Raw genomic sequence first — 56,277 nt, 5'->3', positions numbered from 1 at the left:
AAACGGACGGCACCCGGCAATGTCAGGCCAGCGGCAGCATTCTGCCCGGCGAGTCCGAAATCAACGTGCTGGTCCTGAATGTCGCGGGCGCTGCCAACCTGCCCTACGACCCACAGGACGTCTTCATACCCAAGCTGGATGTGGACGGCTCAACCTACGTGCCGGATAGCAAACCCGGTCAGCGATATGATATGCGCGTAACAACTGCCGATACCGAGGGCAACCGCAATATTCAGTGCGTTCCAGTAAGGGTGGAGCGCAATCTGGCCCGCCCTACCTATGCTGTTTCCAAGGACACCACGCCCAGCAAACCCAATACCACCCCGGGGGAACTCACGTTCACCAGTGGCACCTGGTACCTGGACAACGTGCCCGCGAACTCCCGCGTCGCGGCAGTGTTCTACGCCAACGGGAAGCAGGTGGGCACGAGCTTCATCTCCAAGACAAACGGCGGCCAGCTCAGTGTATCGCAGACGTTCTCCGATCCCGGGACTTACTCAGTGAAGTGGCTGATCGAAGACATGAACCCCACCCTCACGGCCTCCACCGGCGTGGTCACTTCTCAGGACGGCGGCTACATCAATGTCTCTCGCAATCCCAAGTAAAAGCTCATAGCAGAAAGTCCCACCTATAAAAAGGTGGGACTTTCTTTTTCGCTCGCCTCAGAACTTGATCGAATACTCCGCGAACCCGTCCTCGCGCGTTCGCAGCAGCGTGGCTCCGGCGGGCAGGGTCTTCTGCGCGTTCGGGCTGCTGACGTACAGCAGGGTCACGCCGGGGATGGGCGTGAGCTTCCAGTTGCCGTCGGCGGTGGGGTTGACCGTCTTCTGGTCCTGGAAGTACTTGATGAGCGCCTGGCGCGTCTCGTCGGGGGCCTGGAGGACGATGTTCTTGCCGTTCAGGCCGGGGAAGGAGCCGCCGCCCGAGGCGCGGTAATTATTCGTGGCGATCACGAACTGCTGGTTGGGGTCGATGGGCTTGCCCTGGTACATCAGGTTCTTGATGCGGTGGGCACCCTCGTTCACCAGCTCGCCCTTGCTGCCGTAGCGGGAGGGCTGGGTCACGTCGATCTCGTAGGTCACGCCGTCGATCACGTCGAAGTTGTAGGTGGGGAAGGACTCGTCCACGAGGGCCTGGGGCTCGGTCTTGCTGGGGTCGATCTGCTTGAACTGCCCGGCGGCACGCTCCAGCCACTCCTGCACGCCCGCGCCGTTCACGACGACGGCCTGAACCGTGTTGGGGTACACGTACAGGTCGGCGACGTTCTTGATGGCGAGCGTCCCGGCGGGAATGTCGGTGTAGTAGCTCGGGCCACTCCGGCCCCCGGCCTTGAAGGGCGCGGCGGCGCTCAGCACGGGCAGGTCCTTGTACTGGGTGTCGGCCAGCGCGGCCTTGACGTAGGCGATCTGCGCGTTGCTGACGAGCTGCACGCTGGGGTCGTCCTGCACGAGCGCCCAGTAGGAGGTGATGGGGGCCGCGAGGTCGGCGACCTTGCCGCGCACGTAGGCCAGCGTGCCCTCGTTGGCCTGCTTGACAGCGCGGGCGATGCGGGGGTCGGGCGTGACGAGGCTCTTCTTGGCCGTCTTGTCCCAGATGGGGCGCAGGCTGGTGGTGCTGTCCGCAATCGTCCACTTCTGGCTCTTGCGGTCGTAGTTGAGCTTCAGGTCCACGATGCCCAGGTCATTGCCCCAGAACCCGGCCATCACGACGGGCTTGCCGTTGATCGTACCCTTGGTGATGTCGGCGCCGGGGATGTCCTTGTACACCGGCCCGGGGAACTCCTGATGGCTGTGGCCGCTGAGGACCACGTCGATGCCGTCCACCTTCGTCAGCTCGGTGGCGACGTTCTCCTGGCCGGGCTGGTAGTCGGCGTTGATGCCGCTGTGCGCGACGGCGACGATGATGTCCGCACCCTTGGCCTTCATTTCGGGGACAAACTTGCGTGCCGCCTCGACGATGTCGGTGGTGACGATCTTGCCGTCGAGGTTGGACTTGTCCCACTGCACGATCTGCGGGGGCAGGAAGCCGATCACGCCGACGTTGAGGACGTAGGGGCGGCCCTCGGCGTCGTAGACGGTCTTGCGCTCGATCAGGTAGGGGGTGAAGGCGTTCTCGCCGGGCTTGCCGGTGCCGTCGTCCTTGTAGGTGTTCGCGCTCACGTAAGGCATGGGCGCGGCGGAAAGCACCTGCTGGAGGTAGGGCAGGCCGTAGTTGAACTCGTGGTTGCCCAGGTTGCCCGCGTCGTACTTCAGCAGGCGCATGGCCTCGTGCATGGGGTGGAGCTGGCCCTCCTTGAGGGGCTGCACCCGCGCCACGAAGTCACCCAGCGGCGTGCCCTGGATCAGGTCGCCGTTGTCGTAAAGCAGCGTGTTGCGCTTCTCGTCACGGGCCTGCTTGATCAGGGTGGCGGTGTACTCGAACCCGAACTCGCCCGTGGGCTTGTCCTGGTAGTAGTCGTAGCCCAGCGCGTTGGAGTGCAGGTCGGTCGTTTCGAGGATACGCAGGTCGACAGTCTGCGCGCCCGCCGCTCCGAGCAGCAGGGCGGTCATCAGGGTCAGTTGCTTATGCACGCCCCGTAGGATACCCGGCTTTGTCAGGGCTGTGTCGACAGTGAAGGTGGTGCCAGGTTCCCCGGTCCAAGATCCCGGGCCGCCCGCACACCCAGCAGCCCCAGAGTCAGGTCGAACTCGGCGAGGACGTTCTGGATGACCTCCCGCACCCCCGCCTCTCCCGCGAGGGCGAGACCGTAGGCGTAGGGCCGCCCCAGCAGCACCGCCCGCGCCCCCAGCGCGAGGGCCTTCGCCACGTCCGAGCCGGTGCGGACACCGCTGTCGAAGAGGACGGGGAGGTCTCCCGCCGCCGCGACCACCGCTGGCAGGGCGTCGAGCGCGCCGATCTCACCGTCAATCTGGCGCCCGCCGTGGTTGCTGACGATCAGGCCGTCCACACCCCGACGCGCGGCTTCCCGAGCATCGTCGGGGTGGAGGATGCCCTTCAGGAGGATGGGGAGCCGCGTCCACTTGCGCAGGCGGCTCACGTCGTCCCAGCCGAGGTCGGGGCGGGTGTAGGTGGCGGTGAAGCGGGCGGCGGCGGCGCGCATCTGGGAGGGGCTGAGGCCAAAAGCGCGGCCCTTGGCGGCGAGTTCACTCCCGGCCCGGATAAGGGCGGGGGTGCGGGGAGGCTGCACGGCGGGCGCTGGAAGTGGGATCTCCAGCCGTGAGCGGAACACCGGGTCGCTGAGGTACTGCGCGATGCCGCGTCCCCGCAGGAAGGGCAGGTGGCCCAGGTCGAGGTCGCGCGGCCGCCAGCCCAGCAGCGTCGTGTCGAGGGTCAGGACGATAGCCGCCGCCCCGCAAGCCTCCGCCCGGCGCACAAAGGAGCGGGTCACCTCGTCGTCGGTGCCCCAGTAGAGCTGGAAGAGGCGGGGGCTCTCCCCCATCGCCGCGGCGCACCCCTCCATCGGTACCGACGCCTGGGAGCTGAAGATGAAGGGCACTCCCTCGGCGGCGGCGGCGCGTGCCACGGCGAGGTCGGCCTCGGGGTGGGCACTCTCCAGCACCCCGATAGGCGCGAGGAGGAGGGGCGTGGGGAGGGTGCGCCCCAGCAGTTCTACGCTGAGGTCACGTTCACGGGAGCCGACCAGACGGCGGGGGATGAGCCGCACGCGCTCGAAGGCCGCGAGATTCGCCCGCATGGTGCGCTCGGCCCCGGCCCCGCCCGCGATGTAGGCGAAGTCCGCCGGGCTGAGCTTTGCCCGGGCGGCCTCCTGCAACCGCTCGGGGGCGACCGGAACGCGGGGGCGCTCGCCACCCATCCCCCGCACGTACACCTGCGTCTGCCGTGTCCTGCCCCGCCCGGACCCGATGTTGGTCATGGGTCAGGATAGGGTGGATAGCCTGAGATCGCTCAGCGACTGCCCAATGAGGCTCGCCTTGGCAATCCCACGAGCAGCGCGAGCGGCCCCGCGAGGAGCAGCCACAGGGCCGCCTCCACCCCGAAGTGTTGGGCAATTGCACCGAGCCCCAGCAGCACTGCCCCGCTCACCATGCCCGCCACGCTGCCCAGCGCCATCACCGTGCCGCTACGCTCTGGCAAACTCGCGTACAGCCGGGCCTGCAACACCGCGTACCACCCCGAGTTGAGCATTCCCAGCAGGCCCAGCAAGGCGAGTTTGGCCCCAAGGTGAGGGATGAGCAGGAAAGCAGGAAACACAATGGCCGTCACCCACGCACTCGCCCGCAGGTAGCGCACACCGGGCACCCGTTCCAACAGCGGCAGCACGAGCACGTCGCCCACTAGCCCCACGCCCGTCAGCACCGCGACCGCCAGACCCGCTGCGGCCGGAGTCGCCCCCACCGCGTCCACAAAGTACAGGGCGACAAAGCTGCGAAACACGTCCCCCGTCAGGTTGGCGCACTCCAGCAAGGCGAGCGAGGCCCGCACCTCGCCGCGCCGGAGCGCCGCCACGACGCCCCGCGCCGCGTCCCGCCAGTCGAGCTTCTCTCCCGTCGGCGCCTCCTGGGAAAGAGACGGGGACTTCCGCACTCCGATCAAGGCCACGACGGTCGACACGGCGAGCAGCGCGAACACGGCCCGCCAGCCCAGCCCCAGCGTCACGGCGAGGCCAATGAGCAGCGGCCCGACCACGTTGCCCACCGAACCCGCCAGCGCCCAGCTGGCCATGTTCTGCTCACGGCGGGCGGGCTCGGCGTCCATCAGGGCGGCCTGCGTGAGGCTGACGAAGGCGCCCGAGGCCGGGTAGAACAGCACGAGCGCGGCGAGGAGCGGCCAGAAGCCCCCGGCCACGGCAAACAGCGCGAGTGAGGCCGCAAACAAGACCCCGCCGCCCAGGATGAGCGCCCGCCGGTAACCCAGATCGGCAAGCAGCCCCAGAAAGGGCTCCACGAGGTTGACGAGGATGCCGGGCAGCCCCAGCAGCAGCCCCAACTCGACGTACGAGAGCGAGAGGTCCTGGCGCACAAGCGGCCAGGCAGCCCCAGTGGCTCCATCCACCAGCTCGTCGAGCAGTTCGACGGTGAGCGCGGCGGCCAGAAAGACGGCGGCGAAGTTCAGCGGACGCGGGAGCGGGCGGTGGGTCACGGGTCTTTCCCTTTCACGAGAGCGGCGGCATAGGCGGCGTCTCGTGAAGGGCGGCGGGGACAAACCCGTGAAGACCGGCAGCCTGAAGGGAAGGCCGACCGTGCGGGGGCGCCTGGGGCGTTACCAGGGCGGGAAGGTCATGCGTCAGTGTACGGCGCGGCGAGAGGAGCCGCAAAACTCACGTCCTCAAGAGCCGTGGGGCAATTCCTGTCGCCCTGAACGAAGTGGAACACCTCGCCGTCCAGTCCAGCCTGGGGATGCGTCGCCTCCGGCTCAGCATGACATCTGCCTCGGCGCAGTTCCCAATCACCTTTCCCCGCCTCCCAGTGGTGAGGATGGGACCCGCGCCCACCCCTACCCCCGCCGCACCTGCGCCAGAATCCCCGCCGCGATCTCCTCCACACTCGCACTCGTCGTGTCTCGGACCGGGATTCCTGCGCGTTGGAACAGGCGCTCGGCCCGCCGGACCTCGTGTTCGCACTGCTCCAGGCTGGCGTAGCGGCTGTTCGGCTTGCGCTGGGTGCGGATGGCGTGCAGCCTGCGGGGGTCGATGGTCAGGCCGTGCAGCTTGGCGCGGTGGGGTTCCAGCGGGATGGGCAACGACTCACGCTCGAAGTCGTCCTCGGCGAGGGGGTAGTTGCTGGCCCGGACCCCATGTTGCAGCGCCAGGAAGAGGCTGGTCGGCGTCTTCCCCGCGCGGCTGACCCCCACCAGGATCACGTCGGCCAGGCCGTACTGACGGTCGCCCAAGCCGTCGTCGGTGGCGAGGGCGAAGTCGAGGGCGTCCATCCGCGCCAGGTAGCCGTTCTGGTCGTGCATGTCGTGGTAGCGGCCCACGCTGCGGGCGGCCCGCACGCCGAATTCCTCCTCCAGCAGGTTCAGGCCGGGGCCGAGCAGGTCGAAGACGCGGGCCGGTGCGGCCTCCAGCTCGCGCAGCACGGCGGGGTCGGTGATCGTCGTGAAGATCAGCGGGCGGTCACCGCGCCCCGCCAGGGCGGAGACCTCGCGCGCCACCCCCTGCGCCGCCGCCACGCTGGCGACGAAGGGCCGCTGGAGATACTTGAGGGGCTGATTCGGGAAGTGCGCGAGCAGGGCGCGGGCGGTGTTCTCGGCGGTCAGGCCGGTGTGGTCCGAGACGATCAGGACGGTGCGGGGCAGTGGGGTCATGGGGGCAGGGTGACATGGCCGGGCGCCCACCTCCCCAGAACCATGAAGGCTGTCCCCCAAAAGGTGGCAGGGAACAGACGCTCCCCGGGTTAAGCTGGTCGGGCAGCCGATACACCAACCCCCGCCGCTTCCACGCGCGGCACTCCCTTCTACACACGGAGGATGCATGAACATGATTCGCTGGTTCCAGACACTAAGGATGACGGACGTGGAGGTCGTGGGCGGCAAGAACGCCTCCATCGGCGAGATGATTCAAGGCCTCGCGGGGGCCGGGGTGCGGGTGCCCGGCGGCTTTGCCACAACCGCCGACGCCTTCCGCGCGTTTCTGAGCCACAACGGGATCGAGGAGAAGATCAACGGGAAGCTCTCCTCCCTGGATGTCAATGATGTTGTTGCCCTCGCCGCCGCTGGCCGGGAGATTCGGGGCTGGGTGGAACAGGGCGAGCTGCCCGCCGAGCTGGAACAGGCCATCCGGGGCGCCTACGCGCAGATGACAGCGGAGGCCGGGGGAACCGAGCCCGACGTGGCCGTGCGTTCGAGCGCGACCGCTGAGGACCTTCCCGAAGCTTCCTTCGCGGGCCAGCAGGAAACCTTCCTCAACGTGCGGGGCATCGATTCCGTGCTGCACCACGTCCGCCTCGTCTTCGCCAGCCTCTACAGCGACCGGGCCATTTCCTACCGTGTCCACCACAACTTCGAGCATTCGGAGGTCGCGCTCTCGGCGGGTGTGCAGCGGATGGTCCGCACCGACCTGGGCGTGAGCGGTGTGGCCTTTACCCTCGACACGGAGAGCGGCTACCGGGACGCGGTGCTGGTGACGGCGGCCTACGGGCTCGGCGAACTCGTCGTGCAGGGGGCGGTGAATCCCGACGAGTTCTTCGTGTACAAGCCCGCGTTGAAGGCCGGGAAACGCGCCGTGTTGCGCCGCACCCTGGGGAGCAAGGCCAGGAAGATGATCTATGCCGAGGGGGGCGGCGTCGAGTCGGTGGACGTGCCCGAGGCCGACCGTCGCCGCTTCTGCCTCTCGGACGAGGACCTGACCGAACTCGCCCGGCAGTGCGTGACCATCGAGGAGCATTACGGCCGCCCGATGGACATCGAGTGGGGCAAGGATGGACGCGATGGGCAAATCTACATCCTCCAGGCCCGGCCCGAGACGGTGCAGAGCCGCGCCGGGCGAACGCTGGAACGCTTCGAGCTTCAGGGCAAGGGCGAGGTGCTGGTGGAGGGCCGGGCGGTGGGAAGCCGCATCGGGGCCGGGACCGTGCGCGTCGTCCGCGACCCTGCCGAGATGGATCAGGTGCGGGAGGGGGACGTGCTGGTGGCCGACATGACCGACCCCGACTGGGAGCCGGTGATGAAGCGGGCCAGCGCCATCGTGACCAACCGGGGCGGGCGCACCTGCCACGCGGCGATTATCGCGCGGGAGTTGGGGATTCCGGCGGTGGTGGGCACGGGGAACGCGACCCGCGAACTGAAAAGCGGGCAGGACGTGACCGTGAGCTGCGCGGAGGGTGACACCGGCTACGTGTACGAGGGCCGTCTCCCCTTCCGGGTGGACCGGGTGGAACTGGACGCCATGCCCCCCGTCCCCATGAAGATCATGATGAACGTCGCCTCGCCCGACCGCGCCTTCTCCTTCGCGGCGCTGCCCAACGAGGGCGTGGGGCTGGCGCGGGTGGAGTTCGTCATCTCCAACGTGATCGGCATTCATCCCCGGGCGCTGCTGGACTACCCGAATGTGCCGGAGGACGTGAAGGCGCAGATCGAGGAGAAGGCCGCCGGGTACGCCACGCCACGCGACTTCTTCCGCGAGAAGCTGGCCGAGGGGGTGGCAAGCATTGCGGCGGCCTTTGCCCCCAAGCCGGTGATCGTGCGCCTGTCCGACTTCAAGAGCAACGAGTACGCCCACCTGATCGGCGGCCCCGCCTACGAGCCGCAGGAGGAGAACCCCATGATCGGCTTCCGGGGCGCCTCCCGTTACCGCTCGCCCGATTTTGCCGCCGCCTTCGCGCTGGAGTGCGGGGCGATCCGCGAGGTGCGCGACGGGATGGGCCTGACGAACGTGCAGGTCATGATTCCCTTCGTCCGCACGGTGGGCGAGGCGAAAACCATTATCGAGATTCTGGAGAAAAACGGCCTGAAGCGCGGCGAGAACGATCTGAAGATCATCATGATGTGCGAGGTGCCCAGCAACGCCATCCTGGCCGAGCAGTTCCTGGAGCACTTCGACGGCTACTCCATCGGCTCCAACGACCTGACGCAGCTCACGCTGGCGCTCGACCGCGACTCGGGACTGGTGGCCGACATGTTCGATGAGCAGAACGAGGCCGTGCTGACGCTGATGAGTCAGGCGATCAAGGCTGCCAAGAAGCAGGGCAAATACGTCGGCATCTGCGGGCAGGGTCCCAGCGATCACCCCGCCCTGGCCGCGTGGCTGATGGAACAGGGCATTGACTCGGTGAGCCTCAACCCCGACTCGGTGCTCGGCACCTGGCTGCACCTGGCGGGCGAGGGGACCGGGGAGCGGGAGACGGCGCGGGCGTAGCGGTTCTCCAGCGAGAGGGACGGCCCACCCGGAGCCGTCCCTCTCTTTGCCCCACTTACTTCAGGCTGTCGGCGGTGACGATCTGGACCTTGGCGACCTGGGGCTGGAGAACGTCGTCGAAGCGCATGATGAGCAGGCGCGACCGCTGCCGCTCACCCGTGTTGGAGAAGTTGACCGCACCCGTCACGGTCATGCACTTGGACTTGTCCGCGCTGAAGCAGGCGGGGAGGTTCACCTTGCGCACCGCCTCGCTGACCTGGGCGCGGGTGGGCACGCGGCCTGCCTGGTTCGCGGCGGCCTTGATGCCCTCCAGGAGGACCATCATGGCGTCGTAGGAGTACACGGCCACGCCGCTCGGCGCGGTCTTGTAGGCCGCCTTGTAACGGTCGGTGAAGTCCAGCGCGTTGGAGAAAGCGCTCACCGGGCCGAAGCCGGTGCTGTACACCACGCCCGCCCCGGCGATTCCCGCCCGCTGGAGGAAGCTGGGCGAGTCGAGGCCGTCCCCGCCCATAAAGGTCGCCTTGACGCCCGCCGCGCGCAGCGACTTGACGAGCAGCGAGCCGGTGTCGTCCGTGCCGCCGAAGTACACGACCGGGGCGCCGCTCGCCTTGACCTGCTTGACAACGTCGGCGATCTGGGCGGGGGTGGAGGCGGAGGCGCCCGTGTAGCCCGCGACCTTGATCCCGCGCTTTTTCAGGTTGCTGAGCAGCACGCGCGTGAGCCCGTTGCCGTAGGCGGTGTTGTCGGAGATCACGAACACCGAGTTCGCCTTCAGCTCGTCGGCGATGTACCCGGCTGCCGCCACGCCCTGTGCGCTGTCGGGCGAGACGACCCGGCTGAAGTTCGTCCAGCCGTTCTCGGTCAGGCCATCGTTCGTGCTGGTCGGCGACACGACCGCGAGCTTGGCAGGCGCGAACGCCTGCGCCAGCACGTTCGAGACGCTGGAGTTCAGCGCCCCGACCACGCCGATCACGCCCTTGTCCGCCAGGATCGTCTTGGCGACCTGCCCGCCCAGCGCCGCCGAGGCCTGATCGTCGTAGGGCGCGAGGACGAGGTCGTACCCCATCGCCCTAAAGGCCCCCGCCTGCGCCCGCACCGCGAGTTCCGCCCCGCGCTTGACCTCGCTGCCGATGGTCGTCAGGCTGCCGCTCAGGGGGCTGACCGTCGCCACCTTGATCGTGGCCGCGCTCGCCCCGCCCGCCAGCAACAACGCGGAGAGTGCGGCACCCTTGAACCAACCTTTGTTCCTTGCCTTCTGCATAATTCAGGCTACGAATCCTGCATAACAATGCTCTTACTGCTCCCAAGCCTCGCCGAACAGGGTGGGTTGAGGGGGGGGCGGCGGCCCGAGCCCGGCCACCGTGATCCCGACGAGGCGCACCCCCCGCCCGGACAACAGCTCGGCGCTCACCAGGCGGGAGGCCACCCGGGCCAGAACTTCCGCCTCCCGCACCGGTTGGGGCAGCGTCACGCGCCGGGTGAGGAGGGTCCGGTCGTGGAACTTGAGCTTGAGGACGACCACGCGGCCCACCACGTTCGCCCCGACGAGGCGCCGCTCGACGGCCCGCGCCAGGCCCGGCAAAACTGCCCGCACCTGCCCCAGGGTGCGGAGGTCGTCCGCGTAGGTCTCCTCGGCGCCGATGCTGACGGGCGCGCGGCCCGGCTCCACCGGGCGGTCGTCCTGCCCCCGGGCGATGCGGGCAAAGTGCTCGCCCGTCCGGCCGAACCAGGCCACGAGTTGCTCGGGCGGGGTGGCGCGCAGGTCCGCCCCGGTGTGGACGCCGTGTGCCGCGAGCTTGCGGGCCGTCGCCGGGCCGATGCCGTGGAAGTCGGCGGTGGGGAGGGAGGCCAGCAGCGCGTCCGCCTGCGCGGGCAGCAGCACGGTCAGGCCGTCGGGCTTGTTGCGCCCGCTCGCCAGCTTGGCGAGGAACTTGTTCACGCTGACGCCCGCCGTGGCGGTGAGGCCGGTGGCCGCCCGAATCTCGGCGCGGATGCTCCCGGCGATGCGGGTGGCGCTCGGCCCGCCGGTCAGGGGTGCCGTCACGTCCAGGTACGCCTCGTCCAGCGAGAGCGGCTCGACGAGCGGCGTGTAGTGCCGGAAAATCTCGCGGACCTGGGCGCTCACCTCCCGGTAGGCGTCGAACCTCGGCTCCACCACGAGGAGGTGCGGGCAGCGTTCGAGGGCGCGGTAGAGCGGCATCGCGCTCCGCACTCCGTACACGCGCGCCTCGTAGCTCGCGGTGAGGACCACGCTGCGTTTGCCACCCCAGGCGACGGCGAGGGGACGCCCGCGCAGCCGGGGATCGTCCCGCCCCTCCACGGACGCGTAGAAGGCGTCCATGTCGACGTGGATGATCTTGCGCGTCCCCTCCCCCACCACAGGTGTTCAGGGCTCGAATTGCAGATAGATCGCCTTGAGGTACTCGGCCTCGGCGAAGGCGGCGTGGTGGTCGGGGGCGTGGCGGCTGGTCCGCAGCTCGCGCCACCTCCGGCCGCTGCGCCGGGCCACCCCGCGCACGGCCTCGAAGAACTCGTCGGCGCTGACGTGGGCGGAACACGAGGCGCTGACGAGGATGCCGCCGGGCGCCAGCCGCCGCAGCCCGTCCGACGCGAGCTTGGCATACGCGCGGATCGCCCCCGCCCGCTCCGCCTCCCGCCGCGCGAGGGACGGCGGGTCGAGCACGATCAGGTCGAACTCGCGCCGGGTCTCCGAGAGCCAGTCGAACACGTCCGCCTGCACCGTCTCGTGGCGGCAGGCGGCGACGTGGGGGTCACTCGTGTTGAGGGCGAAGTTGCGTTCGGCGCTCCTGAGGGCGTGCGCGCTGATGTCGAGGCTCACCACGCCCTGCGCCCCACCGCGCGCCGAGTACAGCGAGAAGCCCCCGGAGAAGGAAAAGGCGTTCAGCACCCGCCGCCCCTTCGCCAGCGCCTCCACCCGGCGGCGGTTCTCGCGCTGGTCGAGGAAAAAGCCGGTCTTCTGCCCGCGCACCACGTCCGCCTCGAAGTGCAGGCCCGCCTCGCGGAAGATCACCGGGCCGTCGGGTTCCGTCCCAACCAGCGTCTCGCCGTCGTGCAGCCCCGCCTCCTCCGCCAGCGCCCCGATGTTGCGGCTGAGGCGCACGACCACCCGGTACTTCGGGAAGCGCTCCTCCAGCAGCCGCAACAGCAGGGACAGGTGGGGGAACCAGGCCGCGGTGTACAACTTGAGGACGAGCGTGCGGGCATAGCGGTCCAGCACCGCACCGGGAAAGCCGTCGCTCTCGCCGTTGATCACCCGGTAGCCGTCCGTCTCGGGGCCGAAGAGCGCCGCCCGGCGGTGGATGGCGGCCTCCAGCCGGGCCTCCCACCACGTCTCGTCCACGACCACGGGGGAGCCCACGTGCAGCACCCGCAGCCGCAGCGGCGAGTGGGGATCGTACAGGCCCAGGGCGAGAAAACGGTCGCGGCGGTCATACACCACGGCGAGTTCCCCGGCCTCGCCCTCGCGGTTTTGCTCGCGCACGCTCGACTCGTACAGCCAGGGGTGCCCCGCGCGCAGGTGCGACTCCGCCGTGGCCGTCACGCGCAGGCGCAACCGGGGGCGGGCGGGGAGGGCGGGCTCGGGCATCGCCGCCAGGGTAGAGGTTTCCCGGCCCCCATGCCAGCGCCCAGGCCACTCTCGCGGGGTTTGACCTCAGCTTGGGGCTTGTGAGAGGGTGGGCGTCGGACAGGCCCTCCTGAGCGGGGCAGGGCTGATGGGCACCAGGCCTCACCTTGAGGTTTGACCGGACGCACGACTTCGGGACGCCGCCTCTGGCCCTCGCCCGCCTGGATCGCGTGGAGTCAGCGCGGCGGAGCCGCCGGGTGAAGAGTTCCCCAGAACGCGCGCCAGTTTGTGGCAACGCGGGCGGCCCGAAACCCTTACGCTGAGCAGTGATGAAACCGATTGCCCTGCCCCTCCTCGGCGCCTCGCTGCTGCTCGCCTCGTGCGGGGGCGGGACGCCGACGACCGATACCACCGCGCCGACCGTCACCCTCTCGGGCACGCCGCCCACCGCGCCCGGCGACTTTCTGCTGACGGCCAGCGCCTCGGATAACGTCGGCGTGACCAGGGTGGAGTTCTACCAGGGTGACACCCTGATCGCCGCTGATACCAGCGCCCCCTACACGGCGACCGTCACGCTCGACCAGCGCGACAACGGGGCTGTGAGCTTCCGCGCCAGGGCGTACGACGCGGCCGGAAACGTCGGGGAGGGCAGGCTGAACACCACGATCAACGTCAGCTCCCTGTATCAGGGGCAGTACGAGTGGGCCGCCTTCACCGACCCGCAAAACCCCGGCGGGAGTGTGGTCGCCGAGGGAGGGGCTGTTTTCTACGATCAGAATACCGTCGAGGGAGTGACGGCTGCCCTGGGCGCTTACCTTGACGTCACGCCCGCACCGGACCAGCAGGGTCCCGCGCTTCTGGGCAAGTTCCCGGACACCGACGGCACCTCCTACCTCACCACCGTCTTCGCCTATGACACGAAGGACGCGGATCCCTACCTGATCGGCTTCGATTTCGACGGCGAGTTCGGCACCTATGAGGGCCAGCCCATCTTCGAGGGGGCGGGGACCATTCTGAACAGCGACGGCACCACCCGCAACGATGTGGTGTACTTCGCCATGCTGCGAATCAACACCAACCCCTATGCGGGCACGAACGGCGCTTCCCCGCTCAGGAGTCAGGCCATGCAGGGCCGAGCCCTCGCCTTCCTCCGCACATTGAAGGGCCGGGCTCTTCCGGGCGCGGCGGGGCTCCGGCCCAGCATCCTCAACCGCCTGGGGGCCAACGCGAGCCAGTTCCTGCACTGACCCTATCCGCCAAGCAGAAGGGGCTACCGCAACTCCGGTAGCCCCTTTGCCCTTCCGACAAACCCTCAGTCCGCCGCCTGCTCCCCCTGCCCCTCCTCCGGGAACACCTCAATCACGCCCGCCGCGCCCATGCCGCCGCCGATGCACATGGTAATCAGCGCCTTGCCGCCGCCCCGGCGCCGCAATTCATAGATCGCGGTCGTGGTCAGCTTGGCGCCCGAGCAGCCGAGGGGATGCCCCAGGGCGATGGCGCCGCCGTTCACGTTCAGCTTCTCCTCCGGCAGGCCGAGTTCGCGGATCACGGCGAGGCTCTGGGCCGCGAACGCCTCGTTCAGCTCGATCAGGTCGATGTCGTCCAGCGTCAGGCCCGTCTGCGCGAGGACCTTCGGCACGGCGCGCACGGGGCCGATGCCCATGAGTTCCGGCTCCACGCCTGCCACCGCGAAGCCCAGGAACTTCGCCAGGGGCTTCACGCCGAGTTCCTGCGCCTTCTCGCCGCTCATGATGAGCACGGCGGCGGCCCCGTCGCTGAAGGGGCTGGAGTTAGCCGCGCTGACCGAGCCGGTCGCCTTGAAGGCCGGGCGCACCTTCGCCATGTCCTCCAGGTTGGCGTCGCGGCGGATCAGCTCGTCCTTGTCGAAGAGGATGGTCTCGGACTTGACCTTGGTGCCCTTCACCTTGTCCACGCGGACGGGCACGGGCACGATCTCGGCGTCGAACCGGCCGGAGTCCTGCGCGGCAGCGGCCTTCTGGTGGCTCTTCAGGGCGAAGTTGTCCTGGTCCTCGCGGCTCACGCCGTACTTGGCGGCCACGTTCTCGGCGGTCAGGCCCATGCCGATGTAGGCGCCGGGGCGCTCGTCCACGAGCCCCGGGTTGGGGCTGGGGTTGTGGCCGGTCATGGGCACCATGCTCATGCTCTCCACGCCCCCGGCGAGCATCACGTCCGCCTGCCCGGTCTGGATCGCCGCCGCCGCCATAGCAATCGTCTGGAGGCCGCTGGAGCAGAAGCGGTTGATCGTCACGCCGCCCACGGAATCGGGCATCCCCGCCCGCAGCGCGGCCATGCGCGCCACGTTCAGGCCCTGCTCGGCCTCGGGGATGGCGCAGCCCAGGTACACGTCCTCCACGATGGAGGCGTCCACGCCCGCGCGCTTCACCGCCTCGGACAGCACGAGGGCGGCGAGGTCGTCGGGGCGAGTGTTGGCGAGGGTGCCTTTGACGCCGCGACCGACAGGGGTACGAACGGCGGAAACGATAACAGCATCACGCATGGGGAAACTCCTTGAGGAAAGGTCTAACTATCTGAAGGCCTAATGAGCCAACTGGGTAGAACTTAGCGAGAGGACTCGATACAGAGCTGCATCCTGCCCAATGCACCGTGTTGGAGTAACGCCGCTCGGACGTCCCCTCACCCCCGGCCCCTCTCCCGCAGGGGGAGAGGGGAGAAAAGCATGGCGAAGGCTTTTTTGCTCCTCCCCCTTGAGAGGGGAGGCTGGGAGGGGGTGAACGGGCCTAGCGTCCAAGAACACTATCTCCTTTTTAGGCCGACCTACTGGCGAGGAAGACCTTTAGCGCGTTTTTCAGGTACTGCTCCGGCTTGGGCATCGGCTGTTTTTTGCCCGGCTTAGCCTTTGCCATATGCTCTCGGTAGCTCTTCTCTATTCTCTCCCAGTCTTTGGGATAGATAGCGGCGAACTTCTCAATGAACTGATCTTCTGTGAAGCCCTCGGGCAGGGAGGCAATAACTTCCCCCACCTTCTCATTCTTCTTTAGAATCACAGCCACTTATAACCCTTCCTGAGATGTAAAAACCCGCGCCACGAACCTCTCCAGCGCCCCGTCATACTTCGCCGGGTCGATATTCCAGCAGCGGATGTGCTTGGCTCCCTCGACCCGGTGGTATTCCACCAGATCGGGGCGGGCGGCGGCGAGGGCGTCCGCCTGCTTCACGGGAATGGTGCGGTCGCGGGTGCCGTGCCACAGGAGGATGGGCACCCGGAAGGTGGGGGCGGCCTTGATCTGGTCCACCGCATCGAAGTCCTGGCCGCTGCGGCGGGTGACGACGTACTGCACGAAGGTCGCCACGTGCCTCGCCACAAAGGGCGGCAGGCCGTACCGCTGCCCCTGCCAGCGGATGGTCGCGCGCCAGTCGAGCACCGGGCAATCGAGCATCACGCCCAGGACGGGGAGGGGGAACGGCTCGTGCTTGGGCCGCAGCACGCTCAGGGCGATGTTGCCGCCCATGCTGAAGCCGTACAGGACCGCGCGCCGGTAGCCTGCCGCCTTCGCCCACTGGAGGGCGGCGAGCACGTCCTCCGCCTCCTCGTCGCCCAGGGTGTGGTAGCCGGTCTTGGTGCGCGGGGCGCCGAAGGCATTGCGGAAGGTGACGAAGAGGGAACCCGCGCCCGTCCGCCGCAGCGCCGGAAGCATCCTGAGCGCCTGCGACCGCTGCCCGCCGTGCCCGTGGACGACGATCACGAGGGCGTCGCGCTCGCCGGAGACGGGTGGGATGTGCCAGGCGGGCATGTCTCCCAGCGACGTACTGACGGCGGTGTCCTCGTAGTCCACGCCCAGTTGCGTTGGGGTGCCGTTGTAGACGAAGGAGGAGGCCCAGGCGAGGGCGCCGTTGGGCACCACGCCGCGTTCCTCCTGGATGGGGCGCTGAACGAGCGTGCCCACGATTCGGGCCGGACCCAGGACCGCGTGCCCCCGGTTGGGCCGGAGTGGAACGACGCCGATCACGCCCCTGGAGAGCGTTTCCGGCAACGCGGGCAGCCATACCGAGTTTCCCCGCCGCCCGATGGCGACGAACACGCCCTTCACCCGCCGCGTCTTGGACCGCAGCGTGATATCCGCGCCGACGAACGCCCCGACGCCCAGCAGCACGGCGTAGCCAAGGGCCGCCCAGCCCAGCACACGGCGCTTGGGCAGGTGGTGAAGGCGGTCGAGGAGGCGGGGGCGCTCGCTCATGGCTTAGTTCCTCAGCGGCTTGCCCGTCTTGAGCATGTGGGCGATGCGGTCCTGGGTGCCCTTCTTGCCCAGCAGGGTGAGGAAGGCCTCGCGCTCCAGGTCGAGGAGGTGCTGCTCAGACACCTTCGCGTTGCGGTTGTTGCCCGTACCACCGCTGAGGACACGGGCGAGCTGCTGGCCCACCTCGGCGTCGTACTTCGTGGCGTACCCGCCCTCGGTCATGCCGTACAGCGCGAGCTTGACGGCGGCGATGGCGGCGTCACCCATCACGGGAATGTCCTGGCGGGGTGTGGGCTGCACGTAACCGGGCGCCAGGGCCAGCACCATCCGCTTGGCCTCCTGGATGATGTGGTTCCTGTTCATGGCGATGGTGTCGTGGTCGCGCAGGAAGCCGAGCTTGCGGGCCTCCAGCGCACTCGTGGACACCTTGGCCGTGCCGATGAGTTCAAAGGCGCGCTGCACGGCGGGGAGCAGTGGTTGGCCGGGCTGAAGCTGGTCGGTGAAGCGCAGCAGCATCTCCTTCGTGCCGCCGCCGCCGGGGATCAGGCCCACGCCAACCTCCACCAGGCCCATGTACGTCTCCGCGCTGGCGACGATGTGATCCGCGTGGATGGAGAACTCGCAGCCGCCGCCGAGCGCCAGGCCGAAGGGTGCGGCGACCGTGGGGTGGGGGCTGAAGCGCATGGAGGTCGTGACCTGCTGGAACTGCCGGATCGCGCTGTCCAGCTCGTCCCACTCCTCGTCCTGCGCCTGCGAGAGGATCAGGGGGAGGTTCGCGCCCGCGCTGAAGTTCTCGCCCTGGTTGCCGAGGACGAGGCCCGCGTATCCCATCTCCTGAACGAGCTTGTGCGCGTCCTGCACGGCGCGGAGCTGGTCTTCCCCGAGGGCATTCATCTTCGCATGCCACTCGACGAGGAGCACGCCGTCGCCCAGGTCCACCACGCTCGCGCCGGGCCGCTTCTTGACGACCTTCGTGGCGTCCTTTTTCAGGTCGGTCAGGATGAAGTAGGGGGCCTCGTACCGCGTGGGCTGACCCGTGGGCGTGACCGTCTCGCCGTCCTGATAGAAGCGCTCGCGGCCCGAGTCCTTCACGGCCTGGAGCAGGGGCGGGAGGGTGCGGCCCTCGGCCTCCAGGTTGGCGATCACGCTCCGCACGCCCAGCGTATCCATCGTCTCGAAGGGGCCCTCCTCCCAGCCGAAGCCCCACTTCAGGGCGTTGTCGATGTCCTGAAGGCGGTTCGACACGTTCCCGGCCATCTTCGCCGCGTACCAGAAGCCGTCGTTCATCACGCCGCGCAGGAAGTCGCCCTCCTTGCCCTCGGCGTTGTAGAGGGCCTTTACGCGGGCGGCGAGGGGCTGGCCCTTCACGGCCTCCACGACCGGCACCTTCACCTTGCCCCGGTCCTCGTACTCCAGGGTGTCGAGATTCAGAGACAGAATCTTCGTCTTGCCCTTCTCGTCCTTCGTCTTCTTGTAAAAGCCGCTGCCCGTCTTGTCGCCGAGCCACTTCTTCTCCTCGACGAGGCGCTTGAAGGTGTCGGTGAGGCTGAAGTCCTCGTCGGGCGGTGTGACCCGGTTCAGGTCGTTGGCGACGTGGTAGATGATGTCCAGGCCCGAGAGGTCGGCGGTGCGGAAGGTCGCACTCTTGGCGCGGCCCAGCACGGGGCCGGTGAGCTGGTCCACCTCGTCGGGCGTGAGGCCGGTCCTGGCCATATGCTGCATCGCGCGGACGATGCCGTACACGCCGATCCGGTTGGCGACGAAGCCGGGCACGTCGTTGGCGACCACGATGCCCTTGCCCAGCGTGTGTTCGCCGAACTCGGAGAAGGCGCGCAGCACGTCGGGGTCCGTCTTCGGCGTCGGGATGACTTCGAGGAGGTGCAGGTAGCGCGGGGGGTTGAAGAAGTGCGCGCCGACAAAGCGCCGCTGGAAGTCCTCGGAGCGGCCCTCGATCTGGAGGTGCATGGGGATGCCGCTGGAGTTGCTGGAGATGATGGCGGTCTTCTTCGCCACGCCCTCCACCCGCGCCCACAGGTCGCGCTTGGCGTCGAGCTTCTCGATGATCGCTTCCAGAATCCAGTCGGCGTCCTTGAGCTTCTTGAGGTCGTCTTCTAGGTTTCCAGGCGTGATGAGGGCGGCGCGCGCCGGGTCCATAAAGGCGGCGGGGCTGGCCTTCAGCGCCCGCTGGATGCCCTGCTTCGCCAGAAAATTCCGGTCCGGGTTGTCCGGCAGCACGATGTCGAGCAGGGTGACGGGGATGCCCGCGTTGGCGAGTTGCGCGGCGATGGCGGCGCCCATCACGCCCGCGCCGATCACGGCGGCCTTCTGGATGCGGTACGGCTGATTCTTCATGCAACCTCCTGCGGCGGCAAAGGGCTAAAAACTTGAACTCGGTCCAAAGGTTAGGACGCCCCGGGGCGTTTGTCCACCGGGCGGGGCACAAAGGGGCAAGGTCAGCGGGCGGCGAGCCAGGACCGGGCGGCAGTTTCCAGCGCAGCGAAGGAGGGGAAGTCAGCGGAACGGGCGGCAGCGTCAGCATTGCCCGTCTCTGCAAATGCCTGGGCCAAGCGCCAAGGCCCCTCCTTGCCCCGGGTCCCCGCCAGAAACTCCACCACCCCGAGGCCCTGACGATAGGCGTTGTCCCAGCGGGCTTCGGGCACACTCGGGAAGTCGGCGAGTTCGGTCAGGGGCACCCAGCCGGAGCGGGCGTAGGCGTTCGCGCGGCTCTGCCACGCCTGCCAGCCAGGGGCGGAGACGAAGGCGCGGGCCGCGAAGTTCGCCAGGCCCTCGTGCAGCCACCAGGGGATGCGCTTGTCCCTTCCCTGACCCGCCGCCAGCCCCACGGCGAGGTGGGTGAACTCGTGGGTCAGCACGCGCAGGGTCGCGCGCTCAACCTCCGCCGGGGGGCCCTCCGGGAGCACGAACTTGATCGCCTCGCCCGGCTCGTTCCAGCCCGCGACGGGGGGCAGGGAGAGGTACACGCTGGCGCTCAGGCGCGGGGCATCCGGGTAGACCTTGACCACGGCGTCGGCGGGGACGGTCAGGCTCAGGACGTTCCTCACCTCCTGGGCGGCGCGGGCGAGGAGCGGGGCGAGGGGCGCCACCCGCTCCGGCAAACCCGGCACCTTCAGCGCGAGGAGGGTGCCCGTCCCCGTCCTGATCGGCTCGAACGCCTCGCCCGCGTAGCGCCACAGGTCCCCCACCCGGACGAGCCCCACGGGCAAGGTGACGCGGCTCACCTCCCCCTCTGCCGGGCTCCCACCCTCCGGCACACGCGTCCAGACGAGGGTGAGGTTGGCCTCGGCGCCCGAACCCTGTGGCCGAATGTCGCTGAAGCTGTACGTCACGTCCCCCGGCGGCCTGCGGGTCAGGTCCGCCGCGAAGTTGGCGCCCTCGACCGTGAAGGTTCCCGAGGGGGCAAGCAAGGCCCGGTAGGCCGAGGCGTCCCCCGCGCGGGCGGCCTTCTGGAGCGCCCCCGCCAACTCCTGTGGGGTCCGTTGGGCGAGGGCGGCGGGGCACAGCAGCGTGAGGCCCACGAACAGGGCGGCCCGAGGTGTCATGCCCCAGCTTAGGACGGGGGCGGGAAGTCAGACCGTGCCTTCGATTCGGACGCGGCACATGGGCCTTTTGCCCGTCCTTTCAGCCTGAACTCCAGGCCGGGAGTGAACTTCTTTCGCGGCCCCACTCCCTTATGACTAGACAGGAGCGCCTTTTAGATCGCCTTTACGAAGTGAGCAAGTTGCTGAAGAGGAGTACATTAGGGACAAACCCCTCAGCTCCTTCTTTTTTCTCCTGCTCCCCCACAGCCGGAAGTAGACCCGGTTGGAGCGAAGCGCCCACCGTTCAGGCTGGGCGTTTCTTGCGGTTCAGATAAAACTCTTGACGATGTACACGGCGGCGAGCCCGCCCAGCGCCGCGAGCGCCCCGATGCTGAGGCGGCGGTCCCGGTTCCAGGCGGCCACGGCGACCCAGACGGCGGCGAGGACGGGCACCAGGCCCACCCACGAGACGCCGACGAAGGCCAGGCCGGGGAACAGCACGCCGAGCGCGAGGAGCCCCACAGCGACCCAGAAGCCCGCCGGGTAGAGCCAGGCGGGGAGACCCGCGAGTTCGGTGTCCCTCGGGCGCTCGGGCGTCATCCGTGCCCCCAGTATTTCCAGAGGAGTTGCCCCGCCGTGAAGATCAGGAGCAGGCTGAAAAACAGCTTGAGCCCCGCGGCGGGAATGCGGCTTTGCAGGCTAGCCCCCGCCCGCGCCCCCACGAGGACGCCGAGCGCCACCCCCGCCGCCAGCCGCACGTCGAGCAGCCCGCCCGCCTGGTACACCAGCGCGTTCCCCACCGCAGTCAGCCCCATGATGAAGGTGCTCGTCGCAATCGCCTGCCGAATGGGCACGCCCGCCAGCAGGTTGAGGACGGGCACCTGCACGGTCCCGCCCCCGATGCCCAGCAGGCCACTCATGATCCCCGCGAAGGTCATCGCGGGGGGCACGAGGCGGCTCGGTTCGCGCTCGACCTCCACCCGCCTCAACCCCCGCAGCAGGTTGTACGCGGAGTACAGCAGCAGCAGGGAGAACACCGTCGCCACCGCCCGCGCGGGCAGCACCAGCCCCAGGAAGGAGCCCACCGCGCCCCCCAGGATGGTGTACGGCGAGAGCAGGTAACCCGTCCGCGCCCGCACCAGGCCCTGCTGCAGGTAGCTCGCCGCGCCGCTCAGCCCCACCGCCAGCACCCCGATCTGGGACACGGCGACCGCCTGCTGAATCGTGATGGGGTGGCCGAACTGCGGCAGCACGAACTCCAGCGCGGGCACGACGACCACGCCCCCGCCCAGCCCCAGGATCGCGCCCAGCACCCCGGCGAGCAGGCCGACACCGATCACGGCCAGCATCAAGAGAGGATCACGGGAGGGAGGCTAACACGGGCGGGGAGCGCGGGAAACCGGGCCTTTCTTCAGCAACCGGGCAACGGCAAGAGCCTCGGGTTCCTGGCGGGTCGGGGGCGCACCCGGCTCCCCTCTCAAGGGAGCGAACTGAGGGGTAGAGCGGGGCGGGCCAGCACGGCGTGACCCACCCCGTTCCTCAGAGAATGCGCCTCGTCACCAACTCCGACACCCCCAGGCTGCCCAGCAGCACCAGCCCGGCGAGCGCGGCGAGGAAGCCCGAGACCTCGCGCGCCTGCACGGTCCAGCCCAGCGAGCGGCCCAGCTCGCGGTAGATCGAGCTGAGCTGGGAGGCCGAGCGCGCCTCGGAGTAGTGGCCCCCGGTGGCGGTGGCGATCCCCTTGAGGGTGTCGGCGTCGAAGCCGCCCTGAAAGCTGTTCCAGCGGTTGCTGCGCAGGTCGCCGCCCACGGTGCCCAGCCCCACGGTGTAGACCTTGACCCCGAGCTTCTTGGCCTGGGCCGCCACCTCAAGGGGATCGCTGCCCGTGTTGTTGCGCCCGTCGGAGAGGAGGACGATGGCCGCCGGGGGCCGGTCCTGGGCGTTCGCCGCCGCCTTGGCATCCCGCCCCGGGAGGGCCTGGAGCGCCGTCCGCAGCCCGTCCCCGATGGCGGTGCGGGGCGCCACGGTCAGGCTGTCGATGGCCGCGAAGACCCGGTCGTGGCGGGAGGTCGGCGGGGTGTGGAGGACCGCGTCCCCGGAAAAGGAGACCAGGCCGACCCGCGCGCCGGACGGCAGCGCCCTCACGAAGCGCCGGGCGGCCTCCTGCGCGGCGACGAAGCGGCTGGGCTCGATGTCCTGGACCTCCATCGAGCGCGACACGTCGATGGCGAGCATGATCGAGGTGCGGTTGTCGGGCAGCGGCAGCGGCGCGGTGGGCCGGGCCAGGGCGAACAGCGTCAGGGTCAGGGCGCCCAGGTACAGCAGCGCGGGGAGGTGGCGCCTGAGCGGGCGGGGGCGCGCCGAGGCCTGCGCGAGGAGCCGCAGGTCCGGGTGCAGGGCGGCCACCCGGGCGGGCCTGCCCAGCCCCCGCAGGTAGAGCCACACGAACAGGGGCAGCAGCGCCAGCGCGGCCAGCGCCCAGGGCCAGAGAAAGGTCATGGGGACACCTCCTGAGACACGTTCAAGGCACCCTCCGCTGCCAGCCCAGCGCCAGCCCGCCGCCCAGCAGCAGCAGCGCGGCGGCGAGGCCAGCCAGCGGGGCGGCGAGGCCCAGGTTGCCCGGCGACCAGCGCACCGCCGTGCCCAGATCGCGGTACAGCTCGCGCAGCCGCTCGGGGTCGGGCGGGGAGAGGAACTGCCCGCCCGTCAGGTCGGCGAGGCGGGACAGCTCGCGGGTATCGAAGGGCACGAACACGAGTTGCCCCTGCACCTGGCTGACCGCCCCGCCCTCCTGCCCGATGGCGACCGCGTACAGCTTGACCCGCTGGTCCGAGGCGAAGCGAGCGGCGAGGAGCGGGTTGGCCCCCCGGTTCGAGATGCCGTCCGAGAGGAGCAGGATCGCGCCCGGCGGGAGCGTGTCCGGGTCCACCGGCGCGGTGCCCGGCGCGGCTCCCGCCTGGGGCGGCAGTTCGAGCAGCTCGCGGGGCGGCACGACCTTCTCGCGCCCCGGCAGCGCCCGCACGCCGCTCACCAGCGCCCCCGCGAAGGAGGTGGCCTGGGCGGGTTTGACCCGGTTCAGCGCGTCGAGCACCTCCTGGCGGTCGGTGGTGGGCGGCACGAGCACCGAGGCGCGGTCGGAAAAGGTCAGGAACCCGATGCGGGTGGTGGACGGGGCCAGCCGCAGGAACTCGCGCGCCACCTCGCGGGCCGCCTCCAGCCGGGTGGGTTTGACATCGTCGGCGAGCATGGAGCGCGAGGCGTCGAGGGCGATCATCACCGAGGCCTGGTTGGTGGGCAACCGCAGGGTGGCGACGGGCTGGGCGGCGGCGAGCAGCAGCAGGGTGAGCGCGCCGAGTTGCAGGGCGAGCGGCCACCGGGAGCGCCCCGCCGCCCCACCCCGCAGCACCGAGCCCAGCAGGTGCGCGTCGGCATACGCCCGCGCCCGCTGCTCCCGCCGCCGCGCGGCCCGCCACAGCCCCCACACTGCCAGCGGCACGAGCAGCAACAGCCACAGCAGGGCCGGATAGGTCAGGGTCATGTGCGCCTCCCCCGTCTCGCCGCCGTGAAGCGCAGCAGGGGACCGACCGGGTCACGCTCGGTCCCCAGGTCGAGCAGGTCCACCTGCACGGAGGTCAGCGCCCGCCGCAGCGCCCCGTCGCGCTGGGCCACCAGCCGGGCATGGGCGGCCCGCACCCCCGGGTCGGAGGTGTCGAGCCACAGCTCCCCCCCCGTTTCCGGGTCCCGCAGCCGCAGCCCCCCCACGTCGGGGAGCACCCGCTCGGCGGGGTCCGACACGCGCACCGCGACCACGTCGTGCCGCTGCGCCAGCCGCCCCAGGGCCGTGGTCCAGCTCCCCGGGCCACGCGAGGCCTCCTCCAGGAAATCCGACACCACGAACACCAGCGACCGCCGCCGCAGGGTGCGCTCGACCGCCGTGAGGGCCTCGGCGAGGTCAGCGCTGCGATGAGTCTCTGGGCCGCCCGGCGTCTCGCGGGACAGCAGGCCAAGGACCGCGAGCGCCTGCGCCCGCCCGCCCCGCGGTGGGGTAAAGCCCGCCCGGGGGCCGAAGGTGATCGCCCCAACCTTGTCCCCGTGCCGGGCGATGACGAGGGCCGCCAGCCCCGCGAACTCCTTCGCCAGGTCCCGTTTGAGGACCCGCCGGGTGCCGAAGTCCATCGAGGCTGAGGTGTCGATGACCAGCCAGGCGGTCAGCTCGCGCTCCTCGCGGTACTGGCGGACGTGCAGGCGGCCACTTCGGGCGGTCACGTTCCAGTCGATCCGCCGCACCTCGTCGCCGGGCTGGTACTCGCGCACCTCGGCCAGATCCAGGCTGGGGCCGTAGAAGAGGCCGCGGTAGTCGCCGAAGAGCACCCCGTCCAGCCGCCGCACCACCCCGAACTCCAGCCGCCGCAGGAGCTGGGCGGGCCGCTCGGTCGGGGGGCGGGCCGGGGTGGGAGCGGGGGGCGGCGCGGTCACCCCCCGGCGGCGTCTAAGCAGGCTCATCGCGGGTCACCACCGGCGGGGCGGCGCCGTGCGGGTCGCCCAGGTGAACGCGCGGCAGCGGCACGGCGGCGATCAGGCGCCCGACCAACTCCTCCAGCCGCACCTCCTCCGCCAGCCCCTCGTACGAGAGCATGATGCGGTGGCGCAGCACCTCGGGGGCGAGGTCGCGCACGTCCTCGGGCAGGGCGTACTCGCGCCCCCGCACGATGGCGAGCGCCTTGGCCCCCAGGATCAGGTTCACGCTGGCGCGCGGGCTGGCCCCGTAGACGACCGAACGCCTGAGCTCGGACAGGCCGACGCTCGCCGGGTCGCGGGTCGCGCGGGCCAGCGTCACCGCGTACTCCACGACCGAGGGGTGGACATAGACCTGATCGGCCATCCGCTGCATCCCGCGCAGTTCCTCGCTGGAAAGCTGCACGTTGATGGGCTCGAACTTGTGCGAGACGCGCTCAACGACCGTCATCTCCTCGTGGAAGCCGGGGTAGCTCACGATGACCTTGAACATGAAGCGGTCGACCTGCGCCTCCGGCAGGAAGTAGGTTCCCTCCGACTCGATGGGGTTTTGCGTGGCGAGCACCAGGAAGGGGTCGGGCAGCGGGAAGGTCTGCGACCCGATGGTGACCTGGCGCTCCTGCATGGCCTCCAGCAGCGCGGACTGGATCTTGGCGGGCGCGCGGTTGATCTCGTCGGCCAGGATCAGGTTGGCGACCACCGGGCCGAGTTCGACCTCGAACGCGCCCGTCTTCTGGTTGTAGATGCGGGTGCCGATCAGGTCGGCGGGCACGAGGTCCGGCGTGAACTGGATGCGCCGGAAGGACGCCCCGATGGCCTGCGCGGTCGTGTGGATCGCCAGCGTCTTGGCGAGGCCCGGCACGCCCTCCACGAGCACGTGTCCGCGGGCGAGCAGGGCGACAAGCAGGCGTTCGAGCAGCAGATCCTGCCCGACGATAACTTTCTTGACCTCGAACAGCAGCGTTCGCAGCCGCGCGGAGGCGTCGATCACCGCCTGGGGCGGGAGCGGGGTCAGGGGAGCGGGGCCCGTCATCAGACCCTCAGCTCCGGCTGGGCGGGCGCGGGCTGCTCGGGCTGCGGGGCGGGCTGGTTGAAGGGTTGCAGCGGGATCAGCTCGTTGTCGCCGCCCGGCTGGCCGTTGCCGGGGGGCTGGGTGCCGGGCTGGAGGCGGTACATCTGCCCGTCCTTGAACATCAGCACGTTGCACTCTCCTTGTCCCGGCGCCTGGCCGGGTTGCTGGGGACCGGGGCGCTGGCCCTGCTCAGGCCCACTGTTCGGCCCGGGGACGAGCGGGATCAGCTCGCGGGGGTCGTCCGGGGCCTGGGTCGCCTGAACCGGAATGGGGCGCAGGAACGCGCTGGGGGTGTGGGCACCCGTGGCGGGAGCAGGCGCGCTCTGGCGGCCCGCCACGAAGCCCACCGCGAGCCCGCCGAACGCCAGCAGGGCGAGCAGGGGGTTCATGGGGACACCCGGGGATGAGGGAAAAACGCTCGGAACCGACGTTCTGAAGCGGTCACGCCAACCTCCTGGGGAGTGGGGAAAAGGGCGTAACCCACTCTAGGCTTTTCTCCTGGGAAAACCTTGAATTGGCGCACAGATTGGGGGGCGCACAAGGGGCCGGGTCGAGGGAGGCCGGGCAAACAGACGAACACCCGGCCTGGACCGGGTGCGATGCTCGTCCTGTTTGGTGGAGCCTCAGGCGATGTTCGGAGAGGCAGCCACCCGTGTCCGCATCGTCTGCTTCGGGGCGAACTTCCCCGTTCTCGTCGTGAAGTGCTGGACCGCGTGACAGGTGGGACATAGGACCTGCAAGTTGCTGGGATGGTTGTTGGTGCGGTCGCGGTCTATATGGTGGACCTCCAGCACTCCAGGCACGGCGCTGTACCCGCAAAGCTCGCATTTCGCCTCACGTCCACGCAGGGCAATCTGGCGGTAGTGATGACTCCCATCCCCGTACCGGCTGATCTCAAGGACTCCCGATTCCAGGGATTGAGCCTTCTCCTTGCATGTTCTATTGCAGAACATCAGCCCACTCCTGCTCGCTGCCCGCTTGGACCTCATGCGGTAAAACGCCGCACCGCAGTATGCACAGGAGCAGTTAGGCTCTTTTGGTATGGGGTCACGCCACTGATGCTGAGCCGAACACGCTCTGGAACAGAACTTGCCGTATCCCCGATTCACTTCACGGAGGGGCGCATCAAATTCGCGCCCACATTTCAAACACTTCCGCAACATGACCTACTCTACGCCGTCCAACATATGCCGAGACCACAGCAAATACAAAAAGGGCCACGGCAATCGCGGCCCTTCTGTTTGATGGTGGAGGTTGAGAGATTCGAACTCTCGACCTGAGCCTTGCAAAGACCCCGCTCTCCCGCTGAGCTAAACCCCCCGGCGGCGCTCAGGCTAGCAGGTGCGGCCCGGGGAGGCAAGGCTTAGGCCAACACGCCGACAGTCCTGCCGGGGCTGCCCCGCTAGCATGTCCCCCATGTTCCGCCGCCGCCCTCCCCTGCCCGCCTTTCCGCCCGGCGCCCTGCTCGTTGGCGGCGGGGCGCGCGACTGGCTGCGGGGGGTGCGGCCCAAGGACTTCGACTGGGCGGTGCCGGACCCGGAGGCGGCGGCCCGGGAGGTGGCAGCCCGGCAGGGCGGGGCGGCCTTCCCGCTCGACGAGGAGCGCGGCTACTGGCGGGTTCACCTGCCGGAGGGGGTGCAGCACGATTTCGTGCCCCTGCCGGGGGATGTGATGGACGATCTGCTCCGGCGCGACTTCACCGTGAACGCGCTGGCGCTCATGGCAGATCGGCAGGTTCTCGACCCCACCGGCGGGCAGGCTGACCTGCGCGCACGGCGGCTGCGGATGGTCTCGGAGGCGAATCTGCGGGACGACCCCCTGCGGGCGTGGCGGGCGGCTCGTTTCGAGGTCACGCTGGGCTTTCGGCTGGAGGCGGCGACGGAGGCGGCGGTCCGGCGGGTCGCGGCTGAGCTTTCGGCAGGCCTGCTGCCCATGCCCGCACCCGAACGGATACGTGACGAGCTGCATGCCCTGCTCAGCCATCCCGACGCGGCGCGGGGCATCTGGCGCCTGGAGGAGCTGGGCCTGCTCGCCCTCACCCTTCCCGAGTTGCGCGAGGGCATCGGCGTCACCCAGGGCGGCTTTCACCACCTCGACGTGTTCGCGCACGGGGTGGAGGCGCTGCACCAGCTCCTGGCCCGCTTTCCCGACGCTGGCCTGCCGCTGCGCTGGGCCACCCTGCTGCACGACGTGGGCAAGCCGCGCGCCCGGGGGGTGAACCCGAAGTCGGGGCGCACCACCTTCTACGAGCACGACAGGATCGGCGCGGCGCTGACGAAGGCCATCCTGACGCGCCTGCGCCTGCCCTCGGCGGAGGTGGAGCGGGCCGCCGCCCTGGTCCGGGCGCACATGGCGCCCCTCCCGGCGGGCGAGCGGGAGGCCCGGCGCTTCGTCCACCGCCGCCGCGAGTTGCTGCCCGACCTGCTGCGCGTGATGCTCGCCGACCGCGAGGCCGCGCGGGGGCCGCAGAGCCACCCTGCCATCCGGCACGCCTACGCCCGCGCGATGGACCGGGTGCTCGGGGCGCTGGAGGAGCAGCCCGCCGCCCCCCGTCCCCTGCTCACCGGTGAGGACGTGATGGCCCTGCTGGACATTCCCCCCGGTCCCGCCGTCGGGGAGGCGCTACGGGCCGTGGCGGAGGCGCAGGCGCTGGGCGAGGTGCGGACGGCGGAGGAGGCGCGGGCCTTGTTGCTCGGGCGGGAGGACGCGGCTTCTTCCAGCGGGCCGCCGCACCTTTGATTTTCTTGTAGCGGTCGCCCGGCTATCCTGGCCGGGCATGTCGCCCTCCGAGCAGCCGCACCCCACCACGCCCGAATGGGTCAAGGACGCCGTCTTCTACCAGATCTTCCCCGACCGCTTCGCCCGCAGCGGGCGCGTGACGGGCCTGAACCTCCAGCCGTGGGGCAGCCCGCCGCAGGTTCACGGGTACATGGGCGGCGACCTGTGGGGGGTGACGGAAAAACTGGACCACATCGCGGCGCTCGGGGTCAGCGCCATCTACTTCTGCCCGGTGTTCCAGTCGGCCTCCAACCACCGCTACCACACGCACGACTACTACCGGGTGGACCCCATGCTGGGCGGGAACGAGGCGCTGCGGGCGCTCATTGACGCGGCGCACGAACGGGGCATCCGCATCGTGCTGGACGGGGTGTTCAACCATGCCAGCCGGGGCTTTTTCCAGTTCAATGACCTCTTGGAGCAGGGCGAGGCGAGCGCCTACCGCGACTGGTTCCACGTCTCGGGCTGGCCGCTGCACGCCTACGACGACGCGGGACCCGCGAACTACCACGCCTGGTGGGGCATCCGCGCGCTGCCCAAGTTCAACACGTCCACCCCCGCCGTGCGTGAGTTCCTGTGGGACGTGGGCGAGTACTGGATGCGCTTCGGGATCGACGGCTGGCGGCTGGACGTGCCCAACGAGATCGACGACGACGAGTTCTGGCGCGAGTTCCGCCGCCGGGTGAAGGCCGTAAATCCTGAGGCTTACATCGTGGGCGAACTCTGGGGCGACGCGCACCGCTGGCTGCAAGGGGACCAGTTCGACGCCGTGATGAACTACCACTTCACCCGGCCCTGCCTGGCCTTCTTCGGGGCACGCACCCTCCAACAGGCCGCGAACGAGTACAGCGGCCTGGGGCACATCGAGCCCATGGACGCCGCCACTTTCGCCCGCCGGATGGAGGAGGTCACCCGGCTGTACCACCCCGAGATCGTCCGGGCGCAGCTCAACCTCCTCGACTCGCACGACACGGCCCGTTTCCTGACGGCGGCGGGGGGGGACGCGACGGCCTTTCGCCTCGCCTCCGTCTTTCAGATGACCTACGTGGGCGCGCCGTGCATCTACTACGGCGACGAAGTGGGCCTGCCCGGTGGGCACGACCCTGACTGCCGCCGCGCGTTCCCCTGGCAGGACGAGGCGAGCTGGGACTGCGAGACGCTGGGCTTGCTGCAACGGCTGACGAAGGCCCGCCACGCCACCCCCGCCCTGCGCCGTGGGGAGTTCCACATCACCCACGCCGGGGGGGACGAACTGGTGTACGTGCGCGAACATGAAAGCGGCGACGCTCACGTTGCGATCAACACGGGCCTCACGCCCGCCCATCTGCCCCTGAGCCGCGTGAAGCCTGGACGTTACTGCAACGCGCTGACGGGCTCCCACATTGAACTAACGGAGGGGACGCGGGTGGAAGTTCCGGCCCGGGGCGCGGTGGTCCTCGTCCGGGAGTGAGGGAGGCAAGGAGGAGGGGCGGGGAGATACCGACAACTCCCCGCCCCTTGCTCCCGCATTCGACGCCTACCCCTTCACCCCGCCGCTCGTCACGCCCTGGATGTAGTAGCGCATCAGGAAGGCGAAGAGCACGAGCAGGGGCACCGCCGCGAGCACGTAGGAGGCCATCAGGGCGCCGTAATTGGGCGTGACCGCCGTGGCCGCCCCGCCCCCCTGGAAGTTGACGAGCGCGACGGGCAGGGTGCGGTGCGCCTCGTCGAGCACGAGCGAGGGGAGCAGATACTCGTTCCACACCGGCACGAGGCGGATGATCGCCACCGAGATCAGCACGGGCAGGCTGATCGGCAGCACGATGCGGCGCAGCAGTTGCAGGTGCCCGGCGCCGTCCAGCCGCGCGGCCTCCAGCATGTCACGGGGAATCGCCTCGAACGCCGCCCGCAGCACCAGGATGGCGAAGGGCTGGCCGACCGCGACCGTGGGCAGGATGATCGCCAGGTAGTTGCTGGGCAGCGTCAGGTTGCGAATCTGCACGTACAGCGGGATCAGCGTCAGGAAGTCGGGCACGAGCAGCAGGGCGAAGGTCAGGGCGAACAGCAGGTGCCGCCCCGGAAAGTCCATCAGCGCGAAGGCGTAGGCGCTCAGCGAGGCCAGGATCAGCGTTGCCAGCACGCTCGTCACGGTGACGACCACCGAGTTGACGAGCGGGCCCTGAACCTGGGCCCAGGCGAGCGCATAATTCTCGGGATGCAGCCGGGTGGGGACGTTGAGGAGGTTCTCGGCGTACTGCACCCGGTCCTTGAAGGAGTTGACGGTCGTGAAGTACAGCGGAAAGAGGGCCAGCAGCCCCAGGGCGATGAGAATGGCCTGCCGCACGACCTCGCCCGCCGTAAAACCCGTACGCCCCACGCCGCCCCTCACGGTCCCCCTCACCGGTTCCCCCGGCTGATCAGGCGCGAGAGCAGCGTCAGCACGACCACCAGCAGCATCAGCAGGAAGGCAATCGCCATCGCGTAGCCGAAGTCACCGTCCCGCCTCGCCGTCTGGAACATCAGCAGCGCGGGCACCGTGGTCGCGTAGCCCGGGCCGCCCGAGGTCAGCACGAGCGGGCTGATGTAGTACTGCACGTTCCCGATGATCGCCAGCATGGCGATGAGGCCCAGTTGGGGACGCAGCAGGGGCAGGTCCACCCGCAGCACCCGCCGCAGCCCCGTCGCCCCGTCGATCTTGGCCGCGTCGAACACGTCCTCGGGGATGGCCTGGAGCCCCGCGTACAGCAGCAGGAAGTTGAAGGCGTCGATGTAGGGGAACCCCAGGAAGATCAGCGCGTACAGCGCCGTGTGGGGATCGCCGAGCCACTCGTGCCGCAGCCCGCCCAGGCCGACGGCGCCCAGAAGCTGATTGAGCAGCCCGTCACTGCGGTAGAAGTCGCCCCACACGAGCAGCAGCACCAGGGACGGAATCACGATGGGGATGACGAACAGGGTGCGGTAGGCGTACTGCCGCCGCCGCCCCCTCAGGTGAAAGACCAGCTCGGCGACGATCAGCGGCATCACGAGGGCGAGCAGGGTCCCCAGCACCACCCAGATGCCCATGTTCTTCGTCGCCTCGCCCATCACGGGGTCGGTCACCGCCCGCCGGAAGTTGTCCAGCCCGGTGAAGTTGGGCGTGTTCAGGCCGTCCCAGTCGGTAAAGGCGCGGGTCACGGCGATGTAAGCCGGGTAATAGGCGAAGTACCCCACCAGCAGCAGGGTCGGCAGCAGGAAGAGGTAGGCGGGCCAGTTCCGGCGCAGCCGCGTCAGGACGCTGCGGGAGGCGGCGGAACCGGAACGGAAACCGGGCAGGGCGGTCATGGGCACTCCTCGGGGGAGAAAGGCGGCAGGCCGGAGGGGCGCGCGGGGGCGTCTTCCGGCCTGCGGGTCAGGCGGCCCGGCCTATGGGCCAGGTGTGGCTGAGCGTCGTGAGCAGGTACGGACGGTCACACATCCCGGCTCCTCCTCAGTACTTCGACAGGTCGATCTTGTTCTTGCGGGCGTAATCCTGCGCCGCGCGGTCGAGCACCGTCTGCGCCTGTGCCTTTGCCTGGTCGAGCGTGATGTTGCCGCTGAGGTACAGCCCGAAGATGCGCTGCATGTCCACCCAGCCCAGATTCGCGGTGGCGGTCGCCGCCCCGATGGACCGCTCGGGCAGCTTGAGCTGCGCCGTGATCGCCCCCGCGTCGAAGTTGCTCAGGGCGAGCTTGACCGTCGTGCCGGGCCAGGTCGGGGCATAGGTGCCCTGCTCGGCGGTCAGGCGCTGGAGGTTTCTCGGCGTGCCGAAGAAGCGCATCCAGTCGATCACCGCCTCCGTCTTGCCCTTCTCGCGCATGGTCTTGTTCGACTGCGGCGTGCTCATCGCGTACTGGAAGCCACCCGTGCCCGCATAGGCGTTGGCGGTGTTCACGCCGGTCGCGTACCTGCTCTCGGCCTTGGAGAGCCTCGGGAAGTTGAAGGCCCCCACCGGGAACTTCACCCCGGCGTCCAGCATCTCGCGGACCTTGTAGCTGCCCTCGTAGAGCATCGCTTCCTTCTGCCCCACGAAGTCCTGGAAGGCGTCGTAGTTCTTGCCGGGGTCGGCGGCGAGGTAGTCCTTGGGCCAGGTGTCGGTGAACTGCTTGAAGACCGGCCACCACGACATGAAGCGGTCGTCCTTCGGCGTCAGGATGCCCTTGTGGATCGCCACCGCCTCGTCAAGCGGCGACTGACCGGGCAAGCCGTCGTAACCGGTGAGCTTCGCGTAGTCCTTCGAGTACAGGTCCGAGAGGAAATGGCGGCTCCACCACGGGTAGGCCGGGACCGCGTGCATGGGGTAGATGCCCGCCGCCTTGAGCTTCTTGGAGGCCGCGATGAGTTCGGGCCAGGTCGTCGGGACCTTGGTGATCCCCGCCTTTTTGAAGAGGTTCTTGTTGTAGAAGATGGTGTAAACGACCTTATCGCCGCTGAGGGTGTAAATCTGGCCCTGCGGCGTGCGGCTCTCGGCGAGCTGGGCCTTGTCCATCACGTCCTGCCAGGCCTTGTTGCCGGGAATGTAGGGGTTGGGCTGTTTGAAGTAGGGCGCGAGATCGGTCGCCACCCCCCTGGGCAGGGTGGAGTTCAGGTTGTAGGACTGCGCCCAGTAGATGTCGAAGAGTTCGCCCGCCGCCGCCTTGACGCGGATCATGGTGTTCGTGTCGGGGATGGGTTCCTCGTAGAACTTGATCTTGATGCCGGGGTACTTCTTCTCGTACTCGTCGGCGATCTGCTGAAAGACCTTGAGCTGGTTTTTCACGCCGGGGAAGTTGGGCGTGTAGTCGGCGGCGGCCATATAGATCGTGCCGCGCCAGGAGCCGGGCGCGGCACTCGCCATCGAGATCAGGGCGCTTGAACTCAGAAGCAGGGCGGTCGTCAGGGCAGTGCGGCGTTTCATAGGTCCTCCTCGGTCACATGCGGATGGGGGCAGCATAAAAAGGTCCGCCCCACCGAAATGCTGGATTTCCTACGACTTGGCGGCGGCGAAACAGGGCCACCTGTGCCCCGCCTCCTGCCGGTTGAGCCGGGCCGCCGCGGGGGATGAGGGGCGGGCGCTGGGCGGGGTCGGGCCGCTTCCCCGGGTCACTCCCCTACGTACTGGATGCGCCAGACCCGCCCCTCCCCGTCGTCCGTCAGCAGCAGCGACCCGTCCCGCGCCACCACGAGGTCCACCGGACGGCCCAGCACCCGCTGCCCGCTGAGGAAACCGGTCAGGAAGTCCGTCACCTTCCCGGTCTTCGGGTCCACCGTCACGACCTTGTAGCCGCTCTTGGTGCTGCGGTTCCACGAGCCGTGGAGGGCCGCGAACATTTGCCCCCGGTAGGCGCTGGGGAACGTTTTGCCGTCGTAAAAGGCCAGGCCCAGCGGCGCGGAGTGGGCGGTCGTCAGGGCGAAGGCGGGGGTGGCGTCCTGGCAGACGGCGGCGCTCTTCCGGCCGAAGTCCTTGTCCCACACCTGCGCCTCCCCGGCCCGGGTGGTGTAGCAGTACGGCCAGCCGTAGAAGCCGCCCGCCTTCGTGCGGTAGAAGCCCTCGGGCGGGAGATCGTCACCCAGCAGGTCGCGCCCGTTGTTGGTGGCGTAGAGCGCCCCGTCGTACCACTCCAGGCCCACCGGATTTCGCAGCCCGGTCGCGTAGGGTTTCCCATTCTTGCCGTCGGCGTCGTAGACCCACACGGCGGCGCGGCGCTTGTCGCTCTCCTCGCAGACGTTGCAACTGCTGCCGGTCGCCACGTACATCTTGCCGTCCGGGCCAAACACGACAGTTCGGGTCCAGTGCCCACCGCCTGCCGGAAGGTCCACGATTCTCTGCGGCCCCCCGCTCGCCTTCGTCTGCCCTGCCTTGTAGGCGAAGCGCACCACGCCGTCGGTGTTCGCCACGTAGAGGGAGCCGTCATGGAAGGCGAGGCCGTGCGGACGGTTCAGGCCGGAGGCGAAGACCGCCCTGCCGTCCGCCTTCCCGTCCCCGTTCTGGTCGGGCAGCACGGTGACCGTACCCGCCTGGGGGTCCGACACGAACACGTCGCCGTTGGGGGCCACCGCCATGAAGCGCGGCTGCTGGAAGCCCTCGGCGAACAGGGTCACCCGGAAGCCGTCCGGCGCCTTGAGGGTCGGCGTCTGCGCCAGCGCCCCACCCGCGAGGGCCAGCGCCCCCGCCGTCAACACTTGTTTCAGCATGAGGCCAGGAGAACACGCGGCGGTGAGAGGGGGCGGGGAGGCGGGTGAGGAAGCCGTCAGAGACGCGAGAGGGCGCCCGCCAGCAGTTGAACGGCGACCACGACCACGGCCACGAGCAGCACGCCCTGCAGGAAGGTCAGGCCGACGCCCGCGATGCTCCGCGCCCGCTGCGGATACGTGTCTCGGAACCAGAAGAAGGCCAGCCCCCAGACGAACAGCAGGAACGGGAAAAAGAGCGTCAGGACCAGCAACACAAATCGCTGTCCCGACGTGAGCGGGGCGTCATGGGCGGGAAACATGCCCCAGCGTAGGGGCTTCAGCGCGTGTCCGTCTCCGCATACTCGAACCGCGCTCCCAGCCCCTCCAGGTGGCGGAAGAACAGCGGGTAGCTCTTGCGGATGTGGTGCGCCCCGGTGATGCGGATGGGCGAGTCGGCCCTCAGTCCCAGCAGCGTCAGCAGCATGATCATGCGGTGGTCGCCGTGCCCGTCGGCGGTGCTGCCCCCGGCGATGCGCTCCGTCCCCGTCACGCTCAGGCTGTCCTCCGTCTCACCGGCCCTTAAACCCAAGCGTTCCAGTTCGCGGCGGGTGTCGCTGATGCGGTCGCACTCCTTCAGGCGCAGGGTGGCGACGTTCTCCCAGGTCGTCGTGCCGTGGGCGAAGGCGGCGGCGGCGGTAAGCGCCTGCACGGCGTCGGTGAAGCTGTCGCCGTCGCGCCTCACCGCATGGAGGGGTCGTCCGCCCCGCACCGTCACCCGGTCCCCCTCGCGCACAATGTCGGCGCCCATCCCGCGCAGCACGTCCACCGCCTCGCGCTCGCCCTGGAGATCATCCGCCCGCAGGTTCGACACCGTCACCTCGCCGGGCAGGATCGCGGCGGCGGCGAGAATGGCCGCACTCCCCGGATAGTCCCCTGGTACGAGGACGCGGCCCGCCCGGTACGCCTGCCCGCCGGGAATGGAGATGCGGGAAAGGTCGTCACTCGCACTCGCGCGAACCCCGAAGGCCGCGAGCGTCGCCAGCGTCTGCCGTAGTGGCGCGTGGCTCTTGATCTCGCCCGTGAGGCGCAGGTCCAGTCCCTCGGGGAGCAGCGGCGCGAGGAACATCAGGGCGGAGGCGTACTGGCTGGAACGCTCGGCGGACACCTCCACCAGCCCGCCCCGCACCGGGCCACTGATGGTGATGGGGAGTCGCCCACTAGTGCTGCTCACCCGCGCGCCAAGCCGTTCTAAAGCCTCAAGGAGGTCCCCCTGTGGCCGCTTCCCCAGCGAGTCGGCGTAGTCGGTGACAAAGGTTGTCCCGCTGGTCAGCGCCGCCACGCCCATCAGGAAGCGGGCGACGGCCCCCGCGTTGCCCGGGTTGAGGGTCACCCCCGTCCGGGGATGCGCCCCGAAACCGCGCACCACCACGTCTTCCCCCACCCGCTCCACGCCCGCGCCCCAATCGCGCAGGCAGCGCACCAGGGCCTCCGCATCCTCACTGGTGGCCGCGCCCACCACCCGCGTCTCCCCCTCGGCCAGCGCCGCCGCGAGCAGGTAGCGCGTCGTGTAGTTCTTGCTCGGCTGCGCCCGCAGTTCCCCCCGAAGCTCGCGGGCAGGGTGAACGATCACGTCGAAACGCTCGGGCAGGCCGTCGGTGGTCATGGGGAGGAGGCTAGCGCGGCGGGGGAAGCGGGCGGCGCAGGGGTCGAGACAGGGTTCTACCGCGTCTCCACCAAAGCGACTTCAGGAGGACGGCCCGGCGGCTGATCGTCGTTGAGGTTCACCAGTTCCCGCGCACCATCGGAAGTGACCGCGTAGAGGCGTCCCTCCCGGGCGTATACAAGTCGGCCCTGCTGGTCGAAGTCCGCCCATGAGGCGCCCTCAAGTCCCGGCACAGGCCGTGGGCCGCACCAGACGTATTGCCGAAGAAAGCCGCTGGGAAGCATCCAGCGGCCAAGAACATGCAGCTCAAGGGCCTTTTTTCGCAAGATCAGTGGGGGCTTGAAGTTTGCCCAACCCCCCGCTTCCGGTATCTGCGTCACACGCCAGCCGGTGCGCTTCATGGCCTCGATCCAAATGGCCTGTGAGCCCTTGGGATTGAACGCGACGTTCAAACCTGGAGGGGTGCGCAACGTCTCCATTTCGCCCAACCTCCAGTCGTGATTGAGCCACAGCTTCGTGTTGTCCGCGAAAATACCCCCGGCGACAAGGTTGCCGCTGGCATTCCATAAACCCAGGGCCTTGACTCGGGGCGGAGTGCAAACCGCCGTCCAGGAGTAAAAGTGCTTGACGCCGAGTTCTAGGCGCGCCCGCTCCTGGCGCCGCTTGGATTCATTGCGGGCCACATACACGAGATGCTGGCCGTCAGGCGACAGGTCGCTCAGCAATTCATACAGCCGCCCTGCGAACCATGAACCGGGCGTGAAAGTGTCCGTGCGGGTGTCCCACAGGTAAAGCCGTGTCCAACGGGAAGGGCCTCGGCGGAAAATGACGGCGGTGCTGGCCTCACTTGCCAGGAGTACCCAGACCCGCGCGGGGGCAGGGGGTGTATACGCCGGTCCCTTCGCCTGTTGCACAGCCCATGCTGGCATGAACTTCCCTACGGCGAGACCTGAAAGGTCCGCTGCCCCTCCAGCCTCAGGGTCGCCACCGCCCGCCCATCCTTCACGTTCACGACGCAGCTCTGCACGGTGTTCGGGGGCTTCCGCTTCAGGACCTCCTGACAGCTCACCTCGTAGGCCGCGTTTGGCGAGAGGCCGCCGCGCGCCGCTGCCTGCGCCGCCTGGCGCCCGTACTCGCGGGCGGCGCGGCCCTGCCACGAGAGCACGGCCACGAAGACCAGTACGCCTGCCACGAAGGCCAGCAGGATGAGCAGGAACGTCCGCATACGGGGAGCAGGCTAGCGCAGCAGAACGGGCCGCACCCAGGAGGAGGAGGTGGCGCGGCCCGCGAGGGAGGAGGCGAGCGGGACCAGAAACCGCTCGTCCCCATGGTGCGCCGGGAACCTGACGCGGGGATGACCCGGCTCCCATGAGGAAGCGGGGTACACTGACCCCCGATGAGCAAGGTCATGATTATCGGCGCGGGCGGCGTGGGCAACGTCGTTGCCAAGAAGTGCGCGCAGAACGACGAGGTGTTCACCGAGGTGCTGCTCGCCAGCCGCACGGTGAGCAAGTGCGACAAGATCGTCGCGGAGATTCACGAGCACATGCCCCAGAGCCGCACGAAGTTCACGACCGCCGCCGTGGACGCCGACAACGTGCCGGAACTCGCCGCCCTGATCCGCCAGTTCGGGCCGGAACTCGTCATCAATGTGGCGCTGCCGTACCAGGACCTCACGATTATGGACGCCTGCCTGGAGACGGGCGTGCATTACCTCGACACCGCGAACTACGAGCCGCGCGACGTGGCGAAGTTCGAGTACAAGTGGCAGTGGGCCTACCGCGAGCGCTTCGAGCAGGCGGGCCTGATGGCGCTGCTCGGCTGCGGCTTCGACCCCGGTGCCACGAACGTCTTTACCGCGCACCACGCCAAGCACCACTTCAGGGAAATCCACTACCTCGACATCGTGGACTGCAACAACGGCAGCCACGGCAAGGCGTTCGCCACCAACTTCAACCCGGAGATCAACATCCGCGAGATCACGGCGAACGGGCGTTACTGGGAAAACGGCGACTGGGTCGAAACACAGCCCCTCGAGATCAGCCAGGACATCTACTACCCCAACGTGGCGACCCGCAAGAGCTTCGTGCTGTACCACGAGGAGCTGGAATCGCTGGTTGTCAACTTCCCGACAATCAAGCGCGCCCGCTTCTGGATGACGTTCGGGGAGCAGTACATCAAGCACCTGACTGTCCTGGAGGCAGTGGGCATGACGAGCATCGAACCCATCGACTTCCGGGGGCAACAGATCGCGCCCATCGAGTTCCTGAAGGCGGTGCTGCCCGCGCCGGAAAGCCTGGCCGCCAACTACACCGGGCAGACCTGTATCGGCGTACAGGCGCGCGGCATCGGCCAGGACGGGAGGGAGAAGGTCCACTTCGTCTACAACGTGAAGGACCACGCCGAGTGCTACCGCGAGGTGCAGGCCCAGGGCGTGAGCTACACGACCGGCGTGCCCGCCATGATCGGCGCGATGCTGATGCTGCAAGGGACGTGGATGAAGCCCGGCGTGTACAACGTCGAGGAGTTCGACCCCGATCCCTTCATCGCCGGGATGAACCGCTGGGGCCTGCCGGTGGATGAACTGAGCGGCATTCAACTCGTGCTGGACTGAGGAAGCCATGCGCCCCGGTGTCCTCTTGGCTGTCCTGCTCACCCTGACCGGGACCCCCGCGTGGGCCGACACCCAGCCCGCCGAGCAGGGCCGGGGGGACGCCGTCCGGGTCACGTCCCTGAACGATGGGCGCTTCCGGTTCGTCCTGGGGCCGACCCAGTTCGTGCTCAACCTGGAGTCCAGCATCAGCGGCTGCACCGGGCCGCTCTATGACGGGGCGACGGGGGAGCAGTACGGGGGCAACGTGCGCGCCCGCGTGCTGGACGAGGTGCGGCGGGCGGGCTTCTGGTACGTCGTGATGCAGGTGAGCACGAACACGGGCTGCAACGTGCAGGGCCTGTGCGGCGCGGGCCTGTCCACCGATGTGCTCTGGCTCAAGCTGGACGGGCGGTTGCGACCCGTGGCGCGGCAGGCGGCGAGCGTCGAGGACTGCGGCACGGACACGGAGCTGGCCCGCTTCGACGGCCGGAAGCCAGAGGGAGGCGATACCCGCCTGGAGATGCGCGGCGGCGTCCTCTCGCTCGAATCGAGGCAGGACGACTACACCCGCAAGGTCACGACGGTCACGGCCCTGCGCTACGACCGTCGCTTTCCCGAACGCGGGCTGCTGCGCTCCACGAGGCAGATGCCGCTGAACTAGGGAAGCTGGAAGCCGCCCCGGAGCCTCAACGGGCACTCCGGGGCGGCCTTGTTGTGCTTACGCTCCCTTCGTCCCGTCCAGCGCCCTCATCGCCTCGCCGATGTAGGACCACATGGCCTGCATCTCGGGCGTCATGTTCCGCTGATACGACTCATTGAGCGCCCCACCGATGTCCTGCCGTCCACCCGTGAACTCGGCGACGAGGCCCTGCCAGCGCCGGGCGAGTTCGAGGACGCGCGGGTCCGTCGCCGGGGTCCCGGCCTCCATCTCGCGCAGCACCTCGGCCATCAGCCGCGGCCACTCCCCCTCGACCTCCTTGATGCGGGCCTCGCCGACTTCCTGGCGCCGCTCCTCCAGGTACTTCTTCTGCTCGTCGTCGAACTTGGGCTCCTCGCCCACGCGGCGGGCCGTTTCCAGCATCCTGTCCACCTTCTCACTCATGCGAATCACCTCCAGGAGGTCGGGCCAGCTTGCCCCGCATACGTCCAGCCGCCTCAGGCGCTCCAGCAGCGCCCGCTGGCGTTCCAGCCCCTCCTCCAGCACCCGGATGTGCTCCTCGATGACCCGCTGGGGATCGTGGCCGGGCGTTTGCAGGACGGCCCGGATTTGCCCCAGCGGCAGCCCGATGGCCCTCAGGCTCTGAATCTGTTGCAGGGTTCGCAGGTCGGCCTCGGAGTACAGGCGGTGCTCGGAGTCAGTTCGCTCGCCGGGCGTCAGCAGCCCGATCTCGTCGTAGTGCCGCAGGGTCCTGACCGTCAGTCCCGTGCGCCGCGCGAGTTCCCCGATCCTGAGCTTCACGCTGCCCTCCTGGAAGACACGGTAAAACCGGACGTTACGTGAGGGTCAAGGCCAGGCGAAATGGCGTAGTCGGGAGGTGCGCGGGGACCCGGCGACAACCCGCTGGGGCCTTTCTCAGAGAAAGGCGTCTGGAAAGATGGACGGCGCCTTGGGCGAATTCTCGGAAGGCCGCGGGAAAGACTCAAAGGCGGCTGCGGCGCGCCCGCCCTACAAAGCCTGCCCGGGAGGTCTGCTGTGGACATGTCGGAAGACACACGACCCCCTCCAGAACAGCTTCCCGACGCCGAGCTGCAAGAGCGGGTCAAGCAGCTTCGGCTCCTGTCCGAGCGCGTCCGGGCGCGCCGGGACCTGTGGGCGTCGTGGGACCTGGAGATGAGGGTCATTCAGCAGGAACAGGCCTGGAGGCGGGGGCAGCGGGTCCAGCGGGCTGGGCTTCTTCCCCCCCGGCAGGAGTAGTCCCCCTCACGCCGCGCCCTGGTTCTCCACCCGGGCGAAGATCATGCGGCCCACGTTCGTCTGCACGTTGTTGACGACCTGAACGCGGGTGGGCTTGCCCCGGAACTTCAGGCCGTCCTCGACGACGACCATCGTGCCGTCCTCCAGGTAGCCCACGCCCTGGCCCTGCTGCTGGCCGCCCTTGGTGACGGTGACGGTGAGGAGGTCCCCGGCCTGCACCTGGGGCCTGAGCGCGACGGCGGCGGCGTGCAGGTTCAGCACCTCCAGGCCGTGCAGCCGGGCGATCTTGCCCAGGTTGCCGTCGTTGGTGACGAGCTTGCCGCCCGTCTCGCGGGCCAGGCGCACGAGCTTGTCGTCCACGGTACTCAGCGTGGGGTCGTCCCAGTCCTCGACGCGCAGGGGGCGGGCGGCGCGCAGGTCCTCCAGCACGGTGAGGCCGCGCTTGCCCCGGGTGCGCTTCTGGGGGTCGGCGTGGTCGGCGAGGACCTGAAGCTCGCGCAGCACGAAGCCGGGCACGACGAGGTCGCCCTCCAGGAGGCCGCTTCGGGCCAGATCGACGATGCGGCCGTCAATGATCACGTTGCTGTCCAAGATCTTGCTGCCCGGCTGGCGGCGCACCGGGGGAAAGGCGAGCCCCCCGAAGGCGTCGGCGTGCCGGGCGGCGAAGGGGACGAAAAAGGCCGCCAGCACGAGCGTGACCACGACGCTCCAGACCCAGGTGTAAAAGGGCAGGCCGCGCAGCAGGTTGCCCAGCAGCACGCTGAGCAGCAGCGCGACCATCAGGCCGAAGGTGGCCGCCGCGACGGTGCGGGGCGAGAGGCGCGCGTACCAGCGGCCCAGGCGGGTCAGCTCCCGGGCCGCGAGGCGCTCGCCGCGGGGGGCGAGCAGCAGGGCGGCGAGCGCGCCCGCCAGCATCAGGCTGAGGGTATTCACCCGCGTCACATCGGGATCGCCGGTCCCCACGGCGAGGACCCGTCCCGCCCCCCATCCGGCGAGGAGGCCGAGCAGCATGATGATCAGCCGGAAGGCAAGCACGTCCCCGAGTGTAGCGGAGCCCTGGCCCCCGGGAAGCCACACTCCGTCACAACGGGTGAGGAAACTGACGGCTTGATGTGGGGCTCAAAGTGGACGCTCATGGAGGGCAGTTACCATGCCTGCCATGCGTGAAGTTTCCAAGGTGGCCTGCCTGGCGGGCCTGTTGTTGAGCGGAGTATCCGGCGTGACGGGCGCGCAGGGAACATCCGCTCCCGCCCGTGCCGCCACAGCGGCGCCCGTGTCGGCTGCGACTGCCCGCGGCGTGAGCAGCGTGGCGGTGGAGATCAGCGGGACCGTGAAGGGCCAGATCGTGGCCTGCCCCAAGACCCTGAAGGTGAGCGCGGCGGCAGTCTGCCTGTACGTGCGCAGCACCCCGGCCTCGCTGCGGCCCCTGGTGCGCGGCAAGCTGGGCACGCGCGCCCAGGGCGACTGGAAGACCTCCGGCCAGGCCAGCTCGCTGCTCGTGGCTGCTGCTGCGGGCGGCGCGGCCAACACCTTCGTCCTGATGGCCCCGCTGAGCGCCCAGGAATCCCTGCTGGTGGTGGACACGGCCCCGACGACGACCGCCGCCTCCGCTGCCCGTCCCGCCGCTCCGGCAGGGGTGATCAAGGGCCAGCCCTACGTGCTGGGCAGTGACCTGATCGGCGTCGTGAGCGTCACGCCCCTGGGCTCCGGCAAGTTCCGCCTCACCCGCGGCGGCCTGGACCCGCTCACGGTCACGGTGGGGCAGAAGCGGGCGCAACTGGGCAGCGGCAGCGTGGAACTCCCGCTCGTGCCCGCCACCGACGGCACCAACCTGATCTTCCCGCTGGCGGGATTGCGCTCGCTGGGCTGCACCTTCACCCCGGCGGGGTCGAACGTGACGGTCGCCTGCGGCCAGGCGAGCGTGGGGCTGCGGCCCATCGTGTTCTGAGCCGTCAGCCGTCAGGAGGGGAAGCTTCCGCGCGGGGCTTCCCCTCCTTCATTGCCCTGCCCCGGCTTTAGCTCGCCTTGAGAGTCGGGGGCGGAGGAACCCCGGTGGGCGCGGCTGCGTAATCATGACCACAAGGAGGCATCACCCATGACTATTCTCGACCGTCTGTCCCGACTGCTGCGTGCCAATGTCAACGACCTGATCAGCAAGGCCGAGGACCCCGGCAAGATCATCGACCAGGCCCTGCGCGACATGCGCGCCGCCTACGGGGAAGCCCGCGCCGAGGTCGCCGACGCGATGAGCCAGAACGCCCGTCTCCAGCGCGAGGCGAACACCAACCGCACCCTCGCCCAGGAATACGAGAAGAAGGCGGAGGAGGCCCTGCGCGGCGGCAGCGAGGACCTCGCCCGCGAGGCGCTGAGGCGCGCCCAGAACCACAAGGACCTCGCCAAGGGGTTCGAGGACCAGATCGCGGTGCAGAGCAGCACGGTGGACCAGCTCAAGACCCAGCTCCGTGCCCTGGAAGCCAAGATCGACGAGATGGAGTCGAAAAAGACCCTGCTCGCCGCCCGGCAGAAGACCGCCCAGGCGGGCGCCACCCTCGACCGGGTCAGCGGCTTCGACAAGGCGGGCGGGGCGATGAACGCCTTCGAGGACATGGAGCGCAAGGTCGCGGGGATGGAGGACCGCAACCGCGCGATGACCGAGTTGCGCCAGGAGGGCGACCTCGACGCGCAGCTCAAGGACCTGGGGCGCGACCGGGACCTCGACGACGCCTTCGCGGCCCTCAAGGCCCGGGTGCAGGGCGGGGACAAGCCGCAGGGCTGAGCAAAACTTCATGCAAAGGGGGCGTCTCAGACGCCCTTTTTTCATACCCGGAGTACGGCCAGCGCGCATTTGTTAGGCCAAGTTCAACAATGCTGACAGAATGGGGCCGATGTCGCGCTCTACCCTGAACCCCATGCGAGGCCCCGCCTCCCTCCTGATCGCCGCACCCCTCCTCGCGCTGCTGGGGGCGTGCGCGCCCGCCGCCACCAAGACGGCCCCGCCCGTGCAGGCGAGCACGAGCGTCTCCAGCGTCTCCTTCTACCCGCGCGAGACGGGACTGACCTGGACGTACCTCCCGGAGGGCGAACCGGCGGGCGGGCTGCCGTACACGTTGCGGGCACTCGGGCCGACCGTGTTCGCGGGGCAGACCGTGCTCGCGTTCGAGCTGACCGGGCGCGGGGCGGATCAGACGTGGTATCGCCAGGTGGGTGCGTCGGGCATTCAACTCCTGGGGTTTCGCAAGCCGGGGGTGACGGTGCGCCTCGACCCCGCCTGGACCGAGGCGCCCGCCGAGAACGCCTGGCGGGTGGGCCTGTCCTGGGAGGGCCAGAGCCAGGTGACCCTGACGAGCGACGACGGCAAGGTGCAGGCGCAGGGCACGCTGAAGTACCGCTACGACGTGCAGGACCGCCGCCGGGTCACCACACCCGCCGGAACCTTCGACGTGTGGGTGGTCACGCGCCAGATCACGGACGACGTGGGCGGCCTGTTCCCGGAGGCGCAGCAGGAGTGGTTCACCCCCTTCGTGGGGGACGTTCGGACCCCCGAGGCGCTGCTCCTCACCGGGCGCAACTTTGGGGGGAGGTAACGGTGCCCGGCCTGCTCTACCGTGGGGACATGACGCCCCGCCCCATACGCCTACCCTCAGAGTCGGGAGGCCAGCCATGAGCGAGCCGAAAACCTCCTCCAGCCTGACCACGGCGAGGCGCACCCCGCTCCTCGACCGGGTGGACAGCCCGGAGGACCTGAAAAAACTCTCGCGCGATCAACTGCCCGGGCTCGCCGCCGAGTTGCGCGACGAGATCGTGCGGGTGTGCTCGGTGGGCGGACTGCACCTGGCGAGCAGCCTCGGCGCGACCGACCTCATCGTGGCGCTGCATTACGTGCTGAACTCGCCCCGCGACCGCATCCTCTTCGACGTGGGGCACCAGGCCTACGCCCACAAGATGCTGACCGGGCGCCGCTCGCGGATGCACACCGTAAAGAAGGAGGGCGGCCTCTCGGGCTTCACCAAGGTCAGCGAGTCCGAGCACGACGCGATCACGGTGGGCCACGCGAGTACGAGTCTGGCGAACGCACTCGGCATGGCGCTCGCCCGCGACGCGATGGGGCAGGATTTCAAGGTCGCCGCCGTCATCGGGGACGGCTCGCTGACGGGCGGCATGGCCCTGGCCGCGCTGAACACCATCGGCGATATGCAGCGCAAAATGCTCATCGTCCTGAACGACAACGAGATGAGCATCAGCGAGAACGTGGGGGCGATGAGCCGCTTTATGCGCGGCCTCCAGGTGCAGAAGTGGTTCCAGGAGGGCGAGGGCGCCGGGAAGAAGGCGGTCCAGGCGGTCAGCAAGCCGCTGGCCGACTTCATGAGCCGCGCCAAGAGCAGCACCCGGCACTTCTTCGACCCCGCGAGCGTGAACCCCTTCGCGGCGATGGGCGTGCGCTACGTGGGGCCGGTGGATGGGCACAACGTCCAGGAACTCGTGTGGCTGATCGAGCGGCTGGTGGACCTCGACGGGCCGACCATCTTGCACGTCGTCACGAAAAAGGGCAAGGGCCTGAGCTACGCCGAGGCCGACCCGATCTACTGGCACGGGCCGGGCAAGTTCGACCCGGTGACCGGGGAGTTCAAGCCGAGTGACGCCTACTCCTGGAGCGCGGCCTTCGGGGACGCGGTGACGGAGCTGGCGAAGGCGGATCCGCGCACCTTCGTCATCACGCCCGCCATGCGCGAGGGGAGCGGGCTGGTGCGCTACAGCCAGGTTCACCCCCACCGCTACCTGGATGTGGGCATCGCGGAGGACGTGGCGGTGACGACGGCGGCGGGAATGGCGCTGCAAGGCCTGCGCCCCATCGTGGCGATCTACTCGACCTTTCTGCAACGGGCCTACGACCAGGTGCTGCACGACGTGGCCATCGAGAACCTGAACGTGACCTTCGCCATCGACCGGGGCGGCATCGTGGGCGCGGACGGGGCGACGCACAACGGCGTGTTCGACCTGAGTTACCTGCGCTCGATCCCGAACGTCCGTATCGGGCTGCCGAGGGACGCCGCCGAGTTGCGCGGGATGCTCAAGGCGGCGCAGGAGAACCCCGGCCCCTTCGCCATCCGCTACCCGCGCGGCAACACGGAGCGCGTGCCGGAGGGCACCTGGCCCGAACTCCGGTGGGGCACCTGGGAACGCCTGAAAGGCGGCGACGACGTGGTGATCCTGGCGGGCGGCAAGGCGCTGGAGTACGCGCTGAAGGCGGCCCGCGACCTTCCGGGCGTGGGCGTCGTGAACGCCCGCTTCGTCAAGCCGCTGGATGAGACGATGTTGCGCGAGGTGGCCGGGAAGGCCCGCGCCCTGGTCACGGTGGAGGACAACACCGTTGTCGGCGGCTTCGGAAGCGCGGTGCTGGAGGCGCTGAACGGCATGGGGCTCAGGACGCCCGTGCGGGTCCTGGGTATCCCCGACGAGTTCCAGGACCACGCGACGGTCGAGAGCGTCCACGCGCGGGCGGGGATTGACGCACAGGCGATCCGCACGGTGCTGGCCGAACTCGGGGTGGACGTGCCGCTGGAGGTGTAGGGGGAGGGGCGGGTCCAGGCACTGACACAGGCATCGACTCTTCAGAGAGGGTTGATGCCTGTTTCTTCTTCTGGAATGAGCCAGCCCTTATGGCTGCGAGTCATGCGGTGCAAGAACTCGAACGACTTAATCCATGCCGCCTCGAACTCTTCCTTTGTGATAGGAGCGAGGTTGGCGCGTCCCGCCTCGTCGTAAGGGGGCAGGTTGGGATTCAAGTCCAGCGGGCGATCAGTGAGCAGGTGCTGGTCATAAGCCGAGTTGATGTACCACTTCCGGCGCTCATCCGTGTAGCCCCTACCGTCGCCCAGCAGGATACGAACTTGCCGGGAGGGGTATTTCCCAACGTATTCGACCAACTCTTCGGTTTCCTCCTGCCCCGTGTCACCCTGCACCCGGAAGTAGCGCACCTCCTGCCTCAAGCCCGCACCTGACCGTCCCCCACCACGACCCATTTCGTTGTCGTGAGTTCGCGCAGGCCCATCGGCCCCCGGGCGTGCAGCTTCTGGGTGCTGATGGCGACCTCGGCGCCCAGGCCGAGTTGCCCGCCGTCGTTGAAGCGGGGGCTGGCGTTCACCATGACGGCGGCGCTGTCCACGTCGGCCACGAAACGCTCGGCCTGCGCCGGGTCGCGCGTCAGGATCACGTCGGTGTGGTTGCCGTGCGCGGCGATGAAGTCGAGGGCCTCGTCCAGACCCGGGACGGTGCGGATGCTGGCGGTGAGCGAGAGGAACTCGGTGCCGTAGTCGGCCTCGCTGGCGGGCTCGGCGTCCAGACCGGCGGACCGCAAGGTGGCGAGGGCGGGGGGATCGGCCCGCAGCGTCACGCCCGCCGCCATCAGGTCGCGGGCGAGGGCGGGCAGGGCGGGCAGCGCCCCCCGATGAATGAGCAGGGTGTCCAGGGCGTTGCAGGCGCTGGGTTTCTGCACCTTGGCGTTGTGGACGAGCCGGGCGGCCCGCTCCACGTCGGCGGGGTCACGGGTAAAACTCTCGTCGAGGTAGATGTGGACGACGCCGATGCCGCCCACGATCACGGGCACGGTGGCATTCTCCACGCAGTAGCGGTGCAGCCCGGCCCCACCGCGCGGAATGATCGCGTCCACCAGATCGTCGAGGCGCAGCAGTTCCAGCATCCGCTCGCGGGCCGGGTCGCGGATGACCTGGACGGCCTCGGCGGGGACGCCCTCGGAAGCCAGGCCAGCGCGGATGGCCTCCTCCAGCGCCGCGTTGCTGCTCACCGTCTCCTTGCCGCCGCGCAGGATAACGGCGTTCCCGCTCATGAGGGCGAGGGCGGCCACGTCCACCGTCACGTTCGGGCGGCTCTCGTAGATCACGCCGAGGACGCCCAGGGGCACCCGCCGCTGCGAAACGCGGATGCCGCTGGGAAGCGTGCGCTCGGGCGTGGTCTCCCCCACCGGGTCGGGCAGGGCCGCCACCGCCTCCACGTCGCGGGCGATGGCGGCGAGGGCCGGGGCGTCAAGGCGCAGGCGGGCGACCATCGGGGCGGGGAGTCCCGCGGCCTGGGCGGCGGCCACGTCCCGCGCGTTCGCGGCCAGAATCCCGGCCTCGCGCGCCCGCAGTTCCCGCGCGACCGCGTGCAGGGCCGCGGCCTTGCGATCCGTGGGGAGTGAGCGCAGCACCCGCGCCGCCCGCCGCGCCCGCAGGCCCATCTCCCGGACGCTCAGGGTCTCGGTGGTCGTCATGGGGGCAGGGTAGCAGGGGGGATGGCGCGGGGCCCGTGACTTGTCGAGGCTTGGCCGGGCGCCCCGGCTCTCCCCAAAGGGGACTCGCCACCGTCCCCCTTACAGCCGCACGAGGTCGTCCCGGTGGACCGCCTCCGGGCCGTAGGTAAATCCCAGCACCCCCTCGATGTCGCGCGAGTGGCGCCCGGCGATGCGCGCGAGGTCGGCGGCGCGGTAGCGGGTGAGCCCGCGCGCCACCTCGCGGCCATCCGGGGCGAGGAGGCGGACCGTGTGGCCGCGCTCGAAGGGGCCGTGGACGGCGGTGATCCCGGCGGGGAGCAGGCTTCCGCCGCGCTCGCGCACCGCCCGCGCCGCCCCCTCGTCGAGCACGACGCGGCCCGTCGCCACCTCGGCCAGAATCCAGCGTTTGCGGGCCTCCAGCCGCGAGCCGTGCGCGAGGAAGCGCGTGCCCAGCGCCTCGCCGCCCACGATCCGGTTCAGGGCGTTCTCGGCATCGCCGGGGGCGATCACGACGGGGGTTCCCGCGCGGGTGGCGATCTCGGCGGCCTGGATCTTGGTGTGCATCCCGCCCGTGCCGCGGTGACTGCCCGCCCCGCCCGCCAGCGCCCAGACCTCCGGGGTCACCCGCTCCACCACGGGGATCAACGTCGCCCCGGGGTCCACCCGCGGGTCGGCGGTGTAGAGCCCCGGGGCGTCGGTCAGGATCACCAGCAGGTCGGCCTCCGTCAGGTTCGCCACGAAGGCCGAGAGGGTGTCGTTGTCGCCGACCCGGAGCTGCGCCGTCGCCACCGCGTCGTTCTCGTTGATGACCGGCAGCACGCCGCGGCTCAGGCAGCCGTCCAGGGTGGTGCGGGCGTTCAGGTAGCGGGTGCGGTCGCGGAAGTCGTCGGCGGTCAGGAGGACCTGCGCGACGGGCACCCCGTACAGGTCGGCCACGGTCGCGTACAGGTGCATCAGGCGGCCCTGCCCGACCGCCGCCAGAAGTTGCTTTTCCGCCAGGGTCCGGTCGCGCGGCGGAAAACCCAGCGCCTCCCACCCGGCGAGCACGGCGCCGCTGGTCACGAGGACCACCTCGTGCCCGGCCGCCCGCACCGCCGCCATGTCGCGGAGCAGGTCCACCAGCCGCGGGCGGTGTAGCCGGTCGCCCCCCGCCGTCAGGACGCTGGTGCCGAGTTTGAGGACGACGCGCATGGCGCCCAGGATAGGGGAAAGAGGCCGCTTGGACCCGGCTCGCCCCTGCCGGAGGGACCGCGTTCTCAACCTACCGCGAGCCCACCAAAGGCCTGCCGGACGAACCACCGATGACGTGCCCGCAGGGTTTCCTCCGTCCGGGCGTCCAGCCCCCACCCCGCCAGTCGTCCCGCCGGGCGCAGGGCGGCCCAGAGGTCCCAGAACGGCAGGGCCGCGAAGTCGAGGCCCGAGCCCGCCCGGTAACGCCGCGTCAGCTCGTCCATCGCGCCCCGTCCATAGAAGAAGAGGGTTTCGAGCCGCGCATTCGCCAGGTCGGCCAGGGGATCGCCCAGCGCCGCGTCCTCCCAGTCGATGACGGCGGCCAGGCGGCCCTCCCGCCACAGCACGTTGCCCGGCCAGAAGTCCCCGTGCAGCGGGGCGGGCGCGTTGCGGGGCGCGGGCGGCCAGACCGGTTCGAGCGCGTCCCGGATCATGCCCTCAGCCAACGCCTCGTCGAGGACGGCGGGGCGCTCACTCAGGCCCGGCAAGGGCTGGAGGAAGGGCAGTTCCCCCGACCACCGAACGGCGTGGAGGCGAAGGAGGAAGTCGGCCACCCGCGCGGCATACTCCACCGGGGCCGCCGGGGTGAGGACCGCCTCGCCCCCCACGTACCGGGTGACCAGGACGGGTGCGGGGAACACTTCGCCGGACGAGTCGGCATACAGCGGTTGCGGAACGGGCAGCCCGGCCGACATGAGGAGGCGCAGGAGGCGGAACTCGTCGTCGGCCACGTTCGGATTGCTGCGGACGTTGGCCTCCCCGTACTGCCGGACGACCCACCGTTCGACTGACCCGCCCGGAACACCGATCTCCAGCGCGGTGACCCGGGCCGAAACACCCCCGGTGAGCGGCCACGACCGCAGCACCTGGGCGTGGGGGTTCAGGCGCCGAGCGAGCCGCTGCCAGGGGGTCACGTCCATCAGATGGGCTTCCCGCGCTCGACTCACGACTCCTCCAGGGTAATGGGGCTTGTGCGGGCGTGGGTGACGGGCCGGACAAGGGCCTCTTCATCACCGGCTGAAGGGGAGCTGACCGGAGGAAGGGACGCTGGGTCCAGGCAGGAACACCCACCTGACACTCACCGCACCAGGGAGGCTTTCAGATGCGCACCGAACCCCGCCGCACCCCTTCTCTCCTCGTTCCCCTGCTCGCGCTGCTACTCCTCGCGCTCGTCACCGCGGTGGGGGGCTGGATCGCGGGCGGCGTGGTCGCCGTGCTGGGCCTCCTGCTGCTCCCCACCGCCCTGGGCCATCAGCGGCGCGGCGAGGGAGCAGCGGGCGGCGAGGGCTGGTCCGGCGCCGATTCCTGGGGCGGGGATTCGGGGTGCGACTCGGGTGACGCTGGCGGGGGGGACGGGGGCGGCTGCGGGGGCGAGTAGCCCGGGCCTCCTCCACCCCGCAGGGCGCGGAAGGTGCCGCGCAGCAGCCGGGCCGCCTCGCCCGCCCGCAGGCCGCCCGTGACGGATAGAGCCTGACCCCAGCGGAAGGCGAGCAGGTCGGAGACGCCGCCCAGCGCCCCCGCCCCCCGGTTGCGCGCCCCGTACACGACGTGCCCCACCCGCGCCTCCAGCGCCGCACCCAGGCACATCGGGCAGGGCTCCAGGGTGACGACGAGGGTGCAATCCGTGAGGTAGGGGGTGCCGAGCGTCCGGGCCGCCTCGCGCAGGGCGGCGAGTTCGGCGTGCCGGGTCATGTCGCCGTGTTCGCGGCTGGTGTTGCGCCCCCGCCCCACCACGCTCCCGCCGGGCCCCAGGACGACCGCGCCGACCGGCACCTCGCCCAGCCGGGCCGCCTCGTGCGCGAGGGCCAACGCCTCCCCCATCGCGGTGTGGAGGGGGTCCTCGGGAACGCCCGCCTCCTCCCGCGCCCCGGCGGCCCAGAGGGGCGGCGCGAGGCCCACCCAGCGCACCTCACCCCCCGCGGCGAGGACGGGCACCCGGTCCCGCTCCCCACGCGGCACCCTGGCGTCGGTCAGCACGTCGCTGAGCTTGCGCGTGCCGCCGGGAAGACGAATTCGGTCCCCCGGCAGCCGGGTGCGGAGCGTCCAGCCGTCCGGGAGCGGGAAGTCGGGGGCGGGCCACGCCAGCGGCCGGAGGTGGAGCCGCCCGCCCGTCGCGGTCACGTCCCGCGCGCCGGGCAGGGTGACGTGCGCCGTCTCCCCCGCTCCAAGGGCCGCGGCGAGGCGTTCCACGTGTTCGGTGTGGTAGGGAAGGCCCGCGTCTGCCAACGCCCGCGTCACGTGACGGCGCAGGACGGCGGGCGGTTGGGCCTCCGGCGGCGCGTGCCCGGTCAGGCGGGCGGCGAGGTCCCCCAGCGCCGCGTCGTCCTCGCGGGACAGGCGGGCCACCCGGGCGAGTGCCCCCTCCACGTCGGGAAATCGGGCGTTCAGGAGGGGCAGCACGGCGGTTCGCAGCCACGCGCGGGTCTGGGCGGGGTCGGCGTTGGTGGGGTCCTCGCGCCAGTCCTGGCCGAGGGTTTGCAGGAACGTCTCGATCTCGGCGCGGGGCACGTCCAGCCAGGGGCGACGCACCCGGCCCCGCTCGGGCGGAATGCCGTTCAGGACGGCCTCGCCGCGCAGGAGTTGCATGAGCACCGTCTCCGCCTGGTCGCGGCGGGTGTGGGCGGTCAGGACAGCCCCGGCCCCGTGCCGTTTCGCCATCCGGCCCAGGAACTCGTAGCGCACGCGGCGGGCGGCGTCCTCCAGGTTCCAGCCGCGCCGCGCCGCGACCGCCGCCACGTCCACCCGCACCCCCTCAAACGGCACGCCCAGCCCGTCCGTGAGGGTCTGCACCCATGCCGCATCCTCCGCCGAGTTCGGGCGCAGCGCGTGGTCGAGGTGGGCCGCGACGGGCCGGGCACCCACGAGTACGAGCGCCCGCAGCAACGCCACGCTGTCCGCCCCGCCCGACACGCCCACGAGGACCGTCTGCCCCGCGTAAGGCGCGAGGGGGCGTTCCAGAATCGGGTGGAGCCTCACCCCTCCCCCCCGCCCGGCCAGGTCACCCCCAGCGCCCGCATCAGGGCGAGCGCGTCGTGGGGGGCGTGCGCGCCGATATCGTTGTCGAAGTACACGTACACGTCGCGGGGCTGGCGGGAAACGGGCGTCCCGGTGAGGCGGCGCGCGTCCGCGGGCTCACCCCCTGCCCGCCACGCCCGGACCCGCCCTGCCCAGGCGGCGATCTCGCCCGGCTCATACCCGCTGCGGTACAGCTCGCGCGAGCCGTGCAGACGGACGTAGACGAAGTCGGCGGTCACCTCCTCGATCAGCGGAAAGTGCCCCGCCGCGTCCGCGACGACGAGCGCGACCCCGTGGCGGCGCAGCAGCCCGGGCAATTCGGGGGTGACGAAGCTCGCGTGCCGGACCTCCAGCGCGTGGCGCAGGGGCACGTCTCGCTCCGCGTGGGTCCACGCCCGGCCCTTCAGGTGCGCGTCATGTTCGGCGGCCAGCCGCGCGGCCTCCCCCGTTGAACCCGGCAGCAGGTTCAGGAAGGCGTCCAGCACGTCCGGGTCGAAGCGCACCCCCTCGGGGAGTTGCCAGAGGACCGGACCCAGATGCTCCCCCAGCCGCAGCACCCCGGACGCGAAGAAGTTCGCCAGCGGCACCCGCACCCCCCGCAGCTTCTTCATGTGGGTGACGAAACGCCCGCCCTTGACCGCGAAGACGAAGCCCGGCGGGGTCTGCGCCGCCCAGCGGGCGTAGGCGTCCGGCTTCTGGAGGGCGTAGAACGACCCGTTGATCTCCACGCTGCCCAGCCGCCCGGCGAGGTATTCCAGTTCGCGCCGCCCCGGGAGCCCGGCGGGATAGAACGCGCCGCGCCAATGCCGGTACGTCCAGCCGGACGTGCCGATGTGGACGCGGCCGGGCGAGGGTGGGGTGGGCGGGTCGGTCAAGGCGTCCTCGGGGCGGGAAGAGGGCGGCCCCTCCCGGTCCCCCACTATGCCCCGAAAGCCGTCTGACCGGGCATGGCCCGTACAATGGCCCCATGTCCCCCCGCGTCGGCCAGCCCGCCCCCGAGTTCGACACCCGCAGCGACGATGGCCGTCCCGTCTGCCTCGCCGACCTGCGGGGGCGCTGGGTGGTGCTGTATTTCTACCCCCGGGCGAACACCCCGGGCTGCTCCATCGAGGCCCAGCGGTTCGAGGCCGCCCTGCCCGAGTTCGAGCGCCTGGGTGCTGCCGTGATCGGCGTCAGCACCGACACCGAGGCTCGGCAGGCCAATTTCCGCGACTCTTGCGGCCTCAGCTTCCCGCTCATCCCCGACGGGGACCGCACCCTGTCGCGCGCCTATGGGGTGCTGGGCGGCCTGGGTGGGCTGCTCGGCCTGGCGGCCCGGCAGACTTTCCTGATCGACCCGCACGGGAAGGTCGCGCATCACTGGTCCAGCGTGAACCCCCAGACCCACGCGGCGGAGGTGTTGCGCTGGCTCCAGGGCCAGGCGGTGCGGGCGTAGCCTCAGCGCCCCCGGCCCTCGGGCGCCCGGTCGGCTGAACCCCCCGGGATCACCGGCCCCTGCGGGTACAGCCAGCGCAGGAAGACGAGGAAGAGCCCGATCACGGTCGCCGTACTCGTGGTGAGAAAGGCGATGATGACGCCGCTCTCCAGCCGGAAGGGGCGCCCGTTCAGCTCGCCCCAGCCCACGGCGAGGGTGAGGATCACGTCCGCGACGAGCCACGCCGTCGCCAGGAGGAACACGGCCCCGCCGATCCCCAGCCGCAGCAGGCGCTGGTCCACCGCCTCGCGGTAGCGCAGCTCGCGGGTGCGGCGCTCCAGTTCGGCCGCGTTCGCGTCCCGCAGCCGCTGCTCGACCTCCAGGCCGCTGCGCACCACCCGGTCGATCGGGTTGGGCTCGGCCAGCGGTTCCGGGGACGGGGGAAAGGAGGGTTCGGGGGGCATCAGGCGCTGCGGGCGAGACTGGTGTAGTACTCGCGGGTCACCTCGTTGGGAATCAGGTCGTTGGGGAGGCCGTACGTCTGGGTCCACGGGCTGCCCTGCAGGTGGGTCAGGCGCGCGAGGTCCTCGCCGTCCATCTGGCCGTAGTTGCGCCACACGCTCCGCACGACCTCCAGCGCCTCGGGATCGGCGCCGAGGTCCGGTTCGCCGGGGGCGACGGGCAGGACATCGTCCGGGCCCAGCGTCCGCTCGCCGCGCCAGTAGTCCCAGAGTTTGCGCACCACCGGCCCGTGCCGCCAGGCATGCACCGTGTTGTAGATCAGGGGCCGCCCCAGCAGCGCCAGGGTCCACCCGTGCGCGATGTACACCAGCTTGTGAACCTGCATCTGCGTCAGCGTGCGTCCCTCGGCCCGCGCGAGGTCGAGGAAGGCGTTCGCCACCACCTCGGCGGCATACCCGGTTCGGGTCGGATCGGCGATGGTCATGGGCGGCCTCCTTTCTGATCACAGCGTAACACAAGCGGCCCGAGTTCAAGGAAAGGGACCGTCACCCCGGGGAGGACGGCCCCTCTGCTCGCGGCTCCTACTTCAGGCTGGCGAGCGCCTCCCGCATGATGCCCAGGCCCGTCTCGGCCTCCTCGCGGGTGAGGATGAGGGGCGGGCTGATGCGGATGACCGCCTCGCCGCAGTCGAGGTTGAGGAGGCCGCGCTCGAACATCGCCATGCTCGCGGCGTCGCGCAATTTCCCGTCCGGGCTGCCGTCCGGCTTCACGAACTCCAGACCGATGAAGAGGCCTTCTCCGCGCACGTCCCCCAGGAAGGGGAACTCGGCCTGCATCCCCCGCAACTCGTCCATGATGTAGGCGCCGACCCGGGCCGCGTTGTCCATCAGGTTCTCGCCGCAGCCGGGGTGCTTGACCACGCCTTCGAGCAGGTCGAGGGTCGCGTGCGCCGCCGCCGCCGCGACCGGGTTCCCGCCGAATGTGCTGCCATGCGAGCCCACGGGCCAGGTCATCACGCTTTCCTTCGCCAGCATCGCGCTGATGGGCAGGCCCGAGGCGATGCCCTTCGCCAGCGTCACGATGTCGGGCTGAACGTCGAAGTGCTGGAAGGAAAACATCTTCCCGCTGCGGCCCATCCCCGCCTGCACCTCGTCGAAGATCAGGAGGATGCCGTGGCGATTACAGAGTTCGCGGAGCTTCAGCAGGAAGTCGGCGGGCGGCACGATGTACCCGCCCTCGCCCTGCATGGGCTCGATGATGATGGCGGCGACCTCATCGGCGGGGATAACGGTCTGGAAGAGGTGTTCGATGTGGTCGAGGACCGCCTGCCCGCAGGTTTCCGGCGTGCTCCCCAGCGGCGGGCGGAAGGGGTTGGGATAGGGCACGTGGCTCACGTTGGGCAGCAGCGGGCCGAAGCCGCGCTTGTACTTCGTTTTGGAGCCCGTCAGCGTGATCGCCCCGTAGGTCCGCCCGTGGAAGGACCCCAGCGTGGAGATGACGTGCGTGCGCCCGGTGTGGTTGCGCGCCAGCTTCACCGCCGCCTCGACCGCCTCCGCGCCGGAGTTGCCGAAGAAGACGCGCCACTTCTCGCCGGGCCGCTCGATGTGCGCGACGAGGCGCTCGGCCAGGCTGGTGGTGATCTCCTGCGGGTAGTCGGTCAGGCAGACGTGCGTGAACCGCGTGACCTGCTCCTGCACGGCTTTCACCACATGCGGGTGTGCGTGCCCCGTCGTGCTCACCGCGATGCCCGCGAAGAAGTCGAGCATGGTATTGCCGTCCACGTCGGTGAGCCACACACCCTCGCCGTGGTCCGGCACGAAGGGATAGGGCCGCATGTACGAGGTGGAGAGGTGCTGAGAGTCGCGCTCCATGATGGCCTTCGTCTTGGGGCCGGGGAGCGAGGTTTTGAGGAGGGGTTGGCGGGGCTTGGGAAGGGTGGTCATGGGGACTCCTGAATAAATTGAGTGAATGGGGAGAGATTTGGGCGGTTGCGTCGCGGGTAAACCCCTCCGGCCCTACGGGCCACCTCCCCTTGAAGGGAGGCAAGTG

52 protein-coding genes and 1 tRNA gene (1 of these 53 only partly in view) are annotated in these 56,277 nt (G+C 69.7%); 13 read left to right on the top strand and 40 right to left on the bottom strand.

Annotated features, from left to right (window positions below; all coding sequences use genetic code 11):
• Nucleotides 1–605: the 3' portion of a hypothetical protein gene (locus DAERI_RS22145; protein ID WP_133162080.1), read on the top strand. Its footprint begins 1,348 nt before the window's first position; the window shows 605 of its 1,953 coding nt (coding positions 1,349–1,953); the start codon falls outside the window, past its left edge; the stop codon is at nt 603–605.
• Between the two features lie 57 nt (nt 606–662).
• On the opposite strand, the gene cpdB is transcribed toward DAERI_RS22145, so the two are convergent.
• The 4 genes from cpdB to DAERI_RS19375 all read right to left on the bottom strand — a co-directional run bounded on the left by cpdB (nt 663) and on the right by DAERI_RS19375 (nt 6,267).
• Nucleotides 663–2,549 carry a 2',3'-cyclic-nucleotide 2'-phosphodiesterase gene (cpdB, locus tag DAERI_RS19390; RefSeq protein ID WP_103131111.1) on the bottom strand — a complete coding sequence of 629 codons (1,887 nt, stop codon included), beginning with the start codon at nt 2,547–2,549 and terminating at the stop codon, nt 663–665.
• 44 nt (nt 2,550–2,593) lie between these two features.
• Complete coding sequence (locus tag DAERI_RS19385; protein WP_103131095.1) at nt 2,594–3,874, bottom strand: lactate 2-monooxygenase; 1,281 nt, start codon at nt 3,872–3,874, stop codon at nt 2,594–2,596.
• 32 nt (nt 3,875–3,906) lie between these two features.
• Nucleotides 3,907–5,100 carry an MFS transporter gene (locus tag DAERI_RS19380; protein WP_103131094.1) on the bottom strand — a complete coding sequence of 398 codons (1,194 nt, stop codon included), beginning with the start codon at nt 5,098–5,100 and terminating at the stop codon, nt 3,907–3,909.
• 354 nt (nt 5,101–5,454) lie between these two features.
• Nucleotides 5,455–6,267, bottom strand: a complete 813-nt coding sequence (locus DAERI_RS19375) for a pyruvate, water dikinase regulatory protein (RefSeq protein ID WP_103131093.1) — start codon at nt 6,265–6,267, stop codon at nt 5,455–5,457.
• Between the two features lie 166 nt (nt 6,268–6,433).
• Here DAERI_RS19375 and ppsA point away from each other — a divergent pair, with 166 nt between their 5' ends.
• Complete coding sequence (ppsA, locus tag DAERI_RS19370; RefSeq protein ID WP_103131092.1) at nt 6,434–8,815, top strand: phosphoenolpyruvate synthase; 2,382 nt, start codon at nt 6,434–6,436, stop codon at nt 8,813–8,815.
• A 55-nt stretch (nt 8,816–8,870) separates the two neighbouring features.
• Here the strand turns inward: ppsA and DAERI_RS19365 are convergent, their stop codons facing one another.
• From DAERI_RS19365 to DAERI_RS19355, 3 genes are read right to left on the bottom strand one after another with little or no spacing between them, the layout of a single operon-like run.
• The gene (locus tag DAERI_RS19365) at nt 8,871–10,076 is read right to left on the bottom strand and encodes a branched-chain amino acid ABC transporter substrate-binding protein (RefSeq protein WP_103131091.1); all 1,206 of its coding nucleotides are present in this window, start codon (nt 10,074–10,076) and stop codon (nt 8,871–8,873) included.
• 33 nt (nt 10,077–10,109) lie between these two features.
• Nucleotides 10,110–11,192, bottom strand: a complete 1,083-nt coding sequence (dinB, locus tag DAERI_RS19360) for a DNA polymerase IV (RefSeq protein WP_268806585.1) — start codon at nt 11,190–11,192, stop codon at nt 10,110–10,112.
• Nucleotides 11,193–11,201: 9 nt separating this feature from the next.
• Nucleotides 11,202–12,422, bottom strand: coding sequence for a 23S rRNA (cytosine(2499)-C(5))-methyltransferase (locus DAERI_RS19355; RefSeq protein ID WP_103131089.1), 1,221 nt, complete (start codon nt 12,420–12,422; stop codon nt 11,202–11,204).
• Between the two features lie 308 nt (nt 12,423–12,730).
• On the opposite strand from DAERI_RS19355, the gene DAERI_RS19350 reads away from it, so the two are divergent.
• Entirely contained in the window at nt 12,731–13,648 is a 918-nt protein-coding gene (locus DAERI_RS19350; RefSeq protein WP_103131088.1) for an Ig-like domain-containing protein, read from the top strand.
• Nucleotides 13,649–13,713: 65 nt separating this feature from the next.
• Here the strand turns inward: DAERI_RS19350 and DAERI_RS19345 are convergent, their stop codons facing one another.
• From DAERI_RS19345 to DAERI_RS19280, 14 genes are all read right to left on the bottom strand, one after another.
• Entirely contained in the window at nt 13,714–14,919 is a 1,206-nt protein-coding gene (locus DAERI_RS19345; RefSeq protein WP_103131087.1) for a thiolase family protein, read from the bottom strand.
• Between the two features lie 268 nt (nt 14,920–15,187).
• Nucleotides 15,188–15,433, bottom strand: coding sequence for a hypothetical protein (locus DAERI_RS19340; protein WP_103131086.1), 246 nt, complete (start codon nt 15,431–15,433; stop codon nt 15,188–15,190).
• On the bottom strand, nt 15,434–16,618 hold the full coding sequence (locus tag DAERI_RS19335) for an alpha/beta hydrolase family protein (RefSeq protein ID WP_165794296.1): 1,185 nt from the start codon (nt 16,616–16,618) through the stop codon (nt 15,434–15,436).
• Between the two features lie 3 nt (nt 16,619–16,621).
• Nucleotides 16,622–18,970 (bottom strand): 3-hydroxyacyl-CoA dehydrogenase/enoyl-CoA hydratase family protein, encoded by a 2,349-nt coding sequence (locus DAERI_RS19330; RefSeq protein ID WP_103131085.1) that lies wholly within the window; start codon nt 18,968–18,970, stop codon nt 16,622–16,624.
• Nucleotides 18,971–19,071: 101 nt separating this feature from the next.
• On the bottom strand, nt 19,072–20,178 hold the full coding sequence (locus DAERI_RS19325) for a nuclear transport factor 2 family protein (protein WP_103131084.1): 1,107 nt from the start codon (nt 20,176–20,178) through the stop codon (nt 19,072–19,074).
• A gap of 306 nt (nt 20,179–20,484) precedes the next feature.
• A complete protein-coding gene (locus DAERI_RS19320) occupies nt 20,485–20,757 on the bottom strand; it encodes a hypothetical protein (protein ID WP_103131083.1) in 273 nt (90 codons plus the stop codon).
• Complete coding sequence (locus DAERI_RS19315; protein WP_103131082.1) at nt 20,754–21,506, bottom strand: sulfite exporter TauE/SafE family protein; 753 nt, start codon at nt 21,504–21,506, stop codon at nt 20,754–20,756. Before DAERI_RS19315 ends, DAERI_RS19320 begins: the two co-directional genes overlap by 4 nt.
• A 190-nt stretch (nt 21,507–21,696) precedes the next feature.
• Nucleotides 21,697–22,656 (bottom strand): VWA domain-containing protein, encoded by a 960-nt coding sequence (locus DAERI_RS19310; RefSeq protein ID WP_103131081.1) that lies wholly within the window; start codon nt 22,654–22,656, stop codon nt 21,697–21,699.
• Between the two features lie 22 nt (nt 22,657–22,678).
• Nucleotides 22,679–23,695, bottom strand: a complete 1,017-nt coding sequence (locus DAERI_RS19305; protein WP_103131080.1) for a VWA domain-containing protein — start codon at nt 23,693–23,695, stop codon at nt 22,679–22,681.
• Complete coding sequence (locus DAERI_RS19300) at nt 23,692–24,660, bottom strand: DUF58 domain-containing protein (RefSeq protein ID WP_103131079.1); 969 nt, start codon at nt 24,658–24,660, stop codon at nt 23,692–23,694. Before DAERI_RS19300 ends, DAERI_RS19305 begins: the two co-directional genes overlap by 4 nt.
• Nucleotides 24,647–25,705, bottom strand: a complete 1,059-nt coding sequence (locus DAERI_RS19295; protein WP_103131078.1) for an AAA family ATPase — start codon at nt 25,703–25,705, stop codon at nt 24,647–24,649. The genes DAERI_RS19300 and DAERI_RS19295 overlap by 14 nt, the downstream gene beginning before the upstream one ends.
• Complete coding sequence (locus DAERI_RS19290; protein ID WP_103131077.1) at nt 25,705–26,133, bottom strand: hypothetical protein; 429 nt, start codon at nt 26,131–26,133, stop codon at nt 25,705–25,707. The genes DAERI_RS19295 and DAERI_RS19290 overlap by 1 nt, the downstream gene beginning before the upstream one ends.
• A gap of 234 nt (nt 26,134–26,367) precedes the next feature.
• Nucleotides 26,368–26,697 (bottom strand): HNH endonuclease signature motif containing protein, encoded by a 330-nt coding sequence (locus DAERI_RS23350; RefSeq protein WP_369689482.1) that lies wholly within the window; start codon nt 26,695–26,697, stop codon nt 26,368–26,370.
• Nucleotides 26,698–26,989: 292 nt separating this feature from the next.
• Nucleotides 26,990–27,064 (bottom strand) — tRNA-Ala (locus tag DAERI_RS19280).
• 96 nt (nt 27,065–27,160) lie between these two features.
• Between DAERI_RS19280 and DAERI_RS19275 the strand changes: the two genes are divergently transcribed.
• Nucleotides 27,161–28,483: a CCA tRNA nucleotidyltransferase gene (locus tag DAERI_RS19275; protein WP_103131075.1), complete on the top strand. Its 1,323-nt coding sequence runs from the start codon at nt 27,161–27,163 to the stop codon at nt 28,481–28,483.
• Between the two features lie 37 nt (nt 28,484–28,520).
• Entirely contained in the window at nt 28,521–29,972 is a 1,452-nt protein-coding gene (locus tag DAERI_RS19270; protein WP_103131074.1) for a glycoside hydrolase family 13 protein, read from the top strand.
• Nucleotides 29,973–30,038: 66 nt separating this feature from the next.
• Here DAERI_RS19270 and DAERI_RS19265 read toward each other — a convergent pair whose 3' ends face one another.
• The 8 genes from DAERI_RS19265 to DAERI_RS19235 all read right to left on the bottom strand — a co-directional run bounded on the left by DAERI_RS19265 (nt 30,039) and on the right by DAERI_RS19235 (nt 37,557).
• Nucleotides 30,039–30,878, bottom strand: a complete 840-nt coding sequence (locus tag DAERI_RS19265) for a carbohydrate ABC transporter permease (protein WP_103131073.1) — start codon at nt 30,876–30,878, stop codon at nt 30,039–30,041.
• Between the two features lie 20 nt (nt 30,879–30,898).
• Nucleotides 30,899–31,822 (bottom strand): carbohydrate ABC transporter permease, encoded by a 924-nt coding sequence (locus tag DAERI_RS19260; protein WP_103131072.1) that lies wholly within the window; start codon nt 31,820–31,822, stop codon nt 30,899–30,901.
• Between the two features lie 145 nt (nt 31,823–31,967).
• Entirely contained in the window at nt 31,968–33,413 is a 1,446-nt protein-coding gene (locus DAERI_RS19255; protein ID WP_103131071.1) for an extracellular solute-binding protein, read from the bottom strand.
• A gap of 185 nt (nt 33,414–33,598) precedes the next feature.
• Nucleotides 33,599–34,690, bottom strand: coding sequence for a PQQ-dependent sugar dehydrogenase (locus DAERI_RS19250; protein ID WP_103131070.1), 1,092 nt, complete (start codon nt 34,688–34,690; stop codon nt 33,599–33,601).
• A gap of 56 nt (nt 34,691–34,746) precedes the next feature.
• Complete coding sequence (locus tag DAERI_RS19245; RefSeq protein ID WP_103131069.1) at nt 34,747–34,989, bottom strand: hypothetical protein; 243 nt, start codon at nt 34,987–34,989, stop codon at nt 34,747–34,749.
• Between the two features lie 17 nt (nt 34,990–35,006).
• Nucleotides 35,007–36,332, bottom strand: coding sequence for a 3-phosphoshikimate 1-carboxyvinyltransferase (gene aroA, locus DAERI_RS19240; RefSeq protein WP_103131068.1), 1,326 nt, complete (start codon nt 36,330–36,332; stop codon nt 35,007–35,009).
• Nucleotides 36,333–36,388: 56 nt separating this feature from the next.
• Nucleotides 36,389–37,057: a hypothetical protein gene (locus DAERI_RS22140; protein ID WP_133162079.1), complete on the bottom strand. Its 669-nt coding sequence runs from the start codon at nt 37,055–37,057 to the stop codon at nt 36,389–36,391.
• A 212-nt stretch (nt 37,058–37,269) separates the two neighbouring features.
• Complete coding sequence (locus tag DAERI_RS19235; RefSeq protein WP_103131067.1) at nt 37,270–37,557, bottom strand: hypothetical protein; 288 nt, start codon at nt 37,555–37,557, stop codon at nt 37,270–37,272.
• A 171-nt stretch (nt 37,558–37,728) separates the two neighbouring features.
• Here DAERI_RS19235 and DAERI_RS19230 point away from each other — a divergent pair, with 171 nt between their 5' ends.
• Together DAERI_RS19230 and DAERI_RS19225 are read left to right on the top strand one after the other, a co-directional pair.
• Nucleotides 37,729–38,946, top strand: coding sequence for a saccharopine dehydrogenase family protein (locus tag DAERI_RS19230; protein ID WP_103131066.1), 1,218 nt, complete (start codon nt 37,729–37,731; stop codon nt 38,944–38,946).
• Between the two features lie 7 nt (nt 38,947–38,953).
• Nucleotides 38,954–39,586 carry a hypothetical protein gene (locus DAERI_RS19225; protein WP_103131065.1) on the top strand — a complete coding sequence of 211 codons (633 nt, stop codon included), beginning with the start codon at nt 38,954–38,956 and terminating at the stop codon, nt 39,584–39,586.
• 57 nt (nt 39,587–39,643) lie between these two features.
• Here DAERI_RS19225 and DAERI_RS19220 read toward each other — a convergent pair whose 3' ends face one another.
• Complete coding sequence (locus DAERI_RS19220) at nt 39,644–40,384, bottom strand: MerR family transcriptional regulator (RefSeq protein WP_103131064.1); 741 nt, start codon at nt 40,382–40,384, stop codon at nt 39,644–39,646.
• Nucleotides 40,385–40,624: 240 nt separating this feature from the next.
• Between DAERI_RS19220 and DAERI_RS19215 the strand changes: the two genes are divergently transcribed.
• The gene (locus DAERI_RS19215; protein ID WP_133162078.1) at nt 40,625–40,840 is read left to right on the top strand and encodes a hypothetical protein; all 216 of its coding nucleotides are present in this window, start codon (nt 40,625–40,627) and stop codon (nt 40,838–40,840) included.
• 6 nt (nt 40,841–40,846) lie between these two features.
• Here DAERI_RS19215 and DAERI_RS19210 read toward each other — a convergent pair whose 3' ends face one another.
• The gene (locus DAERI_RS19210; RefSeq protein ID WP_103131062.1) at nt 40,847–41,875 is read right to left on the bottom strand and encodes a PIN/TRAM domain-containing protein; all 1,029 of its coding nucleotides are present in this window, start codon (nt 41,873–41,875) and stop codon (nt 40,847–40,849) included.
• A gap of 124 nt (nt 41,876–41,999) precedes the next feature.
• Between DAERI_RS19210 and DAERI_RS19205 the strand changes: the two genes are divergently transcribed.
• The 4 genes from DAERI_RS19205 to dxs all read left to right on the top strand — a co-directional run bounded on the left by DAERI_RS19205 (nt 42,000) and on the right by dxs (nt 46,408).
• Complete coding sequence (locus tag DAERI_RS19205; protein ID WP_103131061.1) at nt 42,000–42,788, top strand: hypothetical protein; 789 nt, start codon at nt 42,000–42,002, stop codon at nt 42,786–42,788.
• 147 nt (nt 42,789–42,935) lie between these two features.
• Nucleotides 42,936–43,616, top strand: a complete 681-nt coding sequence (locus DAERI_RS19200) for a PspA/IM30 family protein (RefSeq protein ID WP_103131060.1) — start codon at nt 42,936–42,938, stop codon at nt 43,614–43,616.
• A gap of 133 nt (nt 43,617–43,749) precedes the next feature.
• Complete coding sequence (locus DAERI_RS19195; RefSeq protein WP_235610468.1) at nt 43,750–44,424, top strand: hypothetical protein; 675 nt, start codon at nt 43,750–43,752, stop codon at nt 44,422–44,424.
• 76 nt (nt 44,425–44,500) lie between these two features.
• Entirely contained in the window at nt 44,501–46,408 is a 1,908-nt protein-coding gene (gene dxs / locus DAERI_RS19190) for a 1-deoxy-D-xylulose-5-phosphate synthase (RefSeq protein ID WP_103131058.1), read from the top strand.
• A 41-nt stretch (nt 46,409–46,449) separates the two neighbouring features.
• Here dxs and DAERI_RS19185 read toward each other — a convergent pair whose 3' ends face one another.
• The 6 genes from DAERI_RS19185 to DAERI_RS19160 all read right to left on the bottom strand — a co-directional run bounded on the left by DAERI_RS19185 (nt 46,450) and on the right by DAERI_RS19160 (nt 53,227).
• Complete coding sequence (locus DAERI_RS19185; RefSeq protein ID WP_133162077.1) at nt 46,450–46,827, bottom strand: hypothetical protein; 378 nt, start codon at nt 46,825–46,827, stop codon at nt 46,450–46,452.
• Nucleotides 46,824–48,107, bottom strand: a complete 1,284-nt coding sequence (locus DAERI_RS19180) for a glutamate-5-semialdehyde dehydrogenase (protein ID WP_103131056.1) — start codon at nt 48,105–48,107, stop codon at nt 46,824–46,826. Before DAERI_RS19180 ends, DAERI_RS19185 begins: the two co-directional genes overlap by 4 nt.
• Nucleotides 48,108–48,206: 99 nt before the next feature.
• The gene (gene proB, locus DAERI_RS19175; RefSeq protein WP_103131055.1) at nt 48,207–49,298 is read right to left on the bottom strand and encodes a glutamate 5-kinase; all 1,092 of its coding nucleotides are present in this window, start codon (nt 49,296–49,298) and stop codon (nt 48,207–48,209) included.
• Between the two features lie 65 nt (nt 49,299–49,363).
• On the bottom strand, nt 49,364–50,284 hold the full coding sequence (locus tag DAERI_RS19170; protein ID WP_235610467.1) for a phosphotransferase family protein: 921 nt from the start codon (nt 50,282–50,284) through the stop codon (nt 49,364–49,366).
• Between the two features lie 304 nt (nt 50,285–50,588).
• On the bottom strand, nt 50,589–52,313 hold the full coding sequence (tilS, locus tag DAERI_RS19165; RefSeq protein ID WP_103131053.1) for a tRNA lysidine(34) synthetase TilS: 1,725 nt from the start codon (nt 52,311–52,313) through the stop codon (nt 50,589–50,591).
• Nucleotides 52,310–53,227 carry a DUF72 domain-containing protein gene (locus tag DAERI_RS19160; RefSeq protein ID WP_103131052.1) on the bottom strand — a complete coding sequence of 306 codons (918 nt, stop codon included), beginning with the start codon at nt 53,225–53,227 and terminating at the stop codon, nt 52,310–52,312. The genes tilS and DAERI_RS19160 overlap by 4 nt, the downstream gene beginning before the upstream one ends.
• Before the next feature lie 92 nt (nt 53,228–53,319).
• Between DAERI_RS19160 and DAERI_RS19155 the strand changes: the two genes are divergently transcribed.
• A complete protein-coding gene (locus tag DAERI_RS19155) occupies nt 53,320–53,787 on the top strand; it encodes a peroxiredoxin (RefSeq protein ID WP_103131051.1) in 468 nt (155 codons plus the stop codon).
• A 2-nt stretch (nt 53,788–53,789) separates the two neighbouring features.
• On the opposite strand, the gene DAERI_RS19150 is transcribed toward DAERI_RS19155, so the two are convergent.
• From DAERI_RS19150 to DAERI_RS19140, 3 genes are all read right to left on the bottom strand, one after another.
• Nucleotides 53,790–54,230, bottom strand: coding sequence for a hypothetical protein (locus DAERI_RS19150; protein WP_103131050.1), 441 nt, complete (start codon nt 54,228–54,230; stop codon nt 53,790–53,792).
• The gene (locus tag DAERI_RS19145) at nt 54,230–54,712 is read right to left on the bottom strand and encodes a Panacea domain-containing protein (protein WP_103131049.1); all 483 of its coding nucleotides are present in this window, start codon (nt 54,710–54,712) and stop codon (nt 54,230–54,232) included. Before DAERI_RS19145 ends, DAERI_RS19150 begins: the two co-directional genes overlap by 1 nt.
• A 97-nt stretch (nt 54,713–54,809) precedes the next feature.
• A complete protein-coding gene (locus tag DAERI_RS19140; protein ID WP_103131048.1) occupies nt 54,810–56,171 on the bottom strand; it encodes an acetyl ornithine aminotransferase family protein in 1,362 nt (453 codons plus the stop codon).
• Between the last annotated feature and the right edge of the window lie 106 nt (nt 56,172–56,277).

Origin of the sequence: Deinococcus aerius, from assembly GCF_002897375.1 — a bacterium.
Lineage (GTDB): Bacteria > Deinococcota > Deinococci > Deinococcales > Deinococcaceae > Deinococcus > Deinococcus aerius.
Note: the sequence above shows the minus strand (reverse complement) of the source record. Positions and strands in the feature narration are given on the sequence as shown.

Bases quoted from the DNA above. Each gene is read 5' to 3' on its own strand.
- cpdB (WP_103131111.1), bottom strand. From the start codon at position 2,549: ATGACCGCCCTGCTGCTCGGAGCGGCGGGCGCGCAGACTGTCGACCTG.
- DAERI_RS19385 (WP_103131095.1), bottom strand. From the start codon at position 3,874: ATGACCAACATCGGGTCCGGGCGGGGCAGGACACGGCAGACGCAGGTG.
- DAERI_RS19375 (WP_103131093.1), bottom strand. From the start codon at position 6,267: ATGACCCCACTGCCCCGCACCGTCCTGATCGTCTCGGACCACACCGGC.
- ppsA (WP_103131092.1), top strand. From the start codon at position 6,434: ATGAACATGATTCGCTGGTTCCAGACACTAAGGATGACGGACGTGGAG.
- DAERI_RS19365 (WP_103131091.1), bottom strand. From the start codon at position 10,076: ATGCAGAAGGCAAGGAACAAAGGTTGGTTCAAGGGTGCCGCACTCTCC.
- DAERI_RS19355 (WP_103131089.1), bottom strand. From the start codon at position 12,422: ATGCCCGAGCCCGCCCTCCCCGCCCGCCCCCGGTTGCGCCTGCGCGTG.
- DAERI_RS19350 (WP_103131088.1), top strand. From the start codon at position 12,731: ATGAAACCGATTGCCCTGCCCCTCCTCGGCGCCTCGCTGCTGCTCGCC.
- DAERI_RS19345 (WP_103131087.1), bottom strand. From the start codon at position 14,919: ATGCGTGATGCTGTTATCGTTTCCGCCGTTCGTACCCCTGTCGGTCGC.
- DAERI_RS19335 (WP_165794296.1), bottom strand. From the start codon at position 16,618: ATGAGCGAGCGCCCCCGCCTCCTCGACCGCCTTCACCACCTGCCCAAG.
- DAERI_RS19330 (WP_103131085.1), bottom strand. From the start codon at position 18,970: ATGAAGAATCAGCCGTACCGCATCCAGAAGGCCGCCGTGATCGGCGCG.
- DAERI_RS19325 (WP_103131084.1), bottom strand. From the start codon at position 20,178: ATGACACCTCGGGCCGCCCTGTTCGTGGGCCTCACGCTGCTGTGCCCC.
- DAERI_RS19320 (WP_103131083.1), bottom strand. From the start codon at position 20,757: ATGACGCCCGAGCGCCCGAGGGACACCGAACTCGCGGGTCTCCCCGCC.
- DAERI_RS19315 (WP_103131082.1), bottom strand. From the start codon at position 21,506: ATGCTGGCCGTGATCGGTGTCGGCCTGCTCGCCGGGGTGCTGGGCGCG.
- DAERI_RS19310 (WP_103131081.1), bottom strand. From the start codon at position 22,656: ATGACCTTTCTCTGGCCCTGGGCGCTGGCCGCGCTGGCGCTGCTGCCC.
- DAERI_RS19305 (WP_103131080.1), bottom strand. From the start codon at position 23,695: ATGACCCTGACCTATCCGGCCCTGCTGTGGCTGTTGCTGCTCGTGCCG.
- DAERI_RS19300 (WP_103131079.1), bottom strand. From the start codon at position 24,660: ATGAGCCTGCTTAGACGCCGCCGGGGGGTGACCGCGCCGCCCCCCGCT.
- DAERI_RS19295 (WP_103131078.1), bottom strand. From the start codon at position 25,705: ATGACGGGCCCCGCTCCCCTGACCCCGCTCCCGCCCCAGGCGGTGATC.
- DAERI_RS19290 (WP_103131077.1), bottom strand. From the start codon at position 26,133: ATGAACCCCCTGCTCGCCCTGCTGGCGTTCGGCGGGCTCGCGGTGGGC.
- DAERI_RS23350 (WP_369689482.1), bottom strand. From the start codon at position 26,697: ATGTTCTGCAATAGAACATGCAAGGAGAAGGCTCAATCCCTGGAATCG.
- DAERI_RS19275 (WP_103131075.1), top strand. From the start codon at position 27,161: ATGTTCCGCCGCCGCCCTCCCCTGCCCGCCTTTCCGCCCGGCGCCCTG.
- DAERI_RS19270 (WP_103131074.1), top strand. From the start codon at position 28,521: ATGTCGCCCTCCGAGCAGCCGCACCCCACCACGCCCGAATGGGTCAAG.
- DAERI_RS19260 (WP_103131072.1), bottom strand. From the start codon at position 31,822: ATGACCGCCCTGCCCGGTTTCCGTTCCGGTTCCGCCGCCTCCCGCAGC.
- DAERI_RS19255 (WP_103131071.1), bottom strand. From the start codon at position 33,413: ATGAAACGCCGCACTGCCCTGACGACCGCCCTGCTTCTGAGTTCAAGC.
- DAERI_RS19250 (WP_103131070.1), bottom strand. From the start codon at position 34,690: ATGCTGAAACAAGTGTTGACGGCGGGGGCGCTGGCCCTCGCGGGTGGG.
- DAERI_RS19245 (WP_103131069.1), bottom strand. From the start codon at position 34,989: ATGTTTCCCGCCCATGACGCCCCGCTCACGTCGGGACAGCGATTTGTG.
- aroA (WP_103131068.1), bottom strand. From the start codon at position 36,332: ATGACCACCGACGGCCTGCCCGAGCGTTTCGACGTGATCGTTCACCCT.
- DAERI_RS19235 (WP_103131067.1), bottom strand. From the start codon at position 37,557: ATGCGGACGTTCCTGCTCATCCTGCTGGCCTTCGTGGCAGGCGTACTG.
- DAERI_RS19230 (WP_103131066.1), top strand. From the start codon at position 37,729: ATGAGCAAGGTCATGATTATCGGCGCGGGCGGCGTGGGCAACGTCGTT.
- DAERI_RS19225 (WP_103131065.1), top strand. From the start codon at position 38,954: ATGCGCCCCGGTGTCCTCTTGGCTGTCCTGCTCACCCTGACCGGGACC.
- DAERI_RS19215 (WP_133162078.1), top strand. From the start codon at position 40,625: ATGTCGGAAGACACACGACCCCCTCCAGAACAGCTTCCCGACGCCGAG.
- DAERI_RS19205 (WP_103131061.1), top strand. From the start codon at position 42,000: ATGCGTGAAGTTTCCAAGGTGGCCTGCCTGGCGGGCCTGTTGTTGAGC.
- DAERI_RS19200 (WP_103131060.1), top strand. From the start codon at position 42,936: ATGACTATTCTCGACCGTCTGTCCCGACTGCTGCGTGCCAATGTCAAC.
- DAERI_RS19195 (WP_235610468.1), top strand. From the start codon at position 43,750: ATGCGAGGCCCCGCCTCCCTCCTGATCGCCGCACCCCTCCTCGCGCTG.
- dxs (WP_103131058.1), top strand. From the start codon at position 44,501: ATGAGCGAGCCGAAAACCTCCTCCAGCCTGACCACGGCGAGGCGCACC.
- DAERI_RS19180 (WP_103131056.1), bottom strand. From the start codon at position 48,107: ATGACGACCACCGAGACCCTGAGCGTCCGGGAGATGGGCCTGCGGGCG.
- proB (WP_103131055.1), bottom strand. From the start codon at position 49,298: ATGCGCGTCGTCCTCAAACTCGGCACCAGCGTCCTGACGGCGGGGGGC.
- DAERI_RS19155 (WP_103131051.1), top strand. From the start codon at position 53,320: ATGTCCCCCCGCGTCGGCCAGCCCGCCCCCGAGTTCGACACCCGCAGC.
- DAERI_RS19150 (WP_103131050.1), bottom strand. From the start codon at position 54,230: ATGCCCCCCGAACCCTCCTTTCCCCCGTCCCCGGAACCGCTGGCCGAG.
- DAERI_RS19145 (WP_103131049.1), bottom strand. From the start codon at position 54,712: ATGACCATCGCCGATCCGACCCGAACCGGGTATGCCGCCGAGGTGGTG.
- DAERI_RS19140 (WP_103131048.1), bottom strand. From the start codon at position 56,171: ATGACCACCCTTCCCAAGCCCCGCCAACCCCTCCTCAAAACCTCGCTC.